Here is a 56,476-nt window from a genome sequence, read left to right as displayed (position 1 = left end):
AATATCCAGCAGGGCATCCTGATTGCCCGCATCAGCTTGCTCGTCCGCTTCATCCTCGGCCAGACCGGCAAACAGATGGCCAATCACCTCCCGCACAGCCTTCGAGCCAAGCGGTTTGTTGATCACATCCCGCATCCCGCGCTCCAGATAATACTGGCGATCGCCGGTAGAGTTGGCCGTTAGTGCCACCATGGGCGGCAGGCTGTCGCCATAACGCTCCAGCAGGGTTTTCGCCACATCGAAGCCGGTCATGTCCGGCAGCTGGATATCGAGCAGAATGAGGTCGAAATCATCCGGATTGGCCATCGCCAGCGCCTGGGTGCCATCCCGTGCCACCTGCACCTGATGACCCAGCTTGCCCAGCAGGGCGCAGGCCACCGTCACGTTGAGCTCCACATCTTCCACCAGCAGGATATCGAGGGAGGGCATCTCCTCCTCCTGCTCCTGCGGCACTGGCTCGGCGCAAGCTACCTCCAGCTCGGCGGTGAAGCAGGAGCCTTCGCCCGGCTCACTGTCCACATAGAGCTGGCCGCCCATCGCCTGCACCAGCTGACGGGAGACCGCGAGGCCAATACCGGTGCCGGTGGCGTGTTTCTTGCCCTGCACCTGATAGTACATGGCGAAGATCTTCTCCTGCTGGGCGCGCGGGATGCCGATGCCGGTATCCTCCACCTCGAAGTGCAGGGCCAGCTTGCCCGGCTCGTCGGCAGGATGAGAGAGGCAGCGCACGGTGACGCCCCCCTCGTCGGTAAACTTGACCGCATTGCCCACCAGATTCCACAGCACCTGACGCAGACGGGTACCGTCGGCTATCACGAATTGCGGCATGTCGCCATCGCGATCGAAATGCAGATATAGCCCCTTCTGCTCCGCCTGAATGCGCGACAGGGTCTCCAGCTCGTCGAGGAAGGCAGGCAGATCGATGCGGGTCGGCGCAATTTCGAGGCGACGCCGATCGAGTTTGTCCAAATCGATGATGTCGTTGAAGATATTGCCAAGGGTCACCGCACTCAGGTGAATGGTCTTGAGCTGCTGGTGCTGCTTGGGATCGAGGGGGGTATCCATCAGCATCCGGCTTAAGCCCACGATGCCGTTGAGCGGGGTGCGCAGCTCGTGGCTGATGGTGGAGATAAAGGTAGTCTTGTCGCGGCTCGCCTTCTCCAGTTTGTCCTGATACTGCTTGCGCTCGGTGATGTCGCGGCCAAAGCCGAGCAGGCCCAGCCGCTTGCCGAAGCGATCGAAGAAGGGCACTTTGCGCAGCTCGAAGTAGGCCTTGCGGCCATCGGGATACTCCAGCCACTGTTCATAGGTGAGGGGCTCATTGCTGGCAAAGACCTGCTTGTCGGTCTCCACCACCTTGTTGGCAATCTCCTGCTTGTAGACATCGAAAGGTGTGAGGCCAATCAGCTCGCTCTCCGCCTTGCCGGTCAGCTCCTCCATGGCGCGGTTGCAACCGGAGAACTGCTCATCCTCATTGCGGTAGTAGACCAGATCCGGGGAACAGTCGATAAAAGAGCGCAGCAGAGCGGTACGCTCCCCCAGATGAAGCTGGGCTTTCTCCCGCTGGAACACCTCGTTCTCGAGATCCTCGATGGCCTGCAGACGCAGTGCCTCGGCCCGGTTGGTCTCGGCAATCTGGGCATTGAGGCGACTGATGTTCTCCTGCAACTGACTGTTGAGCTCCAGATCCCGCTCGCGCATATCCTGCAGCTTGCGCACCATCCGGCTCAATCGCTGACGGGAATCCTCCAGCTGATCCACCACGATGGAGAGGAAATAGACCGCCCAGGGGGTCACCAGCAGGCCAAAGAAGACCGAGCGCACGAAGTCGATCACATCAATATTGCCGCGCAGGAACAGGGTCACCCCCATCTGGATGGCGACAGCCAGCACTATGATGCCAGCCGCCAGAAACATGCTGAAGCGCACCAGTCCCAGCTTGGTCATCAGATCGACGTAATATTGTGCCCAGGATTTAATCTGCTTCATCTTGTTATTTTCTCCCCCATATCCGCGAACAGAATACCAGCACAGAGAATTGAACTCTTCTTATCTCGCACAATTAATTAACGATTCGCCTAGTGAAATGAGTGAGTTAGGATATTTGATGAAATTCTGTCAGTTGCCATTAAGGGTGGCCCCCTATAATCGCCCACCTGGTAATTTAAACGCGTTTAATTTAGGAGTTATCTGATGCGCAACACTACCCTGCTTGGTCTGGGCCTGCTGGTCGCAAATAGTGCATATGCGGATTTGGGAACCATTCCCAACGAATCGGGCTGGTCCGGTTTCCTGCTTGGCGGCGTCAACGTCATCAATTACGAATCCAACTTTTACAGCGGTGACGACGAAAATCGTCGACTGAGCGGACTGGGCAGTGCAGAGAGCAGCTCCGCCGTCGCCCCGCTGCTCAACGCAGATATCCGTTACACCTTTGCCGATACCCGCACCCAGGTCTTCCTCGGTAACCTGATCCAGGATGCCATCCGTTTCGACTTCACCCAGCAACTCGGTATCCGCCAGGAGATGAGCAACAAGGGCACAGTGGCCGGCTCCGTGGTCTTCAATGCCATGCCAACCGAGCAGTGGAGCGATCCCTTCGCCGTAAGCGTCGATCGCCAGTCGACCGATATCAAGTCAAAAGGGGTGCGCTTCGCCTGGGACAATATCTGGGGCAGCAACTTCTTCGGCAGCCTGACCACCCGCAACATCGAAGTCGATGAAGAGCGCAGTGGCAGCCAGTATGGTGCCGACACGGCGGCCAAGCTGGATCGCAACGGCAAGATCCACGCCCTCGACCTCTCCTACAAATGGCAGCTGGCAGCCGGTCAGGTGCTGGAGCCGGCTTTCATCCACCGTCAGGCTGACCTGGACGGCAGCGCCCAGAGCTACAAGAGCAACGGCCTCCAGTTGACCTACGGCAAGCGGGCATCCCAGTGGTCCTTCGTCAGCAACCTCTATCTGGGTCAGACCAAATATGATGAAGCCAACCCAATCCCTGACTTTGGTAACAAAAAAGCCGACTCCGACGAGTTTGCCCTGACCGGTACCTTCTTCTGGCACCGCCTGTTCGGTATTGCACCGCTCTCGGCAACCTTTACCGCTGGCTACGCCAAGTCCGATTCCGACATCAACTTCTACGATTCTGAATCGGTGATGTTCAACACCGGCCTGCTCTACAACTTCTAATAACGGTTGTGCGCACCGATACAACAAGGCCACCCGAAGGTGGCCTTGTTGCTATCCGGCATTTGCCTCAAATACCCAAAGAGTCGAGCAGATCATCGTGATCATTACTGGCTGGCGCAGCGGCTGCCGGGGCCGGCTTGGCGGCATCCTGCTTGGCTTGGGCGATCAGGGCGTCAGGATCCAGCTCCTCGTGCTCCATCCCCTCATTGTGAATGCGGATGAACTCGGTCTTGTCCATCGCCAGCTCCAGATAAAAGATGTTGTTACGGGCGGTGAAGAAAGTGACGCGGCGGGACTCCGGACTGTCAAGATTGGTATCGACGCTCAGCATCACCTGCTTGTTGAGGGCCAGCATCTTCGGCTGGTTCTGGGTAATGTGAGTCTGCAAATCCCGGCCCACCTTGACGGTAAAGCTACCGACGATCTGGTTCATCAGTTCGCCCATCACGTTGCTCACCTCGTCAGAGGTATGGGAGATGGCGAGATCCTCCTTGGAGAGCCCCATGCTCAGCATGTAGCTCTCGTACAACTCCATGGCGGCAGCGGCGGAGAAGTTGATCACCACCAGACCGGAAAAACCGCCATCGAACAGCACGAAGCAGCCGATATCCGGCTTGAGGCAGGTCTTGCTGATCCGCTGCACCATGCCGGAAAACCGCACCTGACTCATGGTCGCGGCACTCAACACATCGGTCACCGAGTTGCACAGGCTGAGCAGTACATCCTCAGTCGTCAACACGACGTCATCATCGGCTCTTGTCACTATCATGGGACCTTCCTGAACATCGAGAATGGGCTTATCTATACCATAACTCTAACAGATGGCGCGGCCCGAAGACTGAAATAGCGACACGCCTCTCAGTTGACGCCGTTATCAGCAGCCGCAGGGGTAAAACCGCTCAGCTTGGCGAGCCGGGCACGCCATCTGTCGGCCTGCTGCGCCAGCACCTGTGGCTCATAAGGCACGATCGGATGAGCCCCCCAGATGGGGCCTGGCCAGGCAGCATCGGTGGCGAAACGTGCGACATGGTGAATGTGCAGCTGTGGCACCAGATTGCCCAGCGCCCCTATGTTGATCTTGTCCGGGCTGAGGGCCTGCTCCATCAGGGCGGCGACGGCGCAGGACTCCTGCATCAGCTGTTGCTGCTGCTCCGGCGCCAGATGGTGAATTTCCCGCAGGTTGGCTACTCGCGGTACCAGGATGAGCCAGGGATACTGGCTGTCTTTTGCCAGCAAGACACGGCAGAGGGGCAGATCCCCGAGCCACCGGGTATCTGCCTGCAGGCGTGAATGCAATTCAAACATGAAAACCTCGTTGAGTACGATGAACAGAGCGCCTGAAAAAAGGAGTGTCCACGTTACTGCAACGGGCAGAAAACTTAAAGCTGTGGCACGGCCCAACCGATAAAGCGCTTGCGCAGGGCTGGGTCTGCCTGGAGGAACAGCTGCTGCAACTGCCCTTCCAGCTCGCTGGCTGCCACAACGGGTTGAGCCCCACCAGCGGCCGTGGCCGTTGGCTGCGTAGCAACGGCGCCAGCCGCCAGCGCCGCCTTGCCGCCGCTGCGGTTGTATTCAGCCAGTTTGCCGTTCCAATCCACCCCAAGCAGCATGCCGCTGGTCACCAGTGCGTCCTGCTGGATGGCAAGCGCGCGGCCATTCTCCTGCAGCGCTACCACAGGAGCCTTGGCATAGGCCTGCATCCCCCGCTCGTCTCCCGGTACGCTGGCCGTCAGCTGCAAATGCTGATTGCTGCCCTGATAGCGCACCACCTGCGGCTCGGAGCGTACCTGCCGATCATTCTCGCTGCTGCTGCGGCTGGGGATCACCCCCTCGAAGCGCACCAGCAGTTGCTGCTCACCATCCGCCAGGGTGGCATGCTGCTCATCCAGCAAGGTGCCGTTGCTCACCGCGAGAATGCGGAAATTCTCCGGAACCTTCACGTCCACCATGGCCTGCACACTGCCAGCCCCCAACACTGCACAGAGCAGCACAAAACCGGTCAACCCTCTATTACTCTTCATTCCCGCTGATCTTCCTGATGCCGATGATGGGCGCAGGGTAGCAGCCGAAGATGACAGAAAAATAACGCCGCTCAGAGCAGGTAGTGGGGTCGCTCGGCAAACCACTGGGCAAGCACCTGCTTGAACAGCCGGATCTTGCGTGGCACCCGCCGCTGCTGGGCATGCAGCACATGAAGCTGATGCAGCCCGCTCTGCCACTCATCTAGCACGGTCACCAGCTCCCCTGCCGTCAGCAGCGATTCCACCAGCATCAGCGGGCACTTGGCATAGCCCATACCGGCACGCGCCAGTTGCAACACTGTGCTGTAATGGTTGGCCCGCACCTTGCCCTGCACCAGAATGTGGGCCTCTTCCCCTTCACGGATAAAGTGCCACTGCTCCCAGGCCGGATTGTGCCCCTGCAACAGGCAGCTGCGCCCGCTCAGCTCATAGGGAGTGGCTGAACGCCCCTCTCTCGCTACAAGTGCGGGGCTGGCCACCACTACATCCTTAAGTCGGCCAATAGGAAGTGCGACCAGATTGTCCGGCACCTCGTTCATGGCGCGCAGGGCGATGTCGTTCTCCCCCTGGCTCATGTCGACCATCTGGTTGGTGAAATTGAGCTCCACCTCCACCCCCGGGCAGAGCGCGGCAAAACTGGTCAGCAGCTCACTCACCATGCGATCGCCGGTACTGACCGGGCAGGTAAAACGCAGTCTTCCGCTATCCTCTTCGGTCAGCGCCTGAATATCCTGCTCCGCCTGCCGAACCAGCGCGAAGATCTCCCCCACCTGCTGGTAGAGGGTCTTGCCCGCCTCGGTCAGACTGAGGCGGCGGGTGGTGCGCTGCAACAGTTGCGCATTGAGGGAGGACTCCAGCGCGCTGACGTGGCGGCTCAGCATCCCCTTGCTGACCCCCAGCGTATCGGCCGCAGCCGAGAAACTGCCGCGCAGCACCACCTCATAAAAGCTGGCCAGATGGGCGATATCCATCATTAGCTCCAATATGGAAACAATGGGTTTATTTTACGCGCTTTTTCACATTTTCTGTTGCGCTAGAATCGATACATTCCAACCAGGAGTGATGCAGATGAAAATTGTGATTGTGGGTGCCTCCGGCACCGTCGGTTCCGCAGTCAGTGAACTGCTTGCCAAAGATCATCAGGTGATCCGGGTCGGCCACAGTCGTGGCGATGCCACGGTCGACATGCGCGATCCCGCCTCCATCAAGGCGCTGTTCGCCAAGCTGGGCCAGTTTGATGCACTGGTTGTCGCCAGCGGCAGCGTGGCCTTCAACGGCCTGACCGAGATGACCGACGAACAGTGGCAGGTGGGACTGGAGAGCAAGCTGATGGGCCAGATCAACCTGACCCGCGCCGCCATTCCCTATCTGACTGACAAGGGCTCCATCACTTTGATCAGCGGTATTCTGAGCGAGGAGCCGATCAACTGGGGCGTGAGCGCCAGCACAGTCAACGGCGCTATCGATCACTTTGTGAAAGCGGCCGCCTGCGAGTTACCCCGCGGCCTGCGCATCAATGTGGTGAGCCCCACCGTGCTGGCGGAGTCGATGGACAAATACGCTGACTTCTTCCCGGGCTTCGTACCGGTACCCGCCGCCAAGGTAGCGCAGGCCTACAAGAAGTCGGTGCTGGGCATCCAGACCGGCCAGGTGTTCAGGGTCAACGGCTAATCGCCGCTCGCTTGCCGCCAGACCAGCAATAAAAATGGGCCCCATAGCGGGGCCCGTCTGTTTATCTGCCTCTCTCCTTCACCATCAGCAAACGTTTGTTTGTTGGCGACAAAAAAAGAGCGCAACCCTTAGTCGATCAGACCGTACTGATCGCGCAGCACCTCGATGATCTCCTGCTTGGGATTGGCAGAACGCGCCAGCTTGTGGCCGATAATCTTCTCGGCGATCCCGACGTAGGTGTTGGAGATATCCATCATCACTTCGGTCGGCAGCTTGTTGTCGCGGGCCAGGGCAAAACGTTCCGGCATGCGGTTCTTGTTGAGCAGGATGTCCGGATCCGGGAAGTGGTTGAGCAGCCACTGACGGAAACCCTCTTTAGACTTCTCGACGATCTGGCCGTCGCGCAGGGCGGCGCCATCCCAGATACGGGAGCTGTCGGGGGTGCCCACTTCATCCATGTAGATCAGCTTCTCGTTGCCTGCCGCATCGTGGACATAACCAAACTCGAACTTGGTATCGACGAAGATCTGATCCAGCCCGACCAGCGCGTCGCTGATGACGTTGAAGCCCTCTTTGAGCAGCACTTCGTAGCGGTCGATGTCGGCCGGCTTGCTGAAGTTGAAGCCCTTATAGTGGCGCTCGATATCGGCACGGGAGACGTTGACGTCATCGGCTTCCGGCACGCCATCCAGCCCTTTCAGCACGCCCTTGGTGGACGGAGTGATGAGGATCTCCGGCAGCTTCTGATCCTTTTTCAGCCCTTCCGGCAAGGTGATGCCGCAGAACTCGCGCTCGCCATCCTTGTAGGCACGCCACATGGAGCCGGTGATGTACTGGCGGGCAATCGCCTCGATCATCACCGGACGGGCTTTTTGCACGATCCAGACGAAAGGGTGCGGAATATCCAGAATGTGGCTGTCGGCCAGTCCCTTCTCCTTGAACAGCTTGAACCAGTGGCTGGAGATGGCGTTGAGCGCCGCCCCTTTGCCCGGTACGCCGTTCAGGCCATCCTCACCTTGCCAAATGCAATCGAAGGCCGAGATGCGATCGCTGATCACCATGAGGGCGAGGGGCGCATCGGCCGGCACATCATAGCCTTTCTCTTTTATGAGCCGGGCACTGTCTTCGGGGGTCAACCAGTAGACGCTGCGCACTTTGCCGGAATGGACAGGTTTATCGGTACGGATCGGCAAATCGTCATTCACCGCCAATACTTGATCTGCAAGACTCATGGCTAATAACACTTCCTGTTTGTGGGGGGGTAAACATCGCGAGTCCCTCACCTGCGCGCTCTGTTTGCAACGGGCTGGCAAGGGGGCTCGCATCATCGAAAACCGCTCGGAATCCCCGCGTTTTCAGGGGGATTTTGATAACAAAACAGGGGCACAAGGCCCCTGAATTTATTCTGCTTTTGCTGCTGCCTGATCGGCCAGCCCCTTGGCGAACGCCTCGGACAGGCTGATATACATCTGGGAAATAACCCCGGACGATACCGGCTTCTTGTCCTTGTCGAACAGGGTGATGGAGGTCTTGCCTCCCGCCATTTCGCCAAGCTGGAAGCGGTATTTCTCCTCCTCCAGTTTGAACGGCTCGCTCCCTTTCGCCTTCCAGAACTCGGCACCCGGCTCTTCGTACTCGACGTCGATCCAGCCCAGTGACTGCTGGGTATCCTTGATGGTGAAACCGTAAGCAGGCAGTACCTGGTTGAGGCGACGCCACACCTGATCAAAGGAGCCTTCGGCAATCCAGGCGCTCAGTTCGTTGTTGTCCAGACCCAGTTGCAGACCCATGCCATCGTTGGACTTGTGCTGCTCGCGGGCTTTCAGCTGGCTGTCGTAATAGAGAGAGAACTGGTTCAGCACTCGCGCGGCATAGCGCTGGGCATCGGCAGGGGTCAGCTTGTTGCTGGTCTCGCCGTCGATGGTCTCTTCGTGATCCAGTACCCGGACCGACATATTGACAGCGTGGCGCTGGGCATCGTTGCGCACGGTGAACTGGTAACGCTGACGGATTTTGAAGTCTTCGTCATCTTCACCCCAGCCATCGAGAGCGACCGTGTTGTCAAACCAGCCGGTCTGCAATACGCCATCCTGCTGATCCAGCTTCTCGGTGGTGACCTTGTATTTGGCCAGGAAGTTCATCAGGAACGACCAGGTATCGCGCTCCACGCTCTGGCTGGTGCTGAGGGCATAGAAAGCAACGGTCGGTTCGGTTGCGCTCTGCACCACCTGACTGCCCGGTACCACGGTCAGCAGCTGAGCGGGTGGGCGCACATCGACCTGGGCGCCGAGGGCACCTTCACGGCTGCTCTCAGGAAGCGGCGGAATATCGTACTGGCTGTTGAAGGTGGGGGCACTCAATCCTGCGGGGATCAAGAACGCGCGGCCCTCGAGGCGGGCATCTTCATAACCGAAGTCGCGGTTGGCCATTTTGCGATCCTGGGGGGTGCTGCAACCGGCCAAGACGGCCACAGTCGCAACGCTCAGCACCAGACGGGCTCTATTTCCCTTTCCATTAGATTTAAACACTCGCCATCAACTCCGCTGTGGTCAGTGCTCGCGCCATCAGCTGTTCGCCCTCGGGAGTGAGGTCAACCAGCGGCAGGCGCAAGGTGGCTGTTGCAATCAACCCCAGTTGGGCACAGGCCCATTTCACCGGGGTGGGGCTCGGTTCGCAGAACAGAGTCTTGTGCAACGGCATCAAGAGATTGTTGATGTCATGCGCCTGTCCGGCATCACCGGCCAGCGCAGCACGACACATGTCGGCCATCTGGGCCGCTGCAATGTTGGTGGTGACCGAAATCACGCCATCGCCACCTTGCAGCATAAAATCACAACCAGTGGCATCGTCGCCACTGTAGAGAGCAAACTCCGGCCCGCACAGCTCGCGCAGCCGCGGGGTGCGGCTCAAATCGCCGGTTGCCTCTTTCAAACCGATAATGCCGGGAACCTTGGCCAGACGGGCCACGGTCTCCGGTTTGAGATCGCAACAGGTGCGACCGGGCACATTATAAAGAATTTGGGGCAGACCACTAGCCTCGGCGATCGCACAATAGTGGCGATAGAGACCTTCCTGAGTGGGCTTGTTGTAGTAAGGAGTCACCGAGAGGCCCGCCACCACGCCGGTTTTGGCCAGTCGCTTGGTCAATTCAATGGCATGGGCAGTATTGTTGGAGCCGCAACCGGCGATGACGGGAATGCGTCCGGCGGCATACTCAACGGTCTTTTCAACGACGGCGATATGCTCCTGCTCGCTCAGGGTCACCGATTCCCCTGTGGTCCCAACCGCAACAATGGCGCAGGTCCCGGCGCTGACATGATAGTCGACCAGTTTGGCCAGACTGGCCCAATCGACTTCACCTGAAGCCAGCATGGGGGTAACGAGCGCAACAATACTACCGCGTAACATGGACTTTTCTCCCGATTTTCAGGGGCGTAATGGTAAAGCTGACCCCTTTGAAAAACAAGGGAGAGAGGGGGCAAGCCGTGATACCATCCGGAACAAAAAGTAATGGACGAAAGTCGGCAGCGTCCCTCAGGGAGTGGTCATCAGGGCCGGAGGGTTGGCTTGCCAGCGCGGCTTTCGCAACGAAATAACGGACGAGAGAAGATTTATGACTCACTACCTGGTCGTAACGGCCATCGGCACGGACAGGCCTGGCATCGTCAATGAAGTGACCCGCCACGTCAGTGGCTGTGGTTGCAACATTGTAGACAGCCGCCTTGGCATCTTCGGCAATGAATTTACCTTTATCATGCTGCTCTCGGGCGACTGGAACAGCATGATGCAACTCGAAATCAGCCTGCCCCTGCGTAGCCAGGAGTGGGATCTCATCACCATGATGAAACGCACCGAGCGCCACCAGTCCCTGCAGTATGACGTCCGCGCCAGCGCCGACCTGTTGATCCGCGACGAGCCCGGCATCGTAAGCCAGTGCACCCAGTTCTTCAGCGAACATGGCTGGAACATTCAGGCGATGCAATCCATGACCCTGGAGCAGCAGCCGTTCAACCTGCTGAAGATCAGTTTTCAGCTCAATCTGGCCAGAGAGGGTGAAGTGGAAGGTTCGCAAACCGCCTTCGCCGAATTCTGTCGTCAACTGGGTGCCGAATCGTTCGAGTTTACCGTCAATCGCAAACACGCCTGAGGGCGTTTTACCCGAGGAGACACCATGCAACCACTACAAGCTGGCAGCCCCGCCCCCGATTTCTCCCTGCCCGACCAGAATGGCAATCAGGTCAGCCTCGCTGGCCTTCGCGGCAAGAAGGTGCTGGTCTATTTCTACCCCAAGGCGATGACCCCCGGCTGCACCACCCAGGCCTGCAGCCTGCGCGATGTGAACGCCGAGCTGGCCGCCCTCAATGTGGTGGTGCTTGGCATCAGCCCGGATCCGGCCAAACGGCTGAAAAAGTTCGAAGAGCGGGACCAGCTCAACTTCACCCTGCTGGCCGATGAAGACCACGCCGTCGCGGATGCCTTTGGCGTCTGGGGCCCGAAGAAGTTCATGGGCAAAGAGTATGACGGCATTCACCGTCAGAGCTTCCTGATCGACGAAGAGGGCAAGATTGCCCACCACTTCGACAAGTTCAAAACCAGCGATCACCATCAGGTGGTACTGGATTTCCTCAAGGGATAATCCTCCCCTGCGTTATTGAAAGGCCTGCCATGCAGGCCTTTTTTGTCTGGCCAGCCGCACCTTGCCAGCGGATTTTTCTCACCAACTCCCCCGCCCAGATCAAAAAATTCATTTTATATATGGGTTAACGTGACCCCAGAATCATCTTCCAGCGAGATATCCCATGAACATGAGCAACACTGAGCGTTTGATCCTGAGCAACCAGTACGAAATTCTGGCGAAACTCAATCCGGAGAAAGCGGACATCTACCAGCGCGCCAGCACCATCATCGAGCGCGGCTACTGCCTGCAGATCCTCGAGCTGGAGAAGAGCTTCGGCCATCTGGATCTGGCTACCTGCCAGGAGGTAATCGACACCCTGGAGCTGCACCACGCACTGGCCATCTCATGGGGCAATCTGGATGCGGCTGATCAGGGCGAGATCAACGCCAGCCGGCTGGAGTTCAACGGCTACAGCCGCAGTCAGGAGCGTGAGCTGGCTGACTACGTCTGCTTCCTGCTTGAGGTGGACAAGCGCTTCCCCGAGCTCAAGTGCCCGTGCGACGAGCTCTCCAGCGACATCGCCATGCGTGACAAGTACCAGCGGATGCTGCAGGTGTGGCGTCAGTGCCCGCGTCAGTACAAGCTCTCCATCCAGGAGATCCGCAAAGTGCTGGCTGCCTGATGGCAGGTCACCAGACAACAAAAAGGCGCCACTGGCGCCTTTTTGTATCTGAAACGGGTTATTCGTAGAGAAAGGATTTGTCCAGCTGCTGGAAGGCGGCCTTGAGGGTCTCGGCCAATTCTTCATAGCGCGGTTGTGACACCAGCTGACGACGGCCACCCTGCTCGTTCATCTTGCCGTTGATCTCCCGATACCAGCTCGCCAGCGACGGGGGCAAGCGGGTGTCGGCACGCTGGCCGAGCCAGTAGTAACCCTGCAGCGGCAAACTGAGCAGAAACAGCACCGAGGTGATGACGGAGGGCCAGTAGTGCAGCTCGCCAAACTGGAACTGCAGCATCACGCTCAGCACCGCCAGCGCGGGGATCACCTTGAGAGCGAACTCGGTCGCCTGGATCACCCGATTTTCAGGAAACATCGAATTGAGCTCGGGACGGCGCGGCCAAAGCGTCATATAATGGCGGCCTTGCTGTAACTTAGTTCCAAAAATGTTCATGCTCATACTACCTCCGAGCGCTTTTTGAACGTACTAACGGCAAAACCTCGACAAAATTTGATGCAAAGTAACAAAGGTTGAGGATGACTTTGTTATTTTTCAACAATCGGGTTATCCTTTGTACGCCCATTTTTGCGTCAAAAGCTTCTTGCTATTGACCTGTCAGGGACGTCTGGATTTCGGGTCTTGTATCACTATACAAGGGGCAAGCAACAGATTGCCAACCCTCATAAGGATAAGTTGAAAGTTTTTGGCCGCACCGCGTCCAACGCATCCGCCTACACAACCCAATCTGCGATAGGATTTATTCATGAGTAAGCTGGTTCTTGTTCTTAACTGTGGCAGCTCTTCCCTGAAGTTTGCCGTCATTGACGCAACCACCGGTGATGACCTGCTGTCCGGCCTGGCCGAGTGCTTCAACCTCGACGACGCCCGCATCAAGTGGAAACTGAATGGCGAGAAAGGCAGTGCCGATCTGGGCGCGGGTGCCGCTCACCAGGAAGCGCTGGACTTCATCGTCAACAAGATCCTGCCGCTCAATCCGGAACTGTCCAAGAACCTGATCGCCATCGGTCACCGTGTTGTTCACGGTGGCGAGCGCTTCACCTCTTCCGTTGTCATCTGCGAAGACGTGATCGCCGGCATCGAAGCCGCCGTTCCGTACGCACCGCTGCACAACCCGGCTCACCTGATCGGTATCCGTGAAGCTCGCCGCGTATTCCCGGCGCTGGCTGACAAGAACGTGGCCGTATTCGATACCGCGTTCCACCAGACCATGCCGGAAGAAGCCTTCCTGTACGCCCTGCCGTACAAGCTCTACAAAGAGAATGGCATCCGTCGCTACGGCGCTCACGGCACCAGCCACTACTACATCAGCCTGGAAGCTGCCAAGCAGCTGAACAAGCCGGTTGAAGAGCTGAACATCATCAACTGCCACCTGGGCAACGGCGGTTCCGTCTGCGCCATCAAGAACGGCAAATCTGTTGATACCTCCATGGGTCTGACTCCGCTGGAAGGTCTGGTGATGGGTACCCGTTCCGGTGATCTGGATCCGGCCATCATCTTCTTCCTGCACGACAAGCTGGGCATGAGCGTGGCCGATATCAACACCATGCTGACCAAAGAGTCCGGCCTGCAGGGTCTGACCGAAGTCACCTCCGACTGCCGTTTTGTTGAAGACAACTACGACAGCAAAGAAGAAGCCAAGCGTGCTATGGACGTTTACTGCTATCGCCTGGCCAAGTACATCGGCGCCTACGCTGCCGCCATGGACGGTCGTCTGGACGCCGTTGTTTTCACCGGTGGTATCGGTGAAAACTCCGCCCCGATCCGTGAAATCACCCTGAACAAGCTGGGTCTGCTGGGCTTTGACGTCGATCACGACGCCAACCTGAAGGCTCGTTTCGGCAAGGGTGGCGAGATCACCAAGGCTGGCTCTACCAAGGCCCTGGTTATCCCGACCAACGAAGAGTGGGTTATCGCCCACGACGCGCTGGAACTGGTCGGCGCTTAATTGACGCAGTAACTCGAGGCCGCCCACAGGGCGGCCTTTTCCTGATCCCAAAAAATGAACAAGGGGTATAAAGTGGCACGCACTATTATGCTTATCCCGGTCGGCACAGGTGTCGGCGTAACTTCCGTGAGTCTGGGCGTTGTTCGCGCCATGGAGCGTCACGGTGTCAATGTCAGCTTCTTCAAACCGGTTGCCCAGCCGCGTCCGGGTGAAACCGGCGCAGAGCGCTCAACCGCCGTTATCCGCGCAGCTGCCAACATCAACCCGCCCGAGCCCTTCACCCTCTCCTACGCCGAGAACATGATCAGCTCCAGCAACACCGATATCCTGCTGGAAGAGATCGTTGCCCGCTTCGAAGAGCACGTGAAATCCAGTGGTGCCGAAGTGCTGGTTGTCGAAGGTATGGTGCCGACCGACAAGCAGCCCTTTGCCAACAAGCTGAACTACGACGTCGCCAAGGCGCTGGACGCTGACATGGTATTCGTGACCCACCCGGGCCATGACTCCAGCCAGAAGCTGAAAGAGCGCATTGAGCTGGCCTGCTCCAACTTCGGTGGTGTCAACAACCCCCGCATCGTTGGTTGCGTGATCAACAAGGTGGGCGCGCCGGTTGACGAGCATGGCGTAACCCGCCCTGACCTGACCGAGATGTTCGAGGCCCATCACCACGCTTCTGACGCGGCTCACAACCTGGAAGTGCTGCAAGTGTTTGGCAAGAGCCCGCTGCGCATCCTGGGTTGCATCCCCTGGAACACCCAGCTGATCGCCCCGCGCGCCAAGGATCTTGCCAAGCATCTGGCCGCCAAGATCCTGCACAAAGGCGAGCTGGACAGCCGCCGTTTGCAGACCGTGACCTTCTGTGCCCGCTCCATCCACAACATGGTTGAGCACTTCCGTCCGGGCAGCCTGCTGGTGACCTCCGGCGACCGCTCTGACGTCATCGTCTCCGCCTGCCTCTCCGCCATGAACGGCGTCAAGCTGGGCGCCCTGCTGCTGACCGGTAACTATCATCCGGAGCCACAGGTAATGGCGCTGTGCCAACAGGCCATGGCCACCGGCCTGCCGATCATGATGACCGGTACCAACACCTGGCAGACCGCCGTAAGCCTGCAGAACTTCAACGTCGATATTCCGGAAGATGACCGCGAGCGTATCGAGCTGGTACAGGACTACGTCGCTGGCCACATCGACAAACACTGGATCGAGTCACTGACCGTCAGCTCTACCCGTTCCCGTCGTCTGAGCCCGCCGGCATTCCGTTATCAGCTGACCGAGCTGGCCCGTCAGGCCAACAAGCGTGTCGTGCTGCCGGAAGGTGACGAGCCGCGCACCATCAAGGCTGCCGCCATCTGTGCCGAGCGTGGCATTGCCCGTCCGGTGCTGCTGGGTAACCCGGAAGAGATCCGTCGCGTTGCCGAACAGCAGGGTGTGGTACTGACCGATCGCGTCGAAATCATCGATCCGGCCGTTGTGCGCGAGCGCTATGTGCCGCGTCTGGTCGAGCTGCGCAAGAACAAGGGCATGACCGAAGTGGTTGCCCGCGAGCAGCTTGAAGACAACGTGGTACTGGGTACCATGATGCTGGAGCGCAATGAAGTTGACGGCCTGGTATCCGGCGCGGTGCACACCACTGCCAACACCATCCGTCCGCCGATGCAGATCATCAAGACCGCTCCGGGCTCTTCACTGATCTCCTCCATCTTCTTCATGCTGCTGCCTGACCAGGTGCTGGTCTACGGTGACTGCGCGATCAACCCGGACCCGACTGCCGAGCAGCTGGCCGAGATCGCCATCCAGTCCGCCGACTCCGCAGCCGCGTTCGGCATCGAGCCGCGCGTCGCCATGATCTCCTACTCTACCGGTACCTCTGGCGCCGGTGCCGATGTAGAGAAAGTGCGTGAAGCGACCGAGCTGGCCAAGGCCAAGCGCCCCGACCTCATCATCGACGGCCCGCTGCAGTACGACGCGGCCATCATGGAGAACGTGGCCAAGTCCAAGGCACCGAACTCACCGGTTGCCGGTAAAGCCACCGTGTTCGTCTTCCCTGACCTGAACACCGGTAACACCACTTACAAAGCGGTGCAGCGTTCCGCTGACCTGGTCTCCATCGGCCCCATGCTGCAAGGCATGCGCAAGCCGGTCAACGACCTCTCCCGTGGCGCCCTGGTTGACGACATCGTCTACACCATCGCCCTGACCGGTATCCAGGCTGCCCAGGCTGACGAACAAGCCTAATCAGTGCCTGTCTGAAAAAACCGATCACAAAGGCTGCTCACCCCAGGTGAGCAGCCTTTTTTATTGGTTCTCTTTTGAAGACCAGTGAAACATGCCATCAGCGCAGTGTTGCACAGAATAATGCCATGTGAAGTGCCAGAAATGTCTCGAGCGTAGCGCCGCGGGAAAGAGTGCCCGCCACCTTAAAGATGTATCTAAAATAGATTCAAGATCATAAGGTTGGATATATGAGGGCATTCATAGCGAAGCGCTTATAGCAAATATTTCGTCATCGGCATGAGGATTTGACCTGTTAGAAATAGCAGTGAAAAAGACCCGTTCGATACGCTATTCATCAATGTGCCGCTCGGCAATATCCACATCATGGAGGAATGGAAATGCTGATGAAGAAGCTCTCTGCAGTCATGCTGCTGGCCTGCTTGCCCCTGTTCAGCCAACCCGTGCTGGCCGCAGATAAAGCAACGCCCAAGCAAACAACCACGACCGCGGTCGCCAAGGAGACCGGCAAGCTGAATATCAATACGGCCACCCTTGCCGAACTCACCAGCCTGAAAGGGATTGGCGACAAGAAGGCACAAGCCATCGTCGACTATCGGGAAAAACAGGGAAAGTTCACCTCAGTCGATCAGCTGGCGGATGTCAATGGCATTGGCCCGGCCACGCTGGAAGCCAACCGTGACATGATCATCGTCAAATAACGTCCGAGCTCTGCATATACGAATGGGGCAGCCTGTGGCTGCCCCATTTTTCTTGGAGTATCATGGCCGCACTTTAATCCCGCTGGATAGTTTTCCATGAAAAAGACTCCTCTGACAGTTCGTAAGGCCGTGCTCCCGGTAGCCGGTCTGGGTACCCGTATGCTGCCAGCCACCAAGGCCATCCCGAAAGAGATGTTGCCGGTGGTCGACAAACCGCTGATCCAGTACGTAGTGCGCGAAGCTATCGCCGCCGGGATCAAAGAGATCGTGCTGGTCACCCACTCGAGCAAGAACTCCATCGAAAACCACTTCGACAAGAGTTTCGAACTGGAAGCTACCCTCGAGAAGCGGGTCAAGCGTCAACTGCTGGAAGAGGTGCAACAGATCTGCCCGAAAGACGTCACTATCATGCACGTCCGTCAGGGTGAGGCCAAAGGTCTGGGCCACGCTGTGTTGTGCGCCCGCCCGCTGATCGGTGACAACCCGTTTGCCGTGCTGCTGCCGGATGTGCTGATCGACGACATTGCCAGCAACCCCAAGCAGGACAACCTGGCCGAGATGGTGCACATGTACGAAGAGAACCAGATCAGCCAGATCATGGTGGAAGCGGTTCCGGAGAGCGAAGTGGACAAGTACGGCATCGCCGACATCAAGGGCGAGGCCCTGAGCGAGGGGATGTCCCTGCCGATGCAGGCCATTGTCGAGAAGCCGCCCCGTGACGAAGCCCCCTCCAATCTGGCGGTGGTGGGTCGTTATGTCCTCTCCTCCAATATCTGGCCGCTGCTGGAGAAAACCCCGGCCGGTGCCGGTGACGAGATCCAGCTGACTGACGCCATCGCCATGCTGATGGAGCAGGAGCAAGTCAACGCCTACTTCATGAAGGGCAAGAGCCACGATTGCGGCAGCAAGCTCGGTTACATGAAAGCCAATGTGGAATATGGTGTGCGCCATCACGAGCTAAATGGTGAATTCATCGGCTGGCTGAAGCAGTTCGTCAAGCAGTTGTAATCGCTGATAAATCTGTTTTTTATAGACGTATTTAAGGGGCATCAAATGATGCTCCTTTTTCATTTTTGCAACAAAAAATCAATCAAGAGTAAATAAACTCTCAGCAAATCATAATGTTGTAATTTATTCACACATGCTCTATAAGGATTGAGGCGTGTTTCTCGCCCTTGCATAAAAAACTCAAAAAAATATAAGACACAGGTGGAAGTTCCAATGAATAACCCGTCAAAAGGGACCTTTTTAGGTCACCCTAAAGGGCTTTTTTTGCTCTTTAGTACCGAACTGTGGGAGAGATTCTCCTATTACGGCATGCGTGCCGTGCTGGTGCTCTATTTGACCGACCTGACTGCCAACGGCGGTCTGGGCTGGAGTCAGGCAGATGCCCTCAAACTCTACGGTATCTATACCGGTCTGGTTTATATCACTCCGCTGATCGGCGGCTGGCTGGCTGACACCTTCCTGGGTCAACGTCGCGCCATCCTGATCGGTGCCGTGCTGATGGCCGCAGGTCAGTTCACTCTGGCACTGCCCCACGCCATGTTCCCGGATATGGTCAACACCATGTTCTACGCGGGCCTCGCGCTGCTGATCGTGGGTAATGGCCTGTTCAAACCGAACATCTCCACCATGGTGGGTGACCTCTATGAAGAGGGCGATCACCGCCGTGATGGTGCTTTCACCATCTTCTACATGGGTATCAACCTGGGTTCCCTGCTGGCAGGCGTGATCTGTGGTGCTGCTGCCACCGCCTACGGCTGGCAAGCCGCCTTCGTCGGCGCCGGTATCGGTATGCTGCTCTCTCTGGTGATCCAGGCCACCATGGCCCAGCGTTTCCTGGGTGACATCGGTCGTGTCACTGCCGCCCAGCGCGCAGCAGCCCTGCGTACTACCGAGCAGAAAGCACCGCTGACCAAGCAGGAAGTGGATCGCATCAAGGTTATTCTGGTACTGGGTCTGTTCACCATCATCTTCTGGGCCGGTTTCGAGCAGGCCGGTGGTCTGATGAACCTCTACACCCAGGAGTATACCGACCGCATGATCGGCAGCTTCGAAGTGCCGACCGCCTGGTTCCAGTCCCTGAACCCCTTCTTCATTATCACCCTGGCACCGGTCGTTGCGGCCATCTGGATCAAGCTCGGCAAGAAAGAGCCGAACTCTCCGGTGAAATTCGCCATGGGTCTGCTGTTCCTGGCTATCGGCTTCCTGTTCATGGTCGGTGCCGTGCTGCAGCAGGGTGGTGACAACACCGTCAAGACCTCCATGTTCTGGCTGGTAGGTGCTTACCTGTTCCACACCCTGGGCGAGCTCTGCCTCTCCCCGATCGGCCTCTCCATGGTGACCAAACTGGCTCCGCTGCGTCTGGCTTCCCTGATGATGGGTGCCTGGTTTGGCTTCGTTGCCCTGGCCAACTACGCTGCGGGCTTTATCGGCTCCTTCGTGGGTGAAGCCGGCCCGATCGCCATCTTCGGTGGCATCGCCCTGGCTGCAGTACTTAGTGCACTGATCCTGCTGACCATGGCCAACCGCCTGGTTTACTGGATGCACGGTGCCGAAGGCCCGGCCAAAGAGCCGCAAGCTCAAGAGAAGAAACTGCAATCCGCCACCGTCTAAACGGTCAGGATTGTAAACAACAAAAAGGGCGCCGATGGGCGCCCTATTTGTTTTGGCCTGTTTATCAGGCGGCATCAGTGATGACGAACCTGCACATCCAGCGCGCCGCCGCTGTCGCTGCGAAACTGCAGGGCAAACGGTTCATGCCAGCTGCGTTTGTGCAGGGCGTAGTGGCTACTGCGCATCAGGCCAAGGGGCAAGCCGCCGGAGCGCATCAGCCAGTGGGGAGAGGTGAGCCCGGCGTTGGCAAACACCAGCCCATCATGCTGATCAAACAGCAGCGCCGCCATGGCAAAAGAGTGGCGAAGCCCGGATGCCATCAACTGATGGTTGAGGTAGTCGAGCAACCGGTGCGGCTGGCTCAGCAACCGGCTCTCGTTCTGCTGAAACTGGCGGTAGGGGACATTCATCAAGGATCGCACCAGCGCACCACAAAATGCCGCATCCGCCCCCATGATCGGCAGCTCCATCACCAGCACCAGCAGCTTGTCTTCCACCTTGAAGGTATCGGGAATAAACAACTGCCCCAGCCCCTTGAACGTGACCTGCCAGGGGCCCCATTCCTGCAAGCCCGGCGGCTTGAGCCCCGCCAGCAGGCGGCTGGCCGCCTTGTCGTGGGCACTGAAATAGTCGAGGTGCCCCATCAGTTCCAGTTGCTGCGCCCGGTTGGCGCTGCCGTTGAGACACAGTTCGATACTGCGCTCGACCAGTGCGTAATCCTCGAGGGGTTTGAGCAGATAGTCCCGCGCACCGGCACGCAAGGCGCTGGCGACCGCCTCCATGGTGCTCTGGGCCGAAATGACGATAACCGGAATATGGGGATAGCGCGCAGAGAGGCAGGCGATCACCTCGTGGCCATCCATATTGGGCATATTGAGATCGCAGAGCACCACATCGGGATGGTAGAGGGCCGCCGCCGATAGCCCCTCAATACCATCTTCGGCCTGAAAGACCGTTGCCCCGTCCCGCGCGAGGTAACTCACTAACGAATGGCGAAAAACTGCTTCGTCTTCCACCACCAGGATCCGCAGTCCGGGTTTTGGCATGTTGACAAAAACCTTATGAGTCAATTGTTTATTTAAGTAATAAGACTAGTCTAAATCAGCAGAAATGCCGCGTGCCTTGCGTCACAAATAGCCGGATTGGCTAATCTGCATACCAAAATAGTGCAAGCTGCTGGATTATCGACACAATCCCGCTCTCCCTGCTCAACGCTCCGCGGTACGCTCAATTTTCACCACCCGACCATGCAGGGCACTCACTTGCAGTGTGACGAATTGTGCAGGAGAGCACCATAGGGGATAATGCCCCCCACTCCAGCTCGTGAAGAAGACCATGACCCCAGCCGAATACAGCGCCCTTGCCCACCCCAGATTGTCCCATCCGGCTCGCAGCCTCTATACCCTGCAGCTGCGCCGACTGGTGCTGGAAAATCAGGCGGCCCGGCTCAACTATCCCGAGCTGGGTCGGGCACTGGCAGTGGTCGATCCGGGTGATCCCTGCGGCTTCTCGTTTCAGGTCAATGCCCGTCAGCTCACCGAGCTGTTCGATGAACTGATGGAGGCGGGCCTGCTGCAGGTCGAGGCTCAGCCCGAGAGTGAGCACTACCATCAGTGCCCGTTCCAATTGCCACTGCTGACCCAGAAATTGCGCAGCCCGCTGCCGGAGCGCCCCTTCCAGATGCATCTGCAATGGCGACCGGACGAGGAGCTGCCCGCCCTCGCCCGACTGTGCGGGGTGATCGATGCCAGCTATAGCGAAGAAGATCTGGGGGAGTTTATCGCCTACTGGCTGGGGCGCCCCGAGGTGTTCGACTCCCAGCATCAATGGATGCTCAAGTTCATTCGCGCCCTCAAGACCCGCCGCTATACCCGTCGCAAGCCGATGGAGGTGCAGGGCTACCAGCAGGTGACGCCGGCCCCGGCAGAGGCGGGCCCCAGCAAACGGGCCCAACAGATGATTGAAGAGGCAAAGCGGCTGGCAGAGAGCCAGCAGATGCCTGCCCAGACACCGGATAATGATTGATACCATCTGCCTGCTGCAGGCAGAATCAGACCCCTGTCCCATCCCTGATCAAGCAGAAGGAGCATTCCATGACTGACCCGCAAGATCCCCTGCGCCAGGAGCTGGAAGAGATCGAAGCCAAGCGCCAGAAGATCGCCAAGGCCAAGCAGGACCACCGTGTTCACGACCCGGAATTGAGCCGTCATGTAGGTGGCCTGCTGGAACGCATTCGTCGCCTGCAACAAGAGACCGGTGGCGGCCAGTATGACTACGAGACCCTGCGCAAGGAGTACGACGCCAAGGCCAACGCCGAGGTGCGCGAGCTGCAGAAGGCGGCCCGTCAGGAGCGGATCCAGAAGCTGATCGCCCAGGCCGACCTCAACCCTGACTGGGTGTTCGACAAGATGGATGCCGGTGACCCGGCGCTGCAATACCCCATCGAAACAGCCCGTTACTTTATCAGCGGCTTCGAGCACTGGGAGAAGAGCGGTGGCGGCTGCATGCTGATCTACGGCGACTACGGCACCGGCAAGTCAACGCTGGCGGGAGCGGTGGCGCATGAGCTGATCGCCCGTCACCAGAAATCGGTGATCTTCCAGCAGTGGGCCTCCATCGTCGATCGGCTGTTCTTCAACGTCATCCCCGACCAGGATGAGCGCAACCAGTACCGCCGCGCACTGGAAGAGGTGGATCTACTGATCATCGACGAGGTATCGGCCAACCGCGCCAAAATGGCGGAAAGCCAGTCCAGCTTCCTCGGCCACCTGCTGCGCCGCCGTCGCAACCTGTCAAAGAGCGTCATCATCATCACCAACCACACGCCCCAGAGCCTGCATCAGGCGATCGGTGATTTCAGCTATGAGGCGATCAAGGCATTCAATCCGGTGGATATCCACCTGAGCGGCCCAAGCCGTCGCCCCAGCATCGGCAACTACAGCGGCTGATGCCTCTCAAAGAGTGCGAGTCGCTGGCGGCTCGCACTCTCTCCTCCCTGCTAGCTCACAAATAGAAACAACTCTCATTTACAGCAAGCGAACAAGCCACTAGGCTAGCCCCTTTTGCCAAGGGAGCTCATCTATGCCAACCACACTGATTTTCGGAGCCAGCCGCGGGCTGGGCCGCGCCTTTACTCACCACGCCCTGAGCCAGGGTCACCGGGTCGTTGCGCTGGTGCGCAGCCCCGAGATGGCCATGGAACTGAGTGCACTGGGAGTTGAGGTGATCGAGGGGGATGCGCTGGATCCGGCTGCGGTGCAGCAGGCATGTGTCCGTGCAGGGCAAGATGCACAGGTCGTCTCTACCCTCGGCAGCTTCCGTCAGACGGCGCCGGTGGACTATCAGGGCAACCGACATGTGATCGATGCCATGGAGCAGGCAGGCCTGAAACGGCTGCTGCTGGTCACCTCCCTCGGCTGTGGCGACAGCTGGCAGTATCTGCCGGAGCGGGCACGCGCCGCCTTCGGTCACGAGGTGCGTCTCAAGAGTCTGGCGGAGAGCTGGCTGCAGACCAGCTCCCTTGCATGGACCATTCTGCGCCCTGCGGGCCTGCAGGATGGCGACGCCACCAGCCGTGCCGAACTGAGTCAGGGCAAGGAGGTACACGGACTGGTGCGCCGCGCCGATGTGGCCGCCCAAGGGCTGCGCCTGCTGGCGGATGAGACGGCGGTGGGGCAGATCTACGCCATCGGGGATCCCACACTCCAGCGTGGCTAAAGCAGCAGTAAACCGCTTAACCCCACCACATAACAAAACGGTCAGCCCAAGGGCTGACCGTTTTCGCTTTACCGCACACGCTATCTCACGGGCACTTGCCCTATCCCGCTTAACCGGCGGTCGTCTCACTCTGCACGATCGGCTGGCTGGCCACCGGCAATGACTGCTGCCGCCAACGCAGCAGCAGGCAGGCCAGCGCGCCGTAGAGCAGCGCCAGACCCCATAGTTGCCACCAGTAACGGGAAACCTGCGCAAAGTCGGCCCCCATCTGGTTGAGCCGCAGAAAACCCTCGATGGCGGGGATAGTGGGCACCCACTGAGCCAGCCAGTTGAGGGGGGCCGGGATCAGCTCCAGCGGCCAGATAAAGCCCGCCAGAAAGACCAGCGGCAGGGAGGAGAGGAGCACCACCTGAGTGGGCAGATCGCGCCGGGTAAAGATCGCCCCCAACACAATCCCGAACCAGCAGGTCGCCAGCAGGAACGGCAGAGCGAACAACCACAGCTCCAGCGGATCGGCATGACGGGCGATGTTGTAGTGATCGAAGCAGAAGCCCAGGAAGTAGCTCACCGGCAGCAGGAACAGCCCCGCCAGCACCAGGGTTCTGGCCAGCAGCAGCGGCAATACAGGCGCGCTTTGCCAGTAACCGTGCTCGCCGCGACAGCTGCGCTGGTTCTGGGTCGCCCCCAGGATCCCCGCCCCCATCAGCAACACCTGATGGAGGATCAGCACGAACACCGCCGGCACCACGTAATTCACATAGCCCATGGTTGGGTTGAACACCGGCACCACGTTGAGGGCCACCGCATTCCAGCCCATGGCCGCTTGTGGCAGCGCCTCGCCATGGCTCAACAGCCGCGCTACCTTCACCTGCGCGGCGAGAGTGCCACCGGCCTGCGCCAGTCCTTCGGCAATGGTGCCGTAGACCAGAAAGTAGGAGGCATCACCGGCATAGCTCAGGGTGACGCTCTTGCCCAGCATCAGATCACGATAGAAGTGGTTGGGGATGTGCAGGATGCCGCTCGCATCCCCGGCCATCATCAGCTGGCGCGCCTCGGCCAGCGAATTGGCTCGCGCCACCAGCTTTACCTGCGGCGTGGCATCGGCCATAAACTCCAGCTGACGGGACAACTGACTGCCATCGTCGTTGACCACCACCACCGCCTCTTCCCGCGGCAGCTGATGCAGATAGGGCTGGGGATAGAGAAACGAGTAGAAGATCACCCCGCCAAACAGGGTCAGCATGATGGCGCGATCCGCCAGCAGGGTGCGCAGCTCTAGGCGCAACAGATCGACAAATCCCAACATCACTCAGGCTCCTTTTCGGCGACCGCCACTGCGGCTGATTGACGGGCCAGCTCGGCCTGCTGCTTGTAACGTCGTACCACCAGCAGCAGGGGGAGCAGGAACAGCAGCAGCGCCCCCAGTTGCGGCAGCGCCGATGAGAGGGGCAGACCGTAGTTGCTCTGACCAATCTGCAGCTCCACATAGTGAGAGACCGGCAACAGGCTGCGCCAGAAGCGGGCGAAATCTCCCATGGCACTCACCGGAAAGGTGACCCCCATAAAGGCGAAACCGGGCGCAGTGTAAGCCCCCGCTAACGACAGGGCGCGGGCCGGATCCCGAATGATGCCGTAAAAGAAGGCCCCCATGGTGACGCAGGCGGCCGAGGCGAGCCCCAGCCCCACCAGCAATACCAGCCAGCTACCGTGCATGGGGTATGAGAATCCCTTGAACAGCAGCAGCGTCCAGACAATCCCCCAGCCCCAGCCAATCAGCACGTGGGGCAGCAGGGTGCGCCAGAGACCAAACCAGACACCGCGCGTGGTCCAGTCCAGCCCCAGCCGATCGGTACGGGCCAGCGCATTGAGGCCGAACAGCACCACCAGGATCTGCCATACGGCTGGCAGAATGACACTCAACAGAAATTGGGCGTAGCTGGAGTTGAGGTTATAGAGCGCCGTTACCTGACTGCTGATGGGCACCGACTGCCCGAGTGCGCCGGGCAGCGCCTTGCCATCGGCCATCGCCTCCAGCACGCCGACCTGACCGTTAAGGGTACCTACCACCTGCGCCAGCGCCGAGTTGACCAGCTTGGCGATCAGGATGAACTGGCCGTTGTTGAACACCGTCACCTGCGGCTGGGTGCCCTGACGGGCATCCCGCTCCAGATGGTTGGGGATCACCACCAGCGCATAGATGTCGCCACCGCGCAGGGCGTGGGCACCGGCATCGATGGAGTCAAACTGTTGCGCCACCTTGAGCCCGGCCGAGCCATCCAGCGAGAAGGCGAGCTGGCGCGAGAGCACGCTGTGGTCGAGATCCACCAGCCCTACCTTGAGGTCGCGGGCCAACCCTGCCGAGAAGATCCAGCAGAGGATCCCCATCAGCAGCAGCGGCACCCAGCTCATCAGGGCACGACTGAACGGATCCTGCCACAGCAGCCGAAATTCACGTCCCATCAGAGTTCAACCAGCACACTCATGCCAACCCGCAGCCCCTCAACCGGTTGCAGCGGGCGAGCCTCCACCTGGAAGCTCTTCATATCGAAACCCTGACGGGTATCGGTGGCGCGCCAGGTGGCGAAATCACCCATCACGGCCACATGAGTCACCTTGAAGCGCACCATCTGATCGCCAAGGCCCGGGATGCGGGCATCGAACTCGGTACCGACCGGGAAGCGGGGCAGCAGATCCTCGCGAACGTGGAACTGGGCCCAGGCATCGCTCATGTCGAGCAGGGTCACCACCGGGAAGCCTTGCGGCGCCAGCTCGCCGCTGCGCAGCAGCACCTGACTTACCTCGCCTGAGTGGGGGCTGACGATGCGGGTATCGGCCAGATAAGCCTCAACCTCGGCCACGGAACCCGCCGCCATTTTGGCCTTCTCGCGAGCGGCGATCTTGGTCTCTTCCCGCGCCCCTTCCAACGCCATCTGGTACTGCTGCCATGCCATCCCTTCGCTATAGCGGGCGGCTTGCCAGGCGGTCCAGGCCTCATCACGTTTTTGCAGCGGCATCACGCCGTCACGGTGCAGGCTGGCAACCCGCTCATAGGTCTTGCCGCGCAAGGCGGCTGCCGCCTTGGCTTTTTGCCACTGATCCTTGGCAGCGGCGATCTGCTGGGCTCGCGCCCCCTTCTCCGCCTCCTGCGCCAGCGCTCCCGCCGCCGCTTCACCGGCCTTGGCCTGGCTCAGCTTGGCCTCAATCTCGGGGCTCGCCAGGGTAAAGACCAGTTGATCCTTGGTCAGCTGATCACCCTTTTTCACCAGCACCTCGTCGATGCGCCCCGGCACCTTGGAGGAGACCGAATACTGCTGCGCTTCAATCTGCCCTTGCAGATGCACCGGCTCCGGCTGATAGGCGAGCCAGAAACGCCAGCCGAGCCAGACCACCAGGATCACCAGCGCCAATGGCAACAACAGCGGTTTACCCTGGCTCATCTTCTTTTTGATGGGGGGATGGCTCATCACTTCACCTCGACAAACGGGCGACCCTTGGCGGTCGAAACAGAGATAGAAAAAAGAACGGACTGGAGTGCGATCATGAGCTCACCTCGATCACCTGACCGTGCTGATATTGATTGAAACTGTTCATCTGGCCGGAGAGCGCCAGCAGGCGGGCCAGCGACACCACATATTGATAGGCCGCCGCCGCACGTTGGGTCTTGACCCCCGCCAGCTGGTTCTGGGCATCCACCACATCAAGGGAAGTAGAGAGCCCCTGCCCGAAGGCTTTGTCCCGCAGCAGCACGTTCTCCTCTGCCAACGCCTGAGTGGAAGAGAGGGATTTATACTCCTCCAGCCCCTGCGCCGCTTCGCGCCAGGTCTTCTCTACCAGCAACTCCAGGTCCTGGCGGGTCTTGGCCTGCAGCAGATTGACCTGCAGCTCGGCGCTCTTGGCGGCCTGCACCGTCTCGGAGCGGCCATCGCGGCTCACCAGCGGCATGCTGACCCCCACCCCCACCAGCCAGTCCGGCGCTGTTTTGGAGGCGAGTGAATCATCTTCATAGAGGTTGTAGTTGCCGAACAGGAACACCTCGGGGGCATATTTGCCCTGCTCGACCCGGATCATCCCCTTGGCCTGCTCCTTCTTGGCAGTGAGCAGCTTGAGACCGGGGTGCACCTCCAGGGTCTGGCTCACCAACCCCTCGAGGCGCGGCAGCTCCTCATTGACGAACAGGCCGCTACCCGGCTGGGCATCTGGCAACTTCAGCATGCGGCCAAGGGCCAGTTCGGCGATCTCGAGACTGCGGCGCGCCTTCTGGGTATCGATGCGGGCCCGATCATAGGCCGACTGGGCGGAGAGGCGCTCCACCTTGGCAATCTGCCCCTGCGCTTCGAGCTTCCTGGCGTGATCCAGATGGCGGGCCAGCCCGTCCTCAATATCCTGCTTGGTCTGTACCACCTGACCTGCCAGCACCACACCGAAATAGGCCTGGGAGAGGCTCTCGAAAGTGGACTGCTCCTTGAGCACCAGCAGCTGTTGCGCCTCGCTCACCTGCGCCTGGCGGATATCCTGCGCCGCATCGATGCGACCGCCGGTAAAGAGCGGCCAGAGCATCTTGACCGAGCTGGTCACGACATTCTGTTTGGTCAGCGGAGTAACAAAGTCGTCATGTGAGAGTTGGGGAAGAGGTACCGGAAATTGGCCCAGTATGCCCTGCAGCGCCTTGATCATCTCCGGATGGTTGGCGATGGGGTTGAGATCCATCATGTCGAGTTCCATCGGCTGATCGAGGTGGGTATAGCTGGCCCCCACATCGACCTTGGGCAGATACATGGATTTGGCAGCCTCGCGCAGCTGCTTGGCCCGATCGACCCCGGCCTGTTCGGCAGCCAGCCCTTCATCCTGTTGGATGACCCGGGTCCAGGCTTCGCCGAAACTGATGGTTTGCGCCTGCGCCGACCCCAGCACGGCCCCCATCAGACACGGCCAGAGTGATTTAATGAACCTTGACGTCATAGATCCCCAATCCGCTTTTGTTGCATAAATGTTTGGAGCATTTGCTCGACTTAAGCCCGCTATCATAACGCAAAGCGAGCCTGCAAGTGGACTGACAATTATGCAGGCGTCCGACCCGAATGGTACAGCGCTCACTCTCCGGCAATCTGGCCGTTTTTCAATAACTCCAGAATTTGCAAGCCTTGGCGCGACGTTTTTTTCAGAAAAAAATGGCTGACGCTCAAATACTAACCTTTTCTCCTGCCTAAAAAATGCGTAATATACGCCGCCCTAAGCCGATGGTAACCGTGGAATGCAGATAGGTCCCCACACGCTTGAAACTCCCTTGATTGTGGCTCCCATGGCCGGTGTAACTGACCGACCATTCCGTGAACTTTGTTTGCGATTGGGGGCTGGCATGGCCGTTTCCGAGATGCTGCTGGCCAACCCGGATGTCTGGGATACCCAGAAAACCCGGATGAGGATGGATCACTCTGCAGAAGGCGGATTGCGATCGGTCCAGATTGCCGGAGCCGACCCCGAGATGATGGCGTTTGCTGCCCGCTACAACGTGGAGCAGGGCGCACAGATCGTCGACATCAACATGGGATGTCCGGCAAAAAAAGTGAATAAGAAGTTGGCAGGTTCTGCCCTTCTGCGTGCCCCCGATCAGGTCAAAGCAATTTGCCAGGCCGTGGTGGATGCAGTGGAGGTGCCTGTCACCTTGAAGATCCGCACAGGATGGGATCCGGATAACCGCAATGGCGTGGAGATCGCCCGAATCGCCGAAGATTGCGGTATCGCGGCCCTTGCCGTGCATGGTCGTACCCGTGCCTGCCTCTACCGGGGCGAAGCGGAGTACGACACGATCAGGGCGATTAAGCAGGCCGTATCGATTCCTGTTGTCGCCAATGGTGACATCAACAGCCCGGAGAAAGCCCGGTATGTCCTCGACTATACCGGTGTCGACGCCGTGATGATCGGCCGAGCTGCGCAAGGACGACCCTGGATTTTCCGGGAAATCCGTCATTTTCTTGAGACGGGCACCAAGCTGCCGCCTCCCGAGAGGGAAGAGGTTCGCACCCTGATGAACGAGCATGTAACCAACCTGCACCGGTTTTATGGTGCATATCTGGGAGCGCGCATAGCCCGTAAACACGTGGGCTGGTATCTGGATGAAGAAGAGACGGGCCGAGAATTCCGTAAGCACTTCAATGCCCTGGATTGCGCAGACGCGCAACTTGAGGCACTCGAAGCGTATTTCGATGGATTAGGTTAACAAGATAACTAAAGAGCCGACCGAATATGTTCGAACAAACCCTGACTTCTGATGCATTGGTAACAACTACTCACAATCACGCTGCCGAGCCGACCCAGCGCCCCCTGCGTGACTCTGTGCAACAGGCCCTGCGTAACTACCTGGCCCAGTTGAACGGTCAGGAAGTGATTGATCTGTACGATATGGTTCTCTCCGAAGTCGAAGCGCCGATGCTGGACGTGATCATGCAGTACACCCGTGGTAACCAGACTCGCGCTGCCGTGATGATGGGCATCAACCGTGGCACCCTGCGCAAGAAGCTCAAGCGTTACGGCATGAACTGATTGCTGGCCGCGAGCCGCGACGGCGGTTCAAGGCAGATGCGAAAGGCGCCAGGTAGCAATACCTGGCGCCTTTCCTTTATGCTCTCCCCTCCATTTCACCATGACGACCCCGATGAACCGCACTCCCCTGCTGCTGATGGTACTGGTCACCCTGCTGGCCGCCGCTGGCTGGCTCTTCTCGAAAGAGGCGATCCGCGAACTGCCCCCTGCCGCCTTTATCGGCAGCCGCTTCCTGCTGGCCGCCCTGCTGTTGCTCCCCTTGGCTTGGTTGCGTGAACCACCGCCCACCCGCGCTCAACTGCTGCGCGCTGCCGGTTGCGGCACCCTGCTCGGTGCCAGCCTGCTGCTGTGGGTCACCGCCATCAGCCAGAGCGATGCGCTGGGCAGCGGCGCCTTTGTCATGAGCGTCGCCACCCTGATGGCCCCGCTGGCCGCCTGGGCCGCCTTTCGGGCCAAGCCCGGCCGCCACTACTGGCTCACCCTGCCTATCGCCATCGCCGGTTTGCTGCTGCTCTCCAGCACTACCCACTGGGGCGTGTCGCTCTCGCTGTTCTGGTTTCTGGCGGCGGCCACCACCCTCGGTATCCAGCTTGCCGTCCATCGCCACTTCGCCCAATCCATTGCCCCCACCTGGCTCACCTGCATCCAGCTGGCGATGACCGGCCTGCTCGGCACCCTGCTCTCCCTGCTGACCGAACAGTGGCCCGAGGCAGGAGTCAGCCACGGCATTTGGGGCTGGTTTGCAGCGAGCGTCTTGATCGCCACCACATTACGCTACTGGCTGCTCACCCACGCATTGAGCAAGATGACTACCGCCCACGCCGCCCTGATGATGCTGCTGGAACCGGTCTGGACCCTGCTGCTGAGCACCCTCTTCTACAGCGAACCCCTCGGCGGCGCCAAACTGGCCGGTGCCGGACTGGTACTCGGCGCCCTGGTGCTCTACCAACTGCCCCTGCTGTTGCGTAGTGCCCGCCTCAAAACGCCCGCCTGATACGCGTCACCGCCCTGCTGGGCGGTGTCCCCATTTCCCTCCTGTTTGCTTATCTTGTCCTGCCAATGCTGACGTTCTGTTAACGGCATTTAACCCTTGGTATCCAGAGGGTTAAAGGGCATACCCCATGAAAAAATGCCATATGGCCAGCTTGATGAAGGTCACATACCTGCCCCTCTTAGCTCCCTATGATGCCCCCATCATCGGTCTGGACAATCCTGACGATGGCCACACATGGGAATAACAAGAGAAAAAACTATGCAGCAAACCAGCCCCCTCAAGACGGTCACGGTCAGCATATTGGCAACCGCCATGCTGATCTTTGTGGCCCAGTACCTGATAGGCAAACAGGAGATCAAGATCGGCATCGCCATCATCCCGATCCTGCCGATGCTCTTTGCCGTCATCATCGGCATGATTGTCTCCGCCAAACCGGTCAAGGATCGCATACCCGGCTGGAAGCAGCTCTTCACCGAGAAAGAAGAGGGCTTCTGCGGCAAGATGGTGGGCTTCAGCCTGCTGATCCTGGGCACCCAGTACGCGGGGATGATCATCCCCAACCTGAAGATGATCCTGAGCGTCGGCGTGCCGCTGTTCCTGCAGGAGATTGGCAACCTGCTGCCAATCCTGATCGCCATTCCGCTGGCAGTGAAGTTCGGCTTTGGCCGCCGCGCCATCGGGGCCTGCTCCTCCATCAGTCGCGAGCCGTCCGTTGCGGTAATTCAGGGCAAGTTCGGCACCGGCTCCCAGGAGTACATCGGCGTGCTCGCAATCTACCTGTGCGGCTCCGTGATCGGCACCCTCTGGTTCAGCGTGCTGGGCAGTATCGCCCCGCTCACCGGCCTGCACCCGCTGGCGCTGGCTGCCGGCTCCGGTGTGGGCTCAGGCTCCATGCTGAGTGCCGCCTCCGGCGCCCTGATCAACGGTCTCGACGAAGCGCTGGCTCAGCAGGTGTTGAGTATCGCGGCAGCCTCGAACCTGCTCTCATCTGCCCTCGGCGCTCTCTCCCTCACCTATCTGGGTCTGCCGCTCGCTGAAAAAATCTATGCCCTGACTGCCAAAGGAGAGAAAGCATGAAAAGCATCGTAATGGATATGCGGTTTGTCTTTCTGGCGATCCTGCTGGCCATGTTCACCCAGACCCTGACCACCGGCACCCCGCTCTGGCTGATGGGTGACAGCTTCATCGCCATGTCGCTGGTGGTGTTCGCTTCGCTGATTGCCAAGCGCTATCTGCCCTCCTCCCTGCCGGCGTTTGCCTATGCCACCATCATCGGCATTCTCATCTGCCTGCCGGAGACCCCGGTGCGCGGCCTCTTCATTGACGCCGTAGCCAAGATCTCCTTCCTCTCCTGCTGCGTACCGCTGCTGGCCTTCGCCGGTCTCTCGGTGGGCGGTCAGCTGGAAGAGCTGAAGAAGATGTCCTGGAAAGTGATCCTGATCTTCATGATCGTCTCCACCTGCTGCTTCTTCGGCGCCTCGCTGGTGGCCCAGCTCGGCTTCTCCATTCAAGGGATCATCTGATGAACAACATCCACATTGAACCGGCCCTGCTGGCCCTGCGCGACTTCAGTCAGGAAGTGCGCCACCATCTGCACACCATTCCGGAAGCCTCCGGCGTCGAGTTCAAGACCTCGGCCTACTGCCGCGAGCTGATGGCAGGCTTTGGCTACCGCCTCACCGACTACCCAGGCTTCACCGGTTTTCACGGCGATCTGGTGGTTGATCCTGTGCTGCCGACCATCGCCTTCCGGGCCGACATGGATGGCCTCGAGATGCACGACATGAGCGACGTTGCGTTCAAGTCGACCCACGAGGGAATGGCTCACAACTGTGGTCACGACTCCCATATGGCGATCGCCCTGACCGCGGCCAAGTTTCTGGCCGCCAACCGCGATCGCCTGCTGTACAACGTCCGCTTTATCTTCCAGATGGCGGAAGAGGATATGCGGGTGCCGGGCGCCGAGAAGATGGTCGAACTGGGCTGCATGAAGGGGGTGGACGAGGTCTATGCCCTCCATAACGACGGCGCCATGGAAACCGGCACCATCAAGTTCAACCACGGTGTCATGTCCTCCTGGGGCTCTGCCTGGACGCTGGATGTGCACGGTATCTCCGCCCACGGCTCCACCCCCCACAAGGGGCTGGATGCCATCCGTGAAGCGGTGCGGATCATCGAGGACATGGACTACATCGTCGCCAAGCGCACCAGCCCGTTCAGCCCGGCGGTGTTTGGCTGCGGCATGATCAACGGCGGCACCATCCCCAACGCCATCGCCGACCATGTGCAGGCGCGCGGCACCATCCGTGCCATGGATGCCGAGACCGACCAGATCCTGAAGAACAGCTTCAAGGAGATCGTGGCCCAGAGCGAACTTCGCGGCTTCAAGACCAAAATGGTCTATGCCGGGTATCCGGCGGTCGAGAACCACGCCGATGCCTGCGCCCGTCTGCTGCAAGCGGCCGCCGACGTATTGCCCTCCGAGGGGATCAACGCTCAGGGTCAGCCGATGACCGGCAGCGAGGATTTCAGCTACATGGTCAACGCCTGCCGTGGCCGCAAGGGGGCCATGTTCTTCCTCGGCAGCGGCTGTCAGGCCAAGGGGATCTGCAACTACCTGCATGCCAACCCCTACTACCTCGATGACGACTGCCTGCTGGTCGGAGCCCAGATCTTTATCAATCTGGCGACCCGCAGCGCTTAATCCCGCATACCGATAAAACCAGAAGAGAGGCCAAGGCCTCTCTTTTTTATCTCAGTATTTTTGCTCTGTACGCGGCAGACACCCCGCGGCTAGAGCCACGGCAACTCCACCATATTGACGGCGGGCGGCTGGTTGATAAGGTGCAGCTGCACCGTCTCCCGGCTGATATGGGGGGCATAGAGGTGGATGAAGTCGTACATATAGTCGCGCAGGTGGGCATGTTTGCGCAGACAGATATGGGTGGTGCTTGAGGCAATCAGGTGGTCGATGTTGAGGCTCACCAGATCCTCCCTGTCCCCCTCGTCGAAGGCCACGCTGGCGATCACCCCGACCCCCATACCAAGCCGGACGTAGTGCTTGATCACATCGGTATCGGTGGCGGTCAGCACGGTTTTCGGCGAGAGGCCGTGGCGGCTGAAAGCCTTGTCCATCTTGGAGCGACCGGTAAAGCCGAACACATAGGTGATGAGGGGATAGCGGGCCAGATCCGCCATCGAGAGCGGCTGGCAGTCGATCAGCGGATGACCGTGCGGCACCACTACGCTGCGCCCCCAACGATAGCAGGGCACCGCGGCCAGCTCATCGAACAGATACATGGACTCGGTGGCGATCGCCATATCTACATCGCCGCTTTGCACCATCTGGGCCAGTTGGGCAGGCGCCCCCTGATGGAGCTGGATCGCCACGTCAGGGTAGCGACGACTGAACTCGGTGATCACCGCTGGCAGCTTGTAGCGCGCCTGGGTGTGGGTGGTGGCGATACGCAGCACCCCGCTGGTGGCCAGCTGCTCCCCGAGCGACAGCTGGTTGATCTGCTCCACCTGTGCCACCACCCCCTTGGCCAGCTCCATCACCTGCTCGCCTGCGCTGGTCAAGCCGACCAGATTCTTCCCCTTGCGGGTAAAGAGGGCGAGCCCCAGCTCATCTTCCAGCATCTTCATCTGCTTGCTGAGGGTTGGCTGGGAGGTGTAGAGCTTCTCCGCCGTCGCCGAGATGTTGAAGTTGTTCTTCACAATCTCGGTAAAGTTCTTGAGCCGGGCGATGTTCATCTGGGCAAGGGATCTCGCTGCTGCGGCCAGTGGGGCTGACCTGAAAAAGAGGGAGCGGGGCTGGCCCCGCAGCTGACTGCCGACCATACCACAGCGCGGTGCACGATAATCTGCCTCAGGTCAGAAAGCAGCGAGCTAGTCGCTGGCGAGCTTGATCCCTAGCCCGACAAACAGGGTGCCAATGCCCCGGTTGAGCCAGCGACCGAGACGCTGTGACAAGCGTACCTTGTGGCTGGCATAGACGGTAGTAAAGACCAGCAGGTGACACCAGATGATGCCGCCCAGATTGAAGATGCAACCGAGCAGAATAAAGGCGAGCGCCTTGTCGGGGGCATCCGGCGCGATGAACTGGGGCACGAAGGCGAGGAAAAAGAGTGCGACCTTGGGGTTGAGCACATTGGTCAGCACCCCTTGCTGGTAAATCTGGCCATAGGAGAGGGCAGGTAAAGTAGCCCCTCTCTCCATTGCCCCCGTTGCCTGCTGGCGCAGCAGAGAGAACCCCAGATAGATGAGGTAGATGGCACCAACCAGCTTGATAAGGGCAAACAGCTCGGCCGAGGCACTGAGCAGGGCCGACAGACCGAGGGCCGCCGCCAGCACATGCACCATGACACCGGTGCCAATGCCCAACGTCGCGACCGAACCGGCACGCCACCCTTGCGAACCGCTGCGCAGCATAACCAGCAGGGAGTCGGGTCCCGGCATGATGTTGATCAGCAGCCCCGAGACCATAAACAGAGCAAGATCATGAATACCGAACATCACCCCTCCCATCATAAAGAAAAACCAAACAAAGAGGGCTCCGCAGAGCCCTCTTTCCTTTCACTCTGCGGCAGCTGACGAGTCATCAGCTGTCCCGCCAGCCATCAAGGCCGCAGCGCCTTGTCCGCCCGCGAGATACCGCAGACGCCGGAGCGCACCACTTCGATGATCTCGTTGGTCTGGGCGGCAGTCTTGATAAAGGCATCCAGCTTCTCGCTGGTACCCACCAGCTGCACCGTGTACTGCTCGGGGGTGACGTCGACGATCTGGCCGCGGAAGATATCTGCCAGCCGTTTCAGCTCGTCACGGGCACCACCGGCGGCGCGCGCCTTGACCAGCGCGATCTCCCGCTCGATATGCTCCCCTTCGCTCAAGTCGCACACCTTGAGCACATCCACCAGCTTGTGCAGCTGCTTCTGGATCTGCTCCAGCACCCGCTCGTCACCCATGGTGACTATGGTCATGCGTGACAGGGTGGGATCCTCGGTCGGTGCCACCGTCAGGGTCTCGATGTTGTAGCCGCGCTGGGAGAAGAGGCCCACCACGCGGCTCAGGGCGCCGGATTCGTTCTCCAGCAGTACTGAAATGATGTGTCTCATCAGGTTCTCTCCGTCTTGCTCAGCCACATCTCATCCATGGCGCCAAACTTGATCTGCATCGGATAGACGTGCTCATCCGGGTCGACCGAGATATCCATGAACACCAGCCGATCCTTCATGGCGAAGGCCTTCTCCATGGCGCTCTCCAGCTCGGCCGGATCACTGACCGCGATGCCGACATGGCCATAGGCTTCCGCCAGCTTGACGAAGTCCGGCAGGGACTCCATGTAAGAGTGGCTGTGACGACCGCCGTAGAACATCTTCTGCCACTGCTTGACCATGCCCAGCGCACGGTTGTTGATGGAGATGATCTTGATGGGCACCCCGTACTGCATGCAGGTAGAGAGCTCCTGAATGTTCATCTGCACCGAGCCATCACCGGTGACGCAGCAGACCACCGCATCAGGGTTGGCAAACTGGGCCCCCATGGCGGCCGGAATACCGAAGCCCATGGTGCCGAGGCCCCCTGAGTTGATCCACTGGCGCGGTTTGGCAAACGGGTAGTAGAGGGCAGCAAACATCTGGTGCTGGCCCACGTCGGAGGCGACGAACGCCTGACCCTGAGTCACTTTGTAAAGGGTCTCGATAACCTGTTGCGGCTTGATCTGAGTAGCCGACTTTTCGTAGGCCAGACAGTGACGGGAGCGCCACTGGTTGATCTGGCTCCACCAGTCCGCCAGCGCCTCCTTGTCGTTATCGAAGCCACACTCGCGGATCACTTCCAGCATCTGCTCCAACACGGTTTCCACCGAGCCGACGATGGGCACATGGGCCTGCACCGTTTTGGAGATAGAGGTGGGGTCGATATCGATATGAACCACGGTCGCATTGGGGCAGAACTTGGCCACGTTGTTGGTGACGCGGTCATCGAAGCGGGCTCCCACGGCGAAGATGAGATCCGCGTTGTGCATGGTTTTGTTGGCTTCGAAGGTGCCGTGCATCCCCAGCATGCCGATAAATTGCGGATGGACACCGGAGAAAGCCCCCAGCCCCATCAGGGTGGTGGTCACCGGCAAGTTCAGCAGCTCCGCCAGCTTGGTCACCAGATGATCCGCGTTGGCATTGATAGCGCCGCCGCCCACGTACATCACCGGGCGCTGGGCTTCTACCAGCAGCTTGGCTGCCCGCTTGATCTGCCCTTTATGGCCAGACTTGGTCGGGTTGTAGGAGCGCAGGGAGACCGTCTCGGGATACTGGTAGGGGAATTTTTCTTTCGGGTTCTGCACATCTTTGGGCAGATCCACCACCACCGGCCCCGGGCGGCCGCTGGCGGCAATGTAGTAGGCCTTCTTGATGGCCTCGGGAATATCGCTCGCCTTCTTGCACAGGAAGCTGTGCTTCACCACCGGGCGGGAGATACCGATCATGTCGGTCTCCTGGAACGCATCCTCACCGATCATGCTGGTCGGCACCTGGCCGGAGAGGATCACCAGCGGAATGGAATCCATATAGGCGGTGGCAATACCGGTAATGCAGTTGGTCGCTCCCGGGCCTGACGTTACCAGCACAGTTCCCACCTTGCCGGTGGAACGGGCGTAACCGTCAGCCATGTGAACCGCGGCTTGCTCGTGCCGCACTAAGACATGCTCCATCTTGCCGTTTTCGAAGAGAGCGTCATAGATGTCGAGCACTGAGCCACCAGGGTAGCCGAAGACGTGCTCAACTCCCTGATCTTCCAGCGCTCTAACCACCATCTGGGCGCCTGATAACATCTCCATGATAAAGCCCTCCAGGCTTTGCTCCGTTTAGCGAATCCCGCCGACGATGCCGTGCTTCCCGGCACGGCCCGATCCGTTTCTTGTTGTTATCTGAATGCAGATCGGCCCAATTCAGCCCCGTCGACAGTAGAAAAAAAGGATTTTTCCGTCATTCACCCGAAAATAGGGTGAAAAACCAACTTAACCCGCTTCATAACGCTTGTCCACGGCTTTATCTGACCAGAACAGTCATACATTTCAACCGGCTATTAACATTCAATGACTTGCCGTAGCGACCATGAGACAAAAGGGAAGGAAGTCGGGGAATGGCCAGCGGATCATTCCGCTGAGGGGAAAAACAGCCACAAAAAAGCCCACCGCTCAGCGGTGGGCTTGATGCCGAATGATGACTCAGTTCTCCTGATCCGGCTCCGCCAACCAGATCTGCTGATCCGGATCGGTCTCTTCACTGACCGAAATGCTGACACCCATATCGAGCAACTCGTGCAGGGTGAGATTGTCAGCCAGGTTCATGACTTCGCCGTTTTCATTGGTAAAGCGCATTTGCTCCGTCCTCTCCTTGGTGGGATCGCCTTTCAGTCTAGTCAACAACGCTCACTTGCGATAACCAGCAACTGGATAAACAGTCGCCGCCATCCAGCTCGCTCAGGCGATCACTCACCTCCTCCGGAAACAGGGTGCGCGCCCAGAGCCGCCGCGACAGAGAGGCCACGCTCTCGTCAGCGCCCGCCGCCAGCCAGCGGGCCAGCTCCCCCGCTACATCGGGGTAGCAAACCGCCCCCGGCGAAGCGCTGTCGAGCCAGGTACGCACCAGATTGGCATCGAGCACATCCATCAGAGTTGCCAGCCCCATCATCTCCAGAGTCTTGCCATTGGTCTGCTGCTCGAACTGGCCGCCGAGGGGCTTGACCAACAGCTTCTTGCCGAGGGTGAGCGCCTCGGAAGCCAGCTCGAAGCCCGCGTTGGAGATGACGCCGCGACAACCGGCAAGCACGGCGATAAACCCGTGCCGCGACGGCGGCTCGAAGCGCAGGTTGCGCCATTGGCTGGGGGTGCGAATGGCGGGGTGAAAGCAGACGAAGCGTTGCTGACCAAAGCGCGACAACAGGGCGGCGATCGCCTCGGTCTGCTCGAACGGCAGATAGACCAGGATCTCGCCATTATCCGGTGCGGTAGCAATGGGGTCGATCACCGGCGGCAGCAAGGGGTGACCGAAGTGAAACCAGTGCAGCCCGAGCGGCTGATCCACAGGAGCAAAGTGGCGCATCAGCTGGCGGCTGACCCCATCCTCCCCCCAGCGCGGGATGGGCCAGTTGAAGCTGGCCTGATGGCTGACGGTGAGGCTCGGCTTGCCATAGCGGCGGGCGGCATGGGCGGTCAACGGCTCAAAATCGCTCACCACCAGATCGTATTCGCTGCAATCGAGAGCCCGCAGATCCCGCCAGAAGGTGAGCGGCGATGCGGCTTGCAGGGTGCGCCACGGAGAAACTCGCCCCTCGTGACTGACAAAAGTGAGGCCGGGAAAGGCGCGGTAGGCGCCAAACTCCTCCATGTCGAAGTAGCGGTCAGCGGGGCGACCGCTAAAGAGATAATCCACCTCGACCCCTGCCGTGCGCAGCGCCCGCGCCAGGGTGCGACTGCGACTGATATGGCCGTTGCCGGTGCCTTGCACCCCAAACAGTATCCTCATGAGTGGCTCCAGCTGAGCGCCAGCACGGCGCAACCGCCACCCAGCAGGGCACCGGCAACCAGATCGCTCAGGTAGTGTACCCCGAGCAGCAACCGGGATGCCCCCACCAGCGCCGCCCAGCCAAACAGCAGGGGCGCCCAGAACGGAAAGCCGGTGGCCAGTATGGTGGCCATCAGAAAAGCGGCGGCGGTGTGGCCGGAGGGGAGGCTGTAACGATCGGAGGGGGTGATAAAGACCGGCAAGCCGACCGGCCGTTGCCGTTTCAGGCTGTTTTTCAGCAGCAGATAGAGGGGCAGTTCGATGGCGAAGGCGAGCAGCGCCAGTCGCACCAGCTCCCGCTCTGCCTCCCCCTGCCACCAGAGCAGGGCGGCCAGCACAGCGTAAAGCGGGCCATCGCCGGTGCGGGAAATGAGACGACTCACCCTCGCCTGCTGCCGGTTGTAGCCGTGAAGCAGGCAGACCCGGCACACCTGCAGGTCCCATTGCTGGATCTTGTTCATATCCCCTCCTTCCCTGAATTCTGCTTGCAGAGTAAGAAAGCTGGATGACGTTACGTTGAACAAGGGATAACAGATTTATGAAAAAAGGGCCGAATGGCCCTTTTTAATCTCGATGTGACGGCAAAATCAGTGGCTGCCGCGCAGACCGGTCTCCATCAGACGGCAGTTGTGGTCCGCCAGACGGGCCATGAAGTGCTCATCCACTTTCAGGCCAAACACCTGCTCGTAGAGATCTTTCATCACGAATGGCTGCCACATCATGCTGAGGAAGGAGATCTTCAGCATGTCGGGATCCAGGTTGTCACCCAGCTCGCCGTTGGACTTCATGGTTTCCAGCAGGGCATCGAACTGCGGCAGCTGACGTTCCAGCAGGCGGTTCAGCACAAAATCCCGGCCCGGGCTCTTCTCGGTCGACAATGCGCTGGAGATGGCAGAGGTCAGCTCGCTGTTGGGCGCCATCACCTGATAGTAGGTATTGAGCAGCTCGTTGAGGCTGTGATTGCTGTGTTCATCTTGCCAGGCATGGTCGAGGGGCTCGGCGACATCGCCCAGCACCGCCTTGTAAAGACCCTCTTTACTGCCGAAGTAGTAGTGGATCATTGCCAGATTGGAGCCAGCAAGCTCCGCGATTTCGCGTGTAGTTACCTTGCTATAGGGAGTATTGAGAAAACGCTCACGGGCGGCAGCAAGTAACTTGTCACGAATGTCAGAACGTCCGACCGGACGACCAGGTCTACGTTTTTCCATTTAACACCTCAGATAATTCAGCCAATGCTGATAAGTCGATCTGGTTGTGCAGAGAATAGAGCACAGCAGGAATGACCAGATAATCGGTCATGGGCCGAATATGGGACAAGGAAATTTGCAATCCTTTACAATCCGATTAAATACGTCAGCAGATTGCCCCTGACCTTCCGTGTTGACACAGCATAAAAATCTCGATATTGGTAAAAGCGTTATCGACTGGAAGGAATAACAACGTCATGCGTATCGCCACCCCGCTACTACTAATCTCCCTAATCGCGTTAACTCGCGCGGGATCCTTGTAGCCGGGCTAAGGCATAGCCGGAATTTACAAAAACCCGTGCACCCTGCACGGGTTTTTTTATGCCGCCGCAGGATGCACGTTACCGAACTTAGGAAGAGGGAAGTCACATGTCAGATCGGGTCATCATATTCGACACCACCTTGCGTGATGGTGAGCAGGCCCTGGCGGCCAGTTTGACAGTCAAGGAGAAGCTGCAGATAGCCCAGGCGCTGGAGCGGCTCGGTGTCGACGTCATGGAGGTGGGCTTCCCGGTCTCTTCTCCCGGCGATTTTCAATCGGTGCAGACCATCGCCCGCCACATCAAGAACAGCCGAGTCTGCGCCCTCGCCCGCGCCCTGCCAAAAGATATCGATGCCGCCGGTGAAGCCTTGCGGGTCGCCGAGGCGTTTCGCATCCACACCTTTATCTCCACCTCCTCCATCCATGTGGAGAGCAAGCTGAAAAAGAGCTTCGAAGACGTGCTGGAGATGGGGGTCGGCGCCATCAAGCACGCCTTGCGCTACACCGATGACGTGGAGTTCTCCTGCGAGGATGCCGGCCGCACCCCGATAGACAACCTGTGCCGCATGGTGGAAGCCGCCATCAAGGCGGGCGCCCGCACCATCAATATCCCGGATACCGTGGGCTACACGGTACCGACCGAGTTCTCCGGCATCATCCACACCCTGTTCAACCGGGTGCCCAACATCGACAAGGCCATCATCTCGGTCCACTGCCACGACGATCTGGGGCTCTCGGTGGCCAACTCCATCGGCGCGGTGCAGATGGGGGCACGCCAGATCGAGTGCACCATCAACGGCATCGGCGAACGGGCGGGCAACTGCTCGCTGGAAGAGGTGGCGATGATCCTCAAAACCCGCGCCGACCTGCTCGGGGTACAAACCAATATCCGCCACAGCGAAATTCATCGCACCAGCACGCTGGTCAGCCAGCTCTGCAACATGCCGGTGCAACCCAACAAGGCGATCGTCGGTGCCAACGCCTTCTCCCACAGCTCCGGCATCCATCAGGATGGGGTGCTCAAGGCGAAAAATACCTACGAAATCATAACTCCCGAGAGCATTGGCCTGACCCAGAACAACCTCAACATGACCTCCCGCTCCGGCCGCCACGTTATCAAGCACCGGATGGAGTCTATGGGTTATGCCGAGAGCAGCTACGACCTCGACCACCTCTACGGCAAGTTCCTGACCCTGGCCGACAAGAAGGGGCAGGTGTTCGACTACGACCTCGAAGCGCTGGCCTTCTTCAGCCAGATCCACGAAGAGCCCGAGCACTTCAAACTGGAGTACCTCGGGGTGCAGAGCGGCAGCTCGGTACTGGCCACCGCCTCGGTCAAATTGAAGGTGGGACAGGATCTGATCTGCGAAGCGGCTACCGGCAACGGCCCGGTGGATGCGGTCTACCAGTGCATCAACCGCATCACCGGCTATGAGATCCGCATCGACAAATATGCCCTCAAGAGCAAGGGTGAAGGGGAAGATGCCCTCGGTCAGGTCGATATCGTCGCCGAGTACAAGGGGCGCAAATTCCACGGCATGGGGCTGGCCACCGACATCATCGAATCCTCGGCCCACGCCCTGCTCCATGTGATCAACAGCATCTGGCGCGCCGATCAGGTGGCCGAGCAGATGGAACGCAATAACAGCATCAAATCAGAAACCGTCTGAGCCGAACTCGATACCAAACAGACGGAATGGAATGACAGCATCAAATCGGAAACCGTCTGAGCAGGACTCGCAGCCACACAGACGGCATGGAATGACAACATCAGGACGGGGAACGTCTGAACCGGCAACCGCGCGCAGCGTCGGCGAAACCGGACAGAGGGATCTCAAAGACAATATCAGGATGGAGAGTGTATGAGCAGTTATCGGATCGCAGTATTGCCGGGTGACGGCATTGGCCCGGAAGTGATGGCCGAAGCCGTCAAGGTGCTGGAGAAGGTGCAGGCCAGGTTCGGCCTCGCCTTCGAGTATGATCGCCATGACGTGGGCGGTATTGCCATCGACAACCACGGCACCCCGCTGCCGCAAAGCACCATCAAAGGCTGTGAAGCGGCCGATGCTGTGCTGTTTGGCTCGGTGGGCGGCCCGAAATGGGAACACTTGCCCCCCAACGATCAGCCTGAGCGTGGCGCCCTGCTGCCCCTGCGTGCCCACTTCAAGCTGTTCTGCAACCTGCGTCCGGCCCGCATCTACACCGGTCTGGAGCAGTTCTCCCCGCTGCGCGCCGATATCTCCGATCGCGGTTTTGACATCGCCTGCGTGCGCGAGCTGACCGGTGGCATCTACTTCGGCCAGCCCAAGGGGCGTGAGGGCGAAGGGGCGAACGAGAAGGCATTCGACACCGAGGTGTACCATCGCTTCGAGATTGAGCGCATCGCCAAGATTGCCTTTGAGTCGGCTCGTGTGCGCCGTGGCAAGGTCACCTCCATCGACAAGGCCAATGTGCTCGCCTCTTCCATTCTGTGGCGCGAGGTGGTGACGCAAGTCGCCAAGTCCTATCCGGACGTAACCCTCAACCATATGTATATCGACAACGCCACCATGCAGCTCATCAAGGATCCGTCCCAGTTCGATGTGCTGCTCTGCTCCAACCTGTTCGGTGACATCCTCTCCGACGAGTGCGCCATGATCACCGGTTCCATGGGACTGCTCCCCTCCGCCAGCCTCAACGAATCGGGTTTCGGCCTGTTCGAACCGGCCGGTGGTTCGGCCCCGGATATCGCCGGCAAAGGGATTGCCAACCCCATCGCCCAGATCCTCTCCGCCGCCCTGATGTTGCGTTACAGCCTGGGCCAGGAAGCCGCAGCTCAAGCCATCGAGCAGGCCGTGGCCCAGACCCTGGCCGAGGGTTACTTCACCGCCGACCTGCATCAGGCCAGCGCCCGCCACCCGGTGCAGAGCACAGCCACCATGGGCGACCAGATCGCCGCCCGGATCTGAGCCGCATAACAGATAACAAGGAAGAGAGAAGCAATGGCCAAGACCCTCTATCAGAAAGTATTCGACGCCCACGTGGTACGGGAAGTGGAGGGGGAGACCCCCCTCATCTACATCGACCGCCATCTGGTACATGAAGTGACCAGCCCGCAGGCATTCGACGGCCTGCGCGCCATGAACCGCCAGCTGCGCCGCCCGGACCTGACCTGGGCCACCATGGATCACAACGTCTCCACCACCACCAAGGACATCGCCGCCTCCGGCGAGATGGCCCGCATCCAGATGGAAACGCTGGCGGACAACTGCAAAGAGTTCGGGGTTCGCCTCTACGATCTGAACCACAAATATCAGGGCATAGTCCATGTGATGGGCCCCGAGCTCGGCATCACCCTGCCCGGCACCACCATCGTCTGCGGTGACTCTCACACCGCCACCCACGGCGCCTTCGGCTCGCTGGCGTTCGGCATCGGCACTTCCGAAGTGGAACATGTGATGGCGACCCAGACCCTGAAACAGGGGCGCGCCAAGACCATGCGCATTTCGGTCAACGGCAAGCTGGCCGAGGGCATCAGTGCCAAGGACGTGGTGTTGGCCATTATCGGCAAGGTCGGCCATGCCGGTGGTACCGGCTATGTGGTGGAGTTCGCTGGCGAGGCCATTGCGGGCCTCTCCATGGAAGGGCGGATGACGGTGTGCAACATGGCCATCGAGCTCGGCGCCAAGGCGGGCATGATAGCCCCCGACCAGACCACCATCGACTACATTCGCGGCAAGGAGTTCGCCCCCAAAGGCGAGGCGCTGGAGCAGGCCATCGCCTACTGGCAGAGCCTCAAGAGCGATGAAGGTGCCCGTTTCGATGCCGAAGTGGTGCTGGACGCCGCTGATATCGCCCCGCAGGTCACCTGGGGGACCAATCCGGGTCAGGTGATTGCCGTCAATGAGCCGATTCCGGCACCGGAATCCTTCAGCGATCTGATGGAGCAGCAGTCCGCCCGCAAGGCGCTCGCCTACATGGACTTGCAACCGGGCCAGAAGCTCTCCGACGTCGCCATCGACAAGGTGTTTATCGGGTCGTGCACCAACAGCCGCATCGAGGATCTGCGTGCTGCCGCCGCCATCGCCCGCGGTCGCAAGGTGGCCGCTGGCGTGCAGGCGCTGGTGGTGCCTGGCTCCGAGCAGGTGAAGGCACAAGCCGAAGCCGAGGGGCTGGACAAGATCTTCATCGAGGCCGGTTTTGAGTGGCGCCTGCCCGGCTGCTCCATGTGTCTGGCCATGAACAACGACCGGCTGCAACCGGGAGAGCGCTGCGCCTCCACCAGCAACCGCAACTTCGAAGGGCGTCAGGGCCGCGCCGGCCGCACCCATCTGGTCAGCCCGGCCATGGCCGCCGCTGCCGCCGTCACCGGCCGCTTCGCCGACATTCGCGCACTGTAAGAGGACATTTCGATGACAGGATTCAAACAGCATAAAGGGATCGTCGCCCCCCTCGACAGCGCCAACGTCGACACCGACGCCATCATTCCCAAGCAGTTTTTGCAGAAGGTCAACCGCATCGGTTTTGGCAAGCACCTGTTCCACGACTGGCGCTTTCTGGACGATGCCGGCCAGCAGCCAAACCCCGAGTTCGTACTCAACCAGCCGCAATTCGCCGGTGCCAGCATCCTGCTGGCGCGGGAGAACTTCGGCTGCGGCTCGAGTCGCGAGCACGCCCCCTGGGCGCTGGCCGACTACGGCTTCAAGACCATCATAGCCCCGAGCTTTGCCGATATTTTCTACGGCAACGCTATCAACAACGGCATGGTGCCGGTGCGTCTGAAGGAGGAGGAGGTCGACGCCCTGTTCCAGCTGGTCGCCGCCCAGCCGGGCATCCAGATCGAAGTGGATCTGGAAGCGAATCAGGTACGTGCAGGTAGCCTCAGCTTCGGTTTCGAGATCGACGAATTCCGCCGTTATTGCCTGCTCAACGGCTTGGATGCCATCGGCCTGACCCTGCAGCACGAGGCCGCCATCAGCGCCTTTGAGGCAAAGCAGCCGAGCTGGATTTAATCAGCCAGTTGCAAAAAACGAGTAGAATCAACAGGGAGCTTCGGCTCCCTGTTTTACTGTCCGCGACGCTTCCCACTTTGGACCACCGGAACTGGCCCGTGCCACAGGAAAGGATGATGAAGAGACCGACGGCAATTCCTCTGCTCTGTGCCCTGCTGATTGCCCTGCCTGCGGGGGCCAGCCAAACCAGCTTCAACAACAGCCTCGGCCAGATCAGCGTCGGCTGGCAGGATAGCGAAGGCAAATCCCAACAGCTCACCTACCGGCTCGAACAGGGCAAGTTGCCGCCTCTCATCGCCTATCGCCCGGCCAGAATGCAGGAGGAGGTATTGCAGGTATTGCTGCGGGAGGTGCGCCAGAACTACCCCGAGGTGCAGTTCACCCTCTCCCGCCCCTCGCTGGAGCTGCATCTGAAAAGCCGCAATCAGGACAAGGCACGCGAGGCGATGGCCTTTCTGCAGTCCAAGCGAAGCAAAGAGGAGCAGGCGTGGCTGACCAAACACTACTTCCAGTACTTCAACACCCCCGACGGGCAGCTGGCGGTGAAGCAAGATCATGTGCGCATCGCGCTGGAGAGTCGCAGCGGGCTGGCTCCGCTGGCGGATCAGCTCAAACAGCAGGGCAGTACCGAAACAGAAGCGCGCCAGAAAACCGTGGCCCATATGCTCACCTTTATCCAGAGCATCCCCTATCAGCAGCTCGACAGCCTGAATGGAAGACAGGGCAAGGGCTTCCTCCCGCCCCGTCAGGTACTGGAACAGAACCGGGGTGATTGCGACAGCAAGGTAACCCTGATGGCCGCCATGCTGGCCCAGCTCTTTCCCGAGCTGAAACAGGCCATGGTGTTCGTCCCCGGCCATGCCCTGCTGGCTGTTGACCTGCCCGCCAAGCCGGGGGATGCGACCCTCAACTGGCAGGGGCAAAACTACCTGCTGCTCGAACCCACAGGCCCCGCCACCTTGCCTGCGGGCCAAATAGCTTCGACCAGCAAAACGCTGGTCGATAGCAAGCAGTTGAGTGTGCAACCGGTTCAGGAAAAAGGCTAACCCCCTCCCTCTGCCGATGAGGAGAGAGGATTAACCCTGAGGCAGAAACTCCACCGCCAGCAGCAACCCGCTCTCCTCCTCCAGCACTCGGATAATACGGGCATGGGCTTCAAAGGGGGGCAACAGGTTGTTGTTGGTGGCAAGACTGATCCGGATGGGCTGATTGATGTCGAGCTGGTGTTCAGAGACCGCAATCCCCATGCCGTTGGCACTGAGATCCCGGCAGATCCCCTCCAGCACCAGCTGCTGCTGATAGACGGTGACCGGAGCATTGATGACCATGCGCGCAAAGGCACGCCTTTCCTTGGTATTGGTAAGCACGCGAACATCCTCTGTTGGGTGGGCGTCATCTCATGGGTATTGCACAATTGTGCTGGTCTACCCAAAAGAACGTTAATACAATGCGGTTCGTTTCTCAAACGGGGTGCGGTTTACCGCTGAGATTATACCCGTGTACCTGATCCAGATAATGCTGGCGGAGGAATTTGAGGCATGGCGCTCATTTTTTGCGCCCTCACCCGCTGGCACCTCGTTATTAACAAGTAATAGGGAGTGCCACCCATGAAGACCCTGCTGCTGGTCACCACCTGCCTGCTGTCGGCCAATGTGTTCGCCGCTGACACCCTCACCGTCTACACCTACAGCTCTTTCACTGCCGAGTGGGGTCCGGGGCCCAAGATCAAACAGGCCTTCGAGAAAGAGTGCGGCTGCACCCTCAATCTGGTTCCCCTCGAAGATGGGGTCGCCATCCTCAACCGGCTGCGGCTGGAGGGCAACCACAGCAAGGCTGATCTGGTGCTGGGGCTCGACGATGCCCTCATCAGCGAAGCCAAGCAGAGCGGTCTGTTCGCCCCCCATCCCGCCAAGCTGGATGGCATCAAGGTGCCGGGTGGCTGGCAGGATGACACCTTCGTCCCCTACGACTACGGCTACTTTGCCTTCGTCTATGACAAAGACAAACTCAAGCAGCCGCCCAAGAGCCTGAAAGAGCTGGTGGAGCGTCCCGACCTCAAGGTGATCTATCAGGATCCCCGCACCTCCACCCCGGGGCAGGGGCTGATGCTGTGGATGAAGTCTGTCTACGGCGACAAGGCGCCTGCCGCCTGGGCCGAGCTTGCCAAAAAGACGGTCACCGTCACCAAGGGGTGGTCAGAGGCTTATGGCATGTTCCTCGATGGCGAAGCGGACATGGTGCTCTCCTACACCACCTCTCCGGCCTATCACCTGATTGCCGAGAACAAGCCCCAGTATCAGGCTGCGGCGTTTGAAGAGGGCCACTACCGTCAGGTGGAAGTGGCCGCCAAGCTGAAGAGCGCCAAACAGGAGAAGCTGGCTGACCAGTTCCTGCAATTTATGGTGAGCCCCGCCTTCCAGAATGAGATCCCGACCGGCAACTGGATGTATCCGGTGATCGATACCCAACTGCAAAAAGGTTTCGAGCAGATGATCACTGTAGCCAAGCCGCTCGCCTTCAGCAGCGATGAGGTGGCCGCCAATCGCAAAGGGTGGATCCGCGAGTGGCTGCAAGCCGTCACCCAGTGAGCCGTTATCTGAAACCACAGGCTCGTCCCCTCTGGTGGCTGCCGGGCAGTGCAGCCACCCTGTTGATCCTGCTGTTATCCCTCGGGCCGCTCGCGGCCCTGCTGTGGCAGGCCGGTTCGCTGGCACCCCGCACCCTGTTCGCAGATCCTTATCTGCGTCATGTGCTGGGCTTCAGTCTGGGGCAGGCACTGCTCTCCACCTTGCTGAGCCTGGGGCTGGCCATTCCGGTGGCCCGTGCATTGGCGCGGCGCCGTTTCATTGGCCGAACCCTGCTGATCAAGCTATTTGGCCTCTCGCTGGTGCTGCCGGTCATCATCGCCATCTTCGGCATAGTAGCGGTACACGGCAAACAGGGGTGGCTGCCGCAGCTGCTGCGCACCTTGGGGCTGGATCCCGGCAATTATCTCTACGGCCTGTTCGGTATCCTGCTGGCCCACGTCTTCTTCAATATGCCGCTGGCGGCACGCCTGATGCTGCAGAGCATAGAGAGCATCCCCGAATCGAGCTGGCGCCTTGCCAGCCAGCTCGGCATGCGCTCATCCCATATCTTCCGGCTGCTGGAGTGGCCTCTTATTCGCGGCATATTGCCGGGGCTGGCCAGCCTCATCTTTATGCTCTGCTTCACCAGCTTCACCACAGTGCTGGCGCTGGGAGGCGGGCCGAAATCCACCACGCTGGAGGTGGCCGTCTATCAGGCGCTGCGCTTTGACTTCGATCTCGCCACCGCAGGCGGACTGGCGCTGGTTCAGCTGATCCTGACCGCCGCCCTGCTCGCCCTGCAGCACAAGCTGCAGAGCACCCCGGCCAGCAGGGTGACACCCCGTCGTCCCTGCCTGCGGCCGGATCGCCATCAGCCGGGCACGGCCGTGGTGGATCTCTTCTCGCTCTGTATCGGCCTCGCCATCTTTCTGCCGCCGCTGCTGGCCATCGTCGTCGCCGGCCTCCACCCCGGCCTGCTGATGGCACTCACTTCCGCCAAGCTGTGGCAGGCGAGCGGCCAGTCGCTGTTGATTGCATTGGCAGCCGGTGCCTTGGCCACCCTGCTCGGTGGCGCACTGCTGCTCACCAGCCGTCATCTGCGGGTACGGGTTCGCAAGCGACGGGCTGCCGCCCTGTGGGAAGCCAGCGGCTCGGTGATCCTGATGATCCCGGCAGTGGTGCTCTCTACCGGCCTGTTCATCCTGTTTATGCCCTTTGCCGACGTGTTCGCCCTCGGCCCCTGGCTGGTGGTGCTGGTCAACGCCCTGATGGCGCTACCCTATGTGCTTCGCACCCTCTCCGCCCCCATGCAGCTGGTGGTGCGCCAGTATGACCGGCTGGCGGACAGCCTGGGGGTACGTGGCCTGCATCGCCTGCGGCTGGTGGAGTGGCCGCTGCTGCGCCGTCCGCTGGCACTGGCGATGGCGCTGTCGATGATCCTCTCGCTGGGGGATCTTGGTGCCATCGCCATGTTTGGCAGCCAGGAGCTCACCACCCTGCCCTGGCTGCTCTACCAGCAGCTCGGCAGTTACCGGCTGACCGAAGCGGCCGCCACCGCCCTGCTGCTGCTGACACTCTGTTTCTCCCTGTTCTGGCTGGTGGAACGGGGACTTGGAGGAAAACATGCTGAACATTGATACGCTGGTGACCAGCTACCCCGACTGGCGCGTCAGCTTCAGCGCGAAGCTGCCCAAAGGGGAGATCACCGCGCTGATTGGCCCAAGCGGCGCAGGCAAATCGACCCTGCTCGGGATGATCGCCGGATTCGTGCCGGTGGAGTCGGGCAGCCTCAGCTTCGATGGCGAAGATCTGTTGCCGCTGGGCCCGGCCGAGCGGCCAGTCACCACCCTGTTTCAGGATCACAACCTGTTCCTGCACCTGTCGGTGTTCGACAATATCGCCATCGGCTTGCACCCGGGTCTGCGCCTGAGTGCCGCCCAGCGGGCACAGGTGATCGATGCAGCCGAGCGGGTTGGTCTTGGCGAGATGCTAAACCGTCTGCCGGAGCAGCTCTCCGGCGGCCAGCAGCAGCGGGTCGCGCTGGCTCGCGCGCTGGTGCGCGGCAAACCGCTGCTGCTGCTGGATGAGCCCTTCTCTGCCCTCGATCCCGCCCTGCGCCGGGAGATGCTGGCGGAAGTGGCGAGGCTAGCCTGCGAGCAAGGCATTACCGTACTGATGGTCTCCCACAATCCTGAAGATGCCCAGCTGATTGCCGATCAGGTGCTGTTTGTCGACGAGGGACGCATCGCCCTGCAAGGCAAGCCGGATATTCTGCAAAATAGCGACCACCCGGGGCTGCTGCGCTACCTTGGACAGTGACCCAAGGACACTGAACTGGTGACGGGATCAAAAAAGGGAAGCCAAGTGGCTTCCCTTTTTCATATGAAGATAGTCAGCTAAATCAGAGGTTTTCCTCGGCAAAGGATGCCAATCTGCTACGCACCACGCCATTGAGGAAGATGTTGGCACTGCCGTCAAAATCCTTGAAACGCTCGACGATGTAGGTGAGACCCGAGGTCACCGGGCTCAGATAGTTGGAGTCGATCTGGGCCAGGTTACCGGAGCAGACGATCTTGGTGCCTTCGCCGCAGCGGGTGATGATGGTCTTGATCTGGGATGCGGTCAGGTTCTGGCATTCATCCAGCAATACGAAGGTGTTCTGGATGCTGCGCCCGCGCATGAAGTTGACCGATTTGAACTGGATATTGGCCTTCTCCATGATGTAGCTGAGCGAGCCGCTCATGTTCTCGTCCTGCTTGTGCAGCACCTCCAGGGTGTCGGTCACCGCCGCCAACCAGGGCATCATCTTCTCCTCTTCGGTGCCGGGCAGGAAGCCGATGCTTTCGGCAATTTCCGGGGTATTACGGGTGACGATCACCTTCTCGTAAATGCCCTTCTCAATCACCAGCTCCAGCGCAGCAGCCATGGCCAGCAAGGTTTTGCCGCAACCCGCCGGGCCGGTCAGGATCACCAGATCGATGTGCGGATCGAGCAGTGCATCCAGCGCCATCCCCTGATAGACATTCTTGGGATGGACACCCCACGCCTTGCGGGACATCAGCCGCTCGCGGCCCAGATCCTTGATGCGGATCTTGCTGCCATCGTGGCTGAGCACCCGGGCGGCGAAGAAATTCTCTTCATCCACCAGATACTGGTTTACGTGAACCCCTTCCAGCAGATTGGCATCGATCACATGGATGGTGTCGCGGCCGTGGGTCTCGCTCTCGCACTTGCCAACCCGCTCCCAGAAGCTGCCGGGCACCACCTGAAAACCCTTGGCCAGCAGGCGGATATCGTCGATCAGCTGGTCGCTGCGGTAATCTTCAACGTGAGCAAGCCCGGCCCCCTTGGCCTTGAGGCGCATGTTGATGTCTTTGGTGACCAGCACCACCTGACGCTTCAACTCGTGCTTTTGCAGATAGAGGGCCGCGTTGATGATGCGGTTGTCGGCCTCCTTGTCGGTAAACACCTCGGCATCCTGCGGCAGATGGTGATCGCTGAAGATGCAGATATGGCCGCTCGCCTCGCCGGCCAGCGGCACGCCCTGGGTGATCTGATCCGGGGTTGCATCGCGGAACACATCTTCCAGCGCACGAATGGCCACCCGCGCATCGCGGCTGACATCCTTGTGGCGATCCTTGATGTTATCGAGCTCTTCCAGCACCGTCATGGGGATGAGCACGTCGTGCTCTTTGAAGGAGTAGATAGCGAGGGGTTCGTGAAGCAGAACGTTGGTATCCAGGATAAACAGCTTTCGGTCCGTATTGTCCATAAGCATCCTCCTTGGCACTGAAGGGCCACGTGTGTGAATCTCGGATGTCATTGAAACCACACGGCCGTGACAGTTTTATTACCCTCAACGCTACGCCCGATTTTACTATCGCGCAACAAATCACTTGGCCGCCTGATTTGATTGCGCATAAAAACAGCAATACAAAGACCGGCACTGTGGCCGGTCTTTTTTCTATCGTTCAACTACTTGGGCATGTTTGTCAGCCGCACTTGGAGTCGCCACAGTTGAGGCAGGTCATGCAGCCATCCTTCAGCACCAGCGCCTTGGTGTGGCACTTGTAGCAGAGCGCGGCATTGGCCGGGAAACCACTGCCAGTCTGTTGCTCTTCAGCCTCCTGAGCCGCCTTCAACTCGGCCTGCTTCTCGGCCAGAAACGCCTGCTGATGCTCGTCCAACCCCGGCGCCTTGAGCATGCCTATCTCGGTGAGATGGCTCTCGATCACGTTGCCAATTTCGGCGATCAGCGATGGAACGTACTTGCCCTTGTTCCAGTATCCGCCCTTGGGATCAAACACCGAGCGCAGCTCCTCCACCAGGAAGGTGACATCCCCACCCTTGCGGAATACCGCCGAGATGATGCGGGTTAGCGCCACGATCCACTGATAGTGCTCCAGGCTCTTTGAGTTGATGAAAATCTCGAACGGACGGCGAGTTTCGTGAACCGTGCCCTCGTTGAGAATGATGTCGTTGATGGTGATGAACAGTGAGTGCTCGGAGACATGCTCCGGCGTCTTCAACTTGTAGGTGGTGCCCATCAGCCGCTCCGGGCGCAGCACGGTTTCGTGCATATGCACCACGTCATCCTGCACAGAGAGATCTTCTTGCGGCTCATCCTTGGTACGCACCTTGTAGGCGACGATTTTCTTGTCGATCTTCTTGACCATAATGTCGTTCTCAGAATTTACCGTAATAGCCTTCTTTCAAGGCGTCGTAGAGGTTGGCGGCCGTATGCAGCTCGCCATCGTATTCGATCTCTTCGTTCCCCTTGACGGAGATGACGGAGCCATCTTCCAGGGTGAAATCGTACAGGGTGTTCTCCAGATCCTTCTCCTTCACCAGCACGCCCTGGAAGGCCTCCGGATTGAAGCGGAAGGTGGTGCAGCCCTTGAGGCCAGAATCCGAGGCATACATGTAGATGTCCTTGAACTGCTCGAACGGGAAATCGGTTGGCACGTTGGCAGTCTTGGAGATGGAGGAGTCGATCCAGCGCTGGGCCGCAGCCTGAATGTCCACATGCTGCGCCGGGGTGATGTCATCAGCAGTAATGAAGTAGTCCGGCAGACGGCTCGCCTCATCATCGGCATAGGGCATGGCGGACGGATTAACCAGCTCACGATAGGCCAGCAGCTCGAAGGAGTAGACATCCACGCTCTCCTTGCTCTTCTTGCCCGGCTTGATGACGTTGCGGCTGTAGTGGTGGGCAAAGCTCGGCTCGATACCGTTGCTGGCGTTGTTGGCCAGTGACAGCGAGATGGTGCCGGTCGGCGCAATACTGCTGTGGTGAGTGAAACGCCCACCCACTTCGGCCAGCTCGGCGACCAGCGCAGGATCCACTTCGGCAACCTGCTGCATGTAGCGGCTGTAGCGCGCATGCAGCACCTTGCCCTTCACCTTGTCGCCCACCTTGATGCCATCAGCCGCCATTTCCGGGCGCAGACGCAGCATCTTGCCGGTCACTTCGAACTCCTGCTCCATGATGGGGGCTGGGCCCTTCTCCTTGGCAAGACGCAAGGACTCCTGCCAGCCGGTCATCGCCAGCTCCTGGGATACCTGCTCGGTAAAGGCTACGGATGCCGCAGAGCCGTACTTGATCTGCAGCATGGTGAGGGTCGAACCAAGACCCAGGAAACCCATGCCATGCCGACGCTTGGCTGTGATCTCCTCGCGCTGTTTGGCCAGTGGCAGTTGGTTGATCTCCACCACGTTGTCGAGCATGCGAGTAAAGATGGCTACCACCTTGCGAAACGCCTGCCAATCGAATGCCGCGTTTTCAGTAAAAGGGTCGCGCACAAACTTGGTCAGATTGACCGAGCCCAGCAGACAGGCACCGTAGGGCGGCAACGGCTGCTCACCACAGGGGTTGGTCGCGCGGATCTCTTCACAGAACCAGTTGTTGTTCATCTGGTTGACCTTGTCGATCAGGATGAAGCCGGGCTCTGCATAGTCATAGGTGGAGGTCATGATGACATTCCACAGCTTGCGGGCGGGCATGGTCTTGTAGACCTTGCAGGCGACCTGCCCCAACTCGTTGAATACAACCCCTTCCTTGTTGGGCCAGTCGGCCCAGAGCACCTGAGCGAGATCGTCCAGCGCAATGCCATCCTGCTCCACCTCTTTGGCGGTATAGGGGAAGATCAGCGACCAGGGGGCATCCTCTTTCACCGCCTTGACGAAATCTTCGGTGATGAGCAGGGAGAGGTTGAACTGACGCAGGCGGCCATCTTCACGCTTGGCCTGTATAAACTCGATCACATCGGGATGGCGGATATCCATGGTGCCCATCTGGGCGCCGCGACGGCCACCGGCTGACGAGACGGTGAAACACATCTTGTCATAGATATCCATGAAGGAGAGCGGGCCGGAGGTGTAAGCACCGGCACCGGAGACAAAGGCACCCCGCGGGCGCAGGGTCGAGAAGTCATAGCCGATACCGCACCCGGCTTTCAGGGTCAGACCGGCCTCGTGCACCTTGCCAAGGATATCGTCCATCGAATCTTCGATGGTACCGGAAACAGTACAGTTGATGGTTGAAGTGGCAGGCTTGTGCTCAAACGCCCCCGCATTGGAGGTGATGCGGCCCGCCGGAATAGCACCATTGCGCAGCGCCCACAGGAACGGCTCATACCAGGCCTCCGGTTCCAGCTCCTGCTCTGCCAACGCACGGGCTACCCGCTGGTAAGTCTCATCGATAGAGCTGTCGATGGGAGTGCCATCCTTGCTCTTGAGGCGATACTTGCTATCCCAGATCTCGAGGGACGTTTCCTGCATGGGGATAAGGCGGGAGCCAAGCTCACTCTCCAGCACCGGGTTCGATTTAGCCATTTTCAATCAACCTTATGTGAATGCATTAACATCATGACAACAGCAGAAAACACAACTAATGGTGCCATCTAAAATTAATGGCACAACATATAGTACACCTGATGCCATGAGGGCGCCGATTCTAACCTAAAAAAATGCCCCGGCCAGCAGATTTCTGGGCCAGGGCACTTAACTGATTAATTTGCTGAGAGATTTAACACTCAGAGATAGATCAGGGCTTCTTGACGTAAACGGTCGGTGTTTCACCCGCCATATTCAGATAGAACTCGTAGACGCCATCAGCATCTGGTGAGAACTTCATGTCCTCATACTTGGAGCATGGGTTGACCGGCACCGCCTCACCACCCAACACGGCAACACCATCACTCGGGCTCTTATAGCCAAAGTTGGTACCGCAGCTCCAGCCTGAATCAGCAAACTTGAACTTGTAGGGGGCCCACTCTTTCTTGAGGGTGCCTTTGGCCATATAGAGCTTGTCGGCCACCTTGACTACCTTGCTTTCATCAGTGGCCATCCAGTCGTTCATCTCCCCGCGCAGGTAGATGGACTTGCCACCGAAATCGCCGTTGTCTGCCCCAGCCTGCTCTGCACCACCATTGGATGCGCAACCGCCTAATACCAGGGTTCCCGCCGCCAGCATCATCGTTACTGTTCTTTTGAACATGGGTCTATTCCTTAAATTATTGTGATTCCTTGGTCCATCCATGTGGACTGAAGAATTAAACCAGAGTAGGTATCACAAGAAAGGTAGAGGCATCACATTCTGTACTTTTTGTATCCAACACCTTGAACTGGTGAGCAAATATCGAACAGAAAAAGAGGTCTTTTTGGGGCTTTAGAAGGGTAATCAATGAATGACAAGAAGGGGAAAGTCTAATAATCCGGTGACGTGCTGAATTGCAGGCAATAAAAACCCCGCTCGATGAGCGGGGTTTCTTGTATTGGGCGCCTGGCAGTGTCCTACTCTCGCATGGCGAATGCCACACTACCATCGGCGCTACCGCGTTTCACTTCTGAGTTCGGC

54 protein-coding genes and 1 riboswitch (1 of these 55 cut by a window edge) are annotated in these 56,476 nt (G+C 59.4%); of the genes, 27 read left to right on the top strand and 27 right to left on the bottom strand.

Going from position 1 to position 56,476, the window contains the following annotated elements; all coding sequences use genetic code 11:
• On the bottom strand, nt 1-1,989 hold the 5' portion of the coding sequence (gene arcB / locus G5168_RS18340; RefSeq protein ID WP_216952916.1) for an aerobic respiration two-component sensor histidine kinase ArcB. 324 nt of this gene lie to the left of the window's left edge; only the first 1,989 of its 2,313 coding nucleotides appear in the window; the start codon lies at nt 1,987-1,989; its stop codon lies beyond the left edge, outside the window.
• A gap of 204 nt (nt 1,990-2,193) precedes the next feature.
• On the opposite strand from arcB, the gene G5168_RS18335 reads away from it, so the two are divergent.
• Complete coding sequence (locus tag G5168_RS18335; protein WP_216952915.1) at nt 2,194-3,189, top strand: DUF2860 family protein; 996 nt, start codon at nt 2,194-2,196, stop codon at nt 3,187-3,189.
• A gap of 67 nt (nt 3,190-3,256) precedes the next feature.
• Here G5168_RS18335 and G5168_RS18330 read toward each other — a convergent pair whose 3' ends face one another.
• From G5168_RS18330 to G5168_RS18315, 4 genes are all read right to left on the bottom strand, one after another.
• Entirely contained in the window at nt 3,257-3,958 is a 702-nt protein-coding gene (locus G5168_RS18330; RefSeq protein WP_227341980.1) for a DUF3334 family protein, read from the bottom strand.
• Nucleotides 3,959-4,047: 89 nt separating this feature from the next.
• Nucleotides 4,048-4,494, bottom strand: coding sequence for an HIT domain-containing protein (locus G5168_RS18325; protein ID WP_227341979.1), 447 nt, complete (start codon nt 4,492-4,494; stop codon nt 4,048-4,050).
• 74 nt (nt 4,495-4,568) lie between these two features.
• A complete protein-coding gene (locus G5168_RS18320; RefSeq protein WP_227341978.1) occupies nt 4,569-5,210 on the bottom strand; it encodes a DUF2057 domain-containing protein in 642 nt (213 codons plus the stop codon).
• Between the two features lie 71 nt (nt 5,211-5,281).
• Nucleotides 5,282-6,181: a LysR family transcriptional regulator gene (locus G5168_RS18315; protein ID WP_421252556.1), complete on the bottom strand. Its 900-nt coding sequence runs from the start codon at nt 6,179-6,181 to the stop codon at nt 5,282-5,284.
• Nucleotides 6,182-6,278: 97 nt separating this feature from the next.
• Here G5168_RS18315 and G5168_RS18310 point away from each other — a divergent pair, with 97 nt between their 5' ends.
• Nucleotides 6,279-6,881, top strand: a complete 603-nt coding sequence (locus G5168_RS18310) for a short chain dehydrogenase (RefSeq protein WP_064338734.1) — start codon at nt 6,279-6,281, stop codon at nt 6,879-6,881.
• 128 nt (nt 6,882-7,009) lie between these two features.
• Here the strand turns inward: G5168_RS18310 and G5168_RS18305 are convergent, their stop codons facing one another.
• From G5168_RS18305 to dapA, 3 genes are all read right to left on the bottom strand, one after another.
• Entirely contained in the window at nt 7,010-8,113 is a 1,104-nt protein-coding gene (locus G5168_RS18305; RefSeq protein WP_216952911.1) for a phosphoribosylaminoimidazolesuccinocarboxamide synthase, read from the bottom strand.
• Nucleotides 8,114-8,281: 168 nt separating this feature from the next.
• Nucleotides 8,282-9,409, bottom strand: coding sequence for an outer membrane protein assembly factor BamC (gene bamC, locus G5168_RS18300; protein WP_005349235.1), 1,128 nt, complete (start codon nt 9,407-9,409; stop codon nt 8,282-8,284).
• Nucleotides 9,402-10,289 (bottom strand): 4-hydroxy-tetrahydrodipicolinate synthase, encoded by an 888-nt coding sequence (dapA, locus tag G5168_RS18295; RefSeq protein WP_227341977.1) that lies wholly within the window; start codon nt 10,287-10,289, stop codon nt 9,402-9,404. The genes bamC and dapA overlap by 8 nt, the downstream gene beginning before the upstream one ends.
• A gap of 205 nt (nt 10,290-10,494) precedes the next feature.
• On the opposite strand from dapA, the gene G5168_RS18290 reads away from it, so the two are divergent.
• The 3 genes from G5168_RS18290 (at nt 10,495) to G5168_RS18280 (ending at nt 12,181) form a co-directional block, all read left to right on the top strand.
• Entirely contained in the window at nt 10,495-11,028 is a 534-nt protein-coding gene (locus G5168_RS18290) for a glycine cleavage system protein R (protein ID WP_216949630.1), read from the top strand.
• A 24-nt stretch (nt 11,029-11,052) separates the two neighbouring features.
• Nucleotides 11,053-11,517, top strand: a complete 465-nt coding sequence (bcp, locus tag G5168_RS18285) for a thioredoxin-dependent thiol peroxidase (protein ID WP_005358255.1) — start codon at nt 11,053-11,055, stop codon at nt 11,515-11,517.
• 163 nt (nt 11,518-11,680) lie between these two features.
• On the top strand, nt 11,681-12,181 hold the full coding sequence (locus G5168_RS18280; protein ID WP_042059885.1) for a YfbU family protein: 501 nt from the start codon (nt 11,681-11,683) through the stop codon (nt 12,179-12,181).
• Nucleotides 12,182-12,239: 58 nt separating this feature from the next.
• Here G5168_RS18280 and yfbV read toward each other — a convergent pair whose 3' ends face one another.
• Nucleotides 12,240-12,680: a terminus macrodomain insulation protein YfbV gene (gene yfbV, locus G5168_RS18275; RefSeq protein WP_421252553.1), complete on the bottom strand. Its 441-nt coding sequence runs from the start codon at nt 12,678-12,680 to the stop codon at nt 12,240-12,242.
• 304 nt (nt 12,681-12,984) lie between these two features.
• Between yfbV and G5168_RS18270 the strand changes: the two genes are divergently transcribed.
• The 5 genes from G5168_RS18270 to G5168_RS18250 all read left to right on the top strand — a co-directional run bounded on the left by G5168_RS18270 (nt 12,985) and on the right by G5168_RS18250 (nt 19,739).
• Nucleotides 12,985-14,187: an acetate kinase gene (locus G5168_RS18270; RefSeq protein WP_005349210.1), complete on the top strand. Its 1,203-nt coding sequence runs from the start codon at nt 12,985-12,987 to the stop codon at nt 14,185-14,187.
• Nucleotides 14,188-14,241: 54 nt separating this feature from the next.
• Nucleotides 14,242-16,422 (top strand): phosphate acetyltransferase, encoded by a 2,181-nt coding sequence (gene pta, locus G5168_RS18265; protein ID WP_005339119.1) that lies wholly within the window; start codon nt 14,242-14,244, stop codon nt 16,420-16,422.
• Nucleotides 16,423-16,799: 377 nt separating this feature from the next.
• Nucleotides 16,800-17,120 (top strand): ComEA family DNA-binding protein, encoded by a 321-nt coding sequence (locus G5168_RS18260; protein WP_323915947.1) that lies wholly within the window; start codon nt 16,800-16,802, stop codon nt 17,118-17,120.
• A 96-nt stretch (nt 17,121-17,216) separates the two neighbouring features.
• Nucleotides 17,217-18,128 carry a UTP--glucose-1-phosphate uridylyltransferase GalU gene (gene galU / locus G5168_RS18255; protein ID WP_323915948.1) on the top strand — a complete coding sequence of 304 codons (912 nt, stop codon included), beginning with the start codon at nt 17,217-17,219 and terminating at the stop codon, nt 18,126-18,128.
• A gap of 213 nt (nt 18,129-18,341) precedes the next feature.
• Nucleotides 18,342-19,739: a peptide MFS transporter gene (locus G5168_RS18250; RefSeq protein ID WP_021231963.1), complete on the top strand. Its 1,398-nt coding sequence runs from the start codon at nt 18,342-18,344 to the stop codon at nt 19,737-19,739.
• 74 nt (nt 19,740-19,813) lie between these two features.
• Here G5168_RS18250 and G5168_RS18245 read toward each other — a convergent pair whose 3' ends face one another.
• Nucleotides 19,814-20,785, bottom strand: coding sequence for a response regulator (locus G5168_RS18245; protein WP_421252552.1), 972 nt, complete (start codon nt 20,783-20,785; stop codon nt 19,814-19,816).
• A gap of 289 nt (nt 20,786-21,074) precedes the next feature.
• Here G5168_RS18245 and G5168_RS18240 point away from each other — a divergent pair, with 289 nt between their 5' ends.
• The 3 genes from G5168_RS18240 to G5168_RS18230 all read left to right on the top strand — a co-directional run bounded on the left by G5168_RS18240 (nt 21,075) and on the right by G5168_RS18230 (nt 23,456).
• Entirely contained in the window at nt 21,075-21,764 is a 690-nt protein-coding gene (locus G5168_RS18240; RefSeq protein WP_421252551.1) for a DnaT-like ssDNA-binding domain-containing protein, read from the top strand.
• Between the two features lie 68 nt (nt 21,765-21,832).
• Entirely contained in the window at nt 21,833-22,687 is an 855-nt protein-coding gene (locus G5168_RS18235) for a DnaA ATPase domain-containing protein (protein ID WP_021231966.1), read from the top strand.
• 133 nt (nt 22,688-22,820) lie between these two features.
• Nucleotides 22,821-23,456 (top strand): NAD(P)-dependent oxidoreductase, encoded by a 636-nt coding sequence (locus tag G5168_RS18230; protein ID WP_266135446.1) that lies wholly within the window; start codon nt 22,821-22,823, stop codon nt 23,454-23,456.
• A gap of 109 nt (nt 23,457-23,565) precedes the next feature.
• Here G5168_RS18230 and G5168_RS18225 read toward each other — a convergent pair whose 3' ends face one another.
• The 4 genes from G5168_RS18225 to G5168_RS18210 form a co-directional block, all read right to left on the bottom strand.
• Nucleotides 23,566-24,762 carry an ABC transporter permease gene (locus G5168_RS18225; protein WP_266135447.1) on the bottom strand — a complete coding sequence of 399 codons (1,197 nt, stop codon included), beginning with the start codon at nt 24,760-24,762 and terminating at the stop codon, nt 23,566-23,568.
• Entirely contained in the window at nt 24,762-25,916 is a 1,155-nt protein-coding gene (locus tag G5168_RS18220; protein ID WP_421252550.1) for an ABC transporter permease, read from the bottom strand. The genes G5168_RS18225 and G5168_RS18220 overlap by 1 nt, the downstream gene beginning before the upstream one ends.
• Complete coding sequence (locus G5168_RS18215; RefSeq protein ID WP_080764873.1) at nt 25,916-26,920, bottom strand: HlyD family secretion protein; 1,005 nt, start codon at nt 26,918-26,920, stop codon at nt 25,916-25,918. The genes G5168_RS18220 and G5168_RS18215 overlap by 1 nt, the downstream gene beginning before the upstream one ends.
• Before the next feature lie 73 nt (nt 26,921-26,993).
• On the bottom strand, nt 26,994-28,415 hold the full coding sequence (locus tag G5168_RS18210; protein ID WP_040065000.1) for a TolC family protein: 1,422 nt from the start codon (nt 28,413-28,415) through the stop codon (nt 26,994-26,996).
• A gap of 292 nt (nt 28,416-28,707) precedes the next feature.
• Here G5168_RS18210 and dusB point away from each other — a divergent pair, with 292 nt between their 5' ends.
• From dusB to G5168_RS18180, 6 genes are all read left to right on the top strand, one after another.
• Nucleotides 28,708-29,673, top strand: a complete 966-nt coding sequence (gene dusB, locus G5168_RS18205) for a tRNA dihydrouridine synthase DusB (RefSeq protein WP_203119965.1) — start codon at nt 28,708-28,710, stop codon at nt 29,671-29,673.
• A 26-nt stretch (nt 29,674-29,699) separates the two neighbouring features.
• On the top strand, nt 29,700-29,996 hold the full coding sequence (gene fis, locus G5168_RS18200; protein ID WP_005309538.1) for a DNA-binding transcriptional regulator Fis: 297 nt from the start codon (nt 29,700-29,702) through the stop codon (nt 29,994-29,996).
• Between the two features lie 112 nt (nt 29,997-30,108).
• Nucleotides 30,109-30,990, top strand: a complete 882-nt coding sequence (locus G5168_RS18195; RefSeq protein WP_266135449.1) for a DMT family transporter — start codon at nt 30,109-30,111, stop codon at nt 30,988-30,990.
• Nucleotides 30,991-31,248: 258 nt separating this feature from the next.
• Nucleotides 31,249-32,067 (top strand): DUF3100 domain-containing protein, encoded by an 819-nt coding sequence (locus G5168_RS18190; RefSeq protein WP_005339140.1) that lies wholly within the window; start codon nt 31,249-31,251, stop codon nt 32,065-32,067.
• Nucleotides 32,064-32,513: a hypothetical protein gene (locus tag G5168_RS18185; RefSeq protein ID WP_033114935.1), complete on the top strand. Its 450-nt coding sequence runs from the start codon at nt 32,064-32,066 to the stop codon at nt 32,511-32,513. Before G5168_RS18190 ends, G5168_RS18185 begins: the two co-directional genes overlap by 4 nt.
• The gene (locus tag G5168_RS18180) at nt 32,513-33,694 is read left to right on the top strand and encodes a M20 metallopeptidase family protein (RefSeq protein ID WP_236283346.1); all 1,182 of its coding nucleotides are present in this window, start codon (nt 32,513-32,515) and stop codon (nt 33,692-33,694) included. The genes G5168_RS18185 and G5168_RS18180 overlap by 1 nt, the downstream gene beginning before the upstream one ends.
• A gap of 89 nt (nt 33,695-33,783) precedes the next feature.
• Here G5168_RS18180 and G5168_RS18175 read toward each other — a convergent pair whose 3' ends face one another.
• The 8 genes from G5168_RS18175 to G5168_RS18140 form a co-directional block, all read right to left on the bottom strand.
• Nucleotides 33,784-34,743, bottom strand: coding sequence for a LysR substrate-binding domain-containing protein (locus G5168_RS18175; protein WP_266135450.1), 960 nt, complete (start codon nt 34,741-34,743; stop codon nt 33,784-33,786).
• A 135-nt stretch (nt 34,744-34,878) separates the two neighbouring features.
• The gene (locus tag G5168_RS18170; protein ID WP_421252549.1) at nt 34,879-35,505 is read right to left on the bottom strand and encodes a LysE family translocator; all 627 of its coding nucleotides are present in this window, start codon (nt 35,503-35,505) and stop codon (nt 34,879-34,881) included.
• 104 nt (nt 35,506-35,609) lie between these two features.
• Nucleotides 35,610-36,104, bottom strand: a complete 495-nt coding sequence (gene ilvN, locus G5168_RS18165; RefSeq protein ID WP_005311605.1) for an acetolactate synthase small subunit — start codon at nt 36,102-36,104, stop codon at nt 35,610-35,612.
• Nucleotides 36,104-37,822, bottom strand: coding sequence for an acetolactate synthase 3 large subunit (locus tag G5168_RS18160; RefSeq protein WP_005339146.1), 1,719 nt, complete (start codon nt 37,820-37,822; stop codon nt 36,104-36,106). The genes ilvN and G5168_RS18160 overlap by 1 nt, the downstream gene beginning before the upstream one ends.
• A gap of 390 nt (nt 37,823-38,212) precedes the next feature.
• A complete protein-coding gene (locus G5168_RS18155; RefSeq protein ID WP_005339147.1) occupies nt 38,213-38,365 on the bottom strand; it encodes a hypothetical protein in 153 nt (50 codons plus the stop codon).
• Between the two features lie 37 nt (nt 38,366-38,402).
• Complete coding sequence (locus G5168_RS18150; protein ID WP_421252548.1) at nt 38,403-39,512, bottom strand: MJ1255/VC2487 family glycosyltransferase; 1,110 nt, start codon at nt 39,510-39,512, stop codon at nt 38,403-38,405.
• A complete protein-coding gene (locus G5168_RS18145; protein ID WP_421252547.1) occupies nt 39,509-40,012 on the bottom strand; it encodes a phosphatase PAP2 family protein in 504 nt (167 codons plus the stop codon). The genes G5168_RS18150 and G5168_RS18145 overlap by 4 nt, the downstream gene beginning before the upstream one ends.
• 126 nt (nt 40,013-40,138) lie before the next feature.
• A complete protein-coding gene (locus G5168_RS18140) occupies nt 40,139-40,759 on the bottom strand; it encodes a TetR/AcrR family transcriptional regulator (protein WP_005349170.1) in 621 nt (206 codons plus the stop codon).
• A gap of 408 nt (nt 40,760-41,167) precedes the next feature.
• On the opposite strand from G5168_RS18140, the gene leuA reads away from it, so the two are divergent.
• From leuA to G5168_RS18115, 5 genes are all read left to right on the top strand, one after another.
• Nucleotides 41,168-42,730 carry a 2-isopropylmalate synthase gene (gene leuA / locus G5168_RS18135; RefSeq protein ID WP_058057212.1) on the top strand — a complete coding sequence of 521 codons (1,563 nt, stop codon included), beginning with the start codon at nt 41,168-41,170 and terminating at the stop codon, nt 42,728-42,730.
• Between the two features lie 192 nt (nt 42,731-42,922).
• Complete coding sequence (leuB, locus tag G5168_RS18130; protein WP_421222431.1) at nt 42,923-44,008, top strand: 3-isopropylmalate dehydrogenase; 1,086 nt, start codon at nt 42,923-42,925, stop codon at nt 44,006-44,008.
• A gap of 33 nt (nt 44,009-44,041) precedes the next feature.
• Nucleotides 44,042-45,439, top strand: a complete 1,398-nt coding sequence (gene leuC, locus G5168_RS18125; protein WP_139399023.1) for a 3-isopropylmalate dehydratase large subunit — start codon at nt 44,042-44,044, stop codon at nt 45,437-45,439.
• 12 nt (nt 45,440-45,451) lie between these two features.
• Entirely contained in the window at nt 45,452-46,051 is a 600-nt protein-coding gene (leuD, locus tag G5168_RS18120) for a 3-isopropylmalate dehydratase small subunit (protein WP_042052494.1), read from the top strand.
• A gap of 116 nt (nt 46,052-46,167) precedes the next feature.
• Complete coding sequence (locus tag G5168_RS18115; protein ID WP_042052492.1) at nt 46,168-47,097, top strand: hypothetical protein; 930 nt, start codon at nt 46,168-46,170, stop codon at nt 47,095-47,097.
• A gap of 30 nt (nt 47,098-47,127) precedes the next feature.
• On the opposite strand, the gene G5168_RS18110 is transcribed toward G5168_RS18115, so the two are convergent.
• Nucleotides 47,128-47,418: a PilZ domain-containing protein gene (locus G5168_RS18110; protein ID WP_005339160.1), complete on the bottom strand. Its 291-nt coding sequence runs from the start codon at nt 47,416-47,418 to the stop codon at nt 47,128-47,130.
• A gap of 89 nt (nt 47,419-47,507) precedes the next feature.
• A riboswitch (TPP riboswitch) is annotated at nt 47,508-47,598 on the top strand.
• Nucleotides 47,599-47,658: 60 nt separating this feature from the next.
• Here G5168_RS18110 and thiB point away from each other — a divergent pair.
• The 3 genes from thiB to thiQ are packed head-to-tail and all read left to right on the top strand — an operon-like array spanning nt 47,659 to nt 50,937.
• Complete coding sequence (gene thiB / locus G5168_RS18105) at nt 47,659-48,639, top strand: thiamine ABC transporter substrate binding subunit (RefSeq protein ID WP_042052491.1); 981 nt, start codon at nt 47,659-47,661, stop codon at nt 48,637-48,639.
• A complete protein-coding gene (thiP, locus tag G5168_RS18100; protein ID WP_421252555.1) occupies nt 48,636-50,255 on the top strand; it encodes a thiamine/thiamine pyrophosphate ABC transporter permease in 1,620 nt (539 codons plus the stop codon). Before thiB ends, thiP begins: the two co-directional genes overlap by 4 nt.
• Entirely contained in the window at nt 50,242-50,937 is a 696-nt protein-coding gene (gene thiQ, locus G5168_RS18095; protein WP_227341946.1) for a thiamine ABC transporter ATP-binding protein, read from the top strand. The genes thiP and thiQ overlap by 14 nt, the downstream gene beginning before the upstream one ends.
• Nucleotides 50,938-51,019: 82 nt before the next feature.
• Here thiQ and G5168_RS18090 read toward each other — a convergent pair whose 3' ends face one another.
• The 4 genes from G5168_RS18090 to G5168_RS18075 form a co-directional block, all read right to left on the bottom strand.
• Entirely contained in the window at nt 51,020-52,390 is a 1,371-nt protein-coding gene (locus tag G5168_RS18090) for a PhoH family protein (RefSeq protein ID WP_421252546.1), read from the bottom strand.
• Between the two features lie 220 nt (nt 52,391-52,610).
• Nucleotides 52,611-53,294, bottom strand: coding sequence for an NrdJb (locus G5168_RS18085; RefSeq protein WP_227341944.1), 684 nt, complete (start codon nt 53,292-53,294; stop codon nt 52,611-52,613).
• A 10-nt stretch (nt 53,295-53,304) separates the two neighbouring features.
• Entirely contained in the window at nt 53,305-55,452 is a 2,148-nt protein-coding gene (locus G5168_RS18080; protein ID WP_227341943.1) for an adenosylcobalamin-dependent ribonucleoside-diphosphate reductase, read from the bottom strand.
• A 211-nt stretch (nt 55,453-55,663) separates the two neighbouring features.
• Complete coding sequence (locus G5168_RS18075; protein WP_031227982.1) at nt 55,664-56,116, bottom strand: pullulanase; 453 nt, start codon at nt 56,114-56,116, stop codon at nt 55,664-55,666.
• Nucleotides 56,117-56,476 lie beyond the last annotated feature (360 nt).

This window comes from Aeromonas sp. 600724 (genome assembly GCF_049175135.1).
Taxonomy (GTDB): Bacteria; Pseudomonadota; Gammaproteobacteria; order Enterobacterales; family Aeromonadaceae; genus Aeromonas; species Aeromonas veronii_A.
This window is presented reverse-complemented; position numbering and strand designations above follow the sequence as displayed.

Bases quoted from the DNA above. Each gene is read 5' to 3' on its own strand.
- G5168_RS18335 (WP_216952915.1), top strand. From the start codon at position 2,194: ATGCGCAACACTACCCTGCTTGGTCTGGGCCTGCTGGTCGCAAATAGT.
- G5168_RS18330 (WP_227341980.1), bottom strand. From the start codon at position 3,958: ATGATAGTGACAAGAGCCGATGATGACGTCGTGTTGACGACTGAGGAT.
- G5168_RS18325 (WP_227341979.1), bottom strand. From the start codon at position 4,494: ATGTTTGAATTGCATTCACGCCTGCAGGCAGATACCCGGTGGCTCGGG.
- G5168_RS18320 (WP_227341978.1), bottom strand. From the start codon at position 5,210: ATGAAGAGTAATAGAGGGTTGACCGGTTTTGTGCTGCTCTGTGCAGTG.
- G5168_RS18315 (WP_421252556.1), bottom strand. From the start codon at position 6,181: ATGGATATCGCCCATCTGGCCAGCTTTTATGAGGTGGTGCTGCGCGGC.
- G5168_RS18310 (WP_064338734.1), top strand. From the start codon at position 6,279: ATGAAAATTGTGATTGTGGGTGCCTCCGGCACCGTCGGTTCCGCAGTC.
- G5168_RS18305 (WP_216952911.1), bottom strand. From the start codon at position 8,113: ATGAGTCTTGCAGATCAAGTATTGGCGGTGAATGACGATTTGCCGATC.
- dapA (WP_227341977.1), bottom strand. From the start codon at position 10,289: ATGTTACGCGGTAGTATTGTTGCGCTCGTTACCCCCATGCTGGCTTCA.
- G5168_RS18290 (WP_216949630.1), top strand. From the start codon at position 10,495: ATGACTCACTACCTGGTCGTAACGGCCATCGGCACGGACAGGCCTGGC.
- bcp (WP_005358255.1), top strand. From the start codon at position 11,053: ATGCAACCACTACAAGCTGGCAGCCCCGCCCCCGATTTCTCCCTGCCC.
- G5168_RS18280 (WP_042059885.1), top strand. From the start codon at position 11,681: ATGAACATGAGCAACACTGAGCGTTTGATCCTGAGCAACCAGTACGAA.
- yfbV (WP_421252553.1), bottom strand. From the start codon at position 12,680: ATGAGCATGAACATTTTTGGAACTAAGTTACAGCAAGGCCGCCATTAT.
- G5168_RS18270 (WP_005349210.1), top strand. From the start codon at position 12,985: ATGAGTAAGCTGGTTCTTGTTCTTAACTGTGGCAGCTCTTCCCTGAAG.
- pta (WP_005339119.1), top strand. From the start codon at position 14,242: ATGAACAAGGGGTATAAAGTGGCACGCACTATTATGCTTATCCCGGTC.
- G5168_RS18260 (WP_323915947.1), top strand. From the start codon at position 16,800: ATGCTGATGAAGAAGCTCTCTGCAGTCATGCTGCTGGCCTGCTTGCCC.
- galU (WP_323915948.1), top strand. From the start codon at position 17,217: ATGAAAAAGACTCCTCTGACAGTTCGTAAGGCCGTGCTCCCGGTAGCC.
- G5168_RS18250 (WP_021231963.1), top strand. From the start codon at position 18,342: ATGAATAACCCGTCAAAAGGGACCTTTTTAGGTCACCCTAAAGGGCTT.
- G5168_RS18245 (WP_421252552.1), bottom strand. From the start codon at position 20,785: ATGCCAAAACCCGGACTGCGGATCCTGGTGGTGGAAGACGAAGCAGTT.
- G5168_RS18240 (WP_421252551.1), top strand. From the start codon at position 21,075: ATGACCCCAGCCGAATACAGCGCCCTTGCCCACCCCAGATTGTCCCAT.
- G5168_RS18235 (WP_021231966.1), top strand. From the start codon at position 21,833: ATGACTGACCCGCAAGATCCCCTGCGCCAGGAGCTGGAAGAGATCGAA.
- G5168_RS18230 (WP_266135446.1), top strand. From the start codon at position 22,821: ATGCCAACCACACTGATTTTCGGAGCCAGCCGCGGGCTGGGCCGCGCC.
- G5168_RS18225 (WP_266135447.1), bottom strand. From the start codon at position 24,762: ATGTTGGGATTTGTCGATCTGTTGCGCCTAGAGCTGCGCACCCTGCTG.
- G5168_RS18220 (WP_421252550.1), bottom strand. From the start codon at position 25,916: ATGGGACGTGAATTTCGGCTGCTGTGGCAGGATCCGTTCAGTCGTGCC.
- G5168_RS18215 (WP_080764873.1), bottom strand. From the start codon at position 26,920: ATGAGCCATCCCCCCATCAAAAAGAAGATGAGCCAGGGTAAACCGCTG.
- G5168_RS18210 (WP_040065000.1), bottom strand. From the start codon at position 28,415: ATGACGTCAAGGTTCATTAAATCACTCTGGCCGTGTCTGATGGGGGCC.
- dusB (WP_203119965.1), top strand. From the start codon at position 28,708: ATGCAGATAGGTCCCCACACGCTTGAAACTCCCTTGATTGTGGCTCCC.
- fis (WP_005309538.1), top strand. From the start codon at position 29,700: ATGTTCGAACAAACCCTGACTTCTGATGCATTGGTAACAACTACTCAC.
- G5168_RS18195 (WP_266135449.1), top strand. From the start codon at position 30,109: ATGAACCGCACTCCCCTGCTGCTGATGGTACTGGTCACCCTGCTGGCC.
- G5168_RS18190 (WP_005339140.1), top strand. From the start codon at position 31,249: ATGCAGCAAACCAGCCCCCTCAAGACGGTCACGGTCAGCATATTGGCA.
- G5168_RS18185 (WP_033114935.1), top strand. From the start codon at position 32,064: ATGAAAAGCATCGTAATGGATATGCGGTTTGTCTTTCTGGCGATCCTG.
- G5168_RS18180 (WP_236283346.1), top strand. From the start codon at position 32,513: ATGAACAACATCCACATTGAACCGGCCCTGCTGGCCCTGCGCGACTTC.
- G5168_RS18175 (WP_266135450.1), bottom strand. From the start codon at position 34,743: ATGAACATCGCCCGGCTCAAGAACTTTACCGAGATTGTGAAGAACAAC.
- G5168_RS18170 (WP_421252549.1), bottom strand. From the start codon at position 35,505: ATGTTCGGTATTCATGATCTTGCTCTGTTTATGGTCTCGGGGCTGCTG.
- ilvN (WP_005311605.1), bottom strand. From the start codon at position 36,104: ATGAGACACATCATTTCAGTACTGCTGGAGAACGAATCCGGCGCCCTG.
- G5168_RS18160 (WP_005339146.1), bottom strand. From the start codon at position 37,822: ATGGAGATGTTATCAGGCGCCCAGATGGTGGTTAGAGCGCTGGAAGAT.
- G5168_RS18155 (WP_005339147.1), bottom strand. From the start codon at position 38,365: ATGCGCTTTACCAATGAAAACGGCGAAGTCATGAACCTGGCTGACAAT.
- G5168_RS18150 (WP_421252548.1), bottom strand. From the start codon at position 39,512: ATGAGGATACTGTTTGGGGTGCAAGGCACCGGCAACGGCCATATCAGT.
- G5168_RS18145 (WP_421252547.1), bottom strand. From the start codon at position 40,012: ATGAACAAGATCCAGCAATGGGACCTGCAGGTGTGCCGGGTCTGCCTG.
- G5168_RS18140 (WP_005349170.1), bottom strand. From the start codon at position 40,759: ATGGAAAAACGTAGACCTGGTCGTCCGGTCGGACGTTCTGACATTCGT.
- leuA (WP_058057212.1), top strand. From the start codon at position 41,168: ATGTCAGATCGGGTCATCATATTCGACACCACCTTGCGTGATGGTGAG.
- leuB (WP_421222431.1), top strand. From the start codon at position 42,923: ATGAGCAGTTATCGGATCGCAGTATTGCCGGGTGACGGCATTGGCCCG.
- leuC (WP_139399023.1), top strand. From the start codon at position 44,042: ATGGCCAAGACCCTCTATCAGAAAGTATTCGACGCCCACGTGGTACGG.
- leuD (WP_042052494.1), top strand. From the start codon at position 45,452: ATGACAGGATTCAAACAGCATAAAGGGATCGTCGCCCCCCTCGACAGC.
- G5168_RS18115 (WP_042052492.1), top strand. From the start codon at position 46,168: ATGAAGAGACCGACGGCAATTCCTCTGCTCTGTGCCCTGCTGATTGCC.
- thiB (WP_042052491.1), top strand. From the start codon at position 47,659: ATGAAGACCCTGCTGCTGGTCACCACCTGCCTGCTGTCGGCCAATGTG.
- thiQ (WP_227341946.1), top strand. From the start codon at position 50,242: ATGCTGAACATTGATACGCTGGTGACCAGCTACCCCGACTGGCGCGTC.
- G5168_RS18090 (WP_421252546.1), bottom strand. From the start codon at position 52,390: ATGGACAATACGGACCGAAAGCTGTTTATCCTGGATACCAACGTTCTG.
- G5168_RS18085 (WP_227341944.1), bottom strand. From the start codon at position 53,294: ATGGTCAAGAAGATCGACAAGAAAATCGTCGCCTACAAGGTGCGTACC.
- G5168_RS18080 (WP_227341943.1), bottom strand. From the start codon at position 55,452: ATGGCTAAATCGAACCCGGTGCTGGAGAGTGAGCTTGGCTCCCGCCTT.
- G5168_RS18075 (WP_031227982.1), bottom strand. From the start codon at position 56,116: ATGTTCAAAAGAACAGTAACGATGATGCTGGCGGCGGGAACCCTGGTA.